The organism is Spirosoma fluviale (genome assembly GCF_900230225.1).
Lineage (GTDB): Bacteria > Bacteroidota > Bacteroidia > Cytophagales > Spirosomataceae > Spirosoma > Spirosoma fluviale.
Genome location: NZ_OCNH01000002.1, coordinates 249,844 through 307,514 on the forward strand (window position 1 = coordinate 249,844; position 57,671 = coordinate 307,514).

Annotated in this window: 45 protein-coding genes and 1 CRISPR repeat array (1 of these 46 running past the window's edge); of the genes, 26 read left to right on the forward strand and 19 right to left on the reverse strand. The window is 49.8% G+C overall.

Features of this window, described 5'->3' with window-relative positions; genetic code table 11:
- Nucleotide 1: 1 nt before the first annotated feature.
- Nucleotides 2-2,537: a CRISPR direct-repeat array (repeat unit 37 nt; unit sequence ATTCCAGAGGCTAATCCACGAGAAGAAGGATTGAAAC).
- A 194-nt stretch (nucleotides 2,538-2,731) separates the two neighbouring features.
- From CRO74_RS11920 to CRO74_RS11930, 3 genes are all read left to right on the forward strand, one after another.
- On the forward strand, nucleotides 2,732-3,352 hold the full coding sequence (locus CRO74_RS11920) for a thioredoxin family protein (RefSeq protein WP_097126290.1): 621 nt from the start codon (nucleotides 2,732-2,734) through the stop codon (nucleotides 3,350-3,352).
- Nucleotides 3,353-3,492: 140 nt separating this feature from the next.
- Complete coding sequence (locus CRO74_RS11925; RefSeq protein WP_097126291.1) at nucleotides 3,493-4,044, forward strand: sll1863 family stress response protein; 552 nt, start codon at nucleotides 3,493-3,495, stop codon at nucleotides 4,042-4,044.
- A gap of 181 nt (nucleotides 4,045-4,225) precedes the next feature.
- The gene (locus tag CRO74_RS11930) at nucleotides 4,226-6,346 is read left to right on the forward strand and encodes a peptidylprolyl isomerase (protein WP_097126292.1); all 2,121 of its coding nucleotides are present in this window, start codon (nucleotides 4,226-4,228) and stop codon (nucleotides 6,344-6,346) included.
- A 168-nt stretch (nucleotides 6,347-6,514) separates the two neighbouring features.
- Here CRO74_RS11930 and rdgB read toward each other — a convergent pair whose 3' ends face one another.
- From rdgB to CRO74_RS11945, 3 genes are all read right to left on the reverse strand, one after another.
- Nucleotides 6,515-7,093: an RdgB/HAM1 family non-canonical purine NTP pyrophosphatase gene (gene rdgB / locus CRO74_RS11935; RefSeq protein ID WP_097126293.1), complete on the reverse strand. Its 579-nt coding sequence runs from the start codon at nucleotides 7,091-7,093 to the stop codon at nucleotides 6,515-6,517.
- 63 nt (nucleotides 7,094-7,156) lie between these two features.
- Nucleotides 7,157-8,071, reverse strand: coding sequence for an FKBP-type peptidyl-prolyl cis-trans isomerase (locus tag CRO74_RS11940; RefSeq protein WP_097126294.1), 915 nt, complete (start codon nucleotides 8,069-8,071; stop codon nucleotides 7,157-7,159).
- 117 nt (nucleotides 8,072-8,188) lie between these two features.
- Nucleotides 8,189-9,220, reverse strand: a complete 1,032-nt coding sequence (locus CRO74_RS11945) for a DHH family phosphoesterase (protein WP_097127079.1) — start codon at nucleotides 9,218-9,220, stop codon at nucleotides 8,189-8,191.
- 282 nt (nucleotides 9,221-9,502) lie between these two features.
- Between CRO74_RS11945 and CRO74_RS11950 the strand changes: the two genes are divergently transcribed.
- A complete protein-coding gene (locus CRO74_RS11950; RefSeq protein ID WP_097126295.1) occupies nucleotides 9,503-9,922 on the forward strand; it encodes a nucleoside-diphosphate kinase in 420 nt (139 codons plus the stop codon).
- Nucleotides 9,923-9,996: 74 nt separating this feature from the next.
- On the opposite strand, the gene nth is transcribed toward CRO74_RS11950, so the two are convergent.
- The 3 genes from nth to CRO74_RS11965 all read right to left on the reverse strand — a co-directional run bounded on the left by nth (nucleotide 9,997) and on the right by CRO74_RS11965 (nucleotide 11,611).
- A complete protein-coding gene (nth, locus tag CRO74_RS11955) occupies nucleotides 9,997-10,656 on the reverse strand; it encodes an endonuclease III (protein ID WP_097126296.1) in 660 nt (219 codons plus the stop codon).
- A gap of 129 nt (nucleotides 10,657-10,785) precedes the next feature.
- The gene (locus CRO74_RS11960; RefSeq protein ID WP_097126297.1) at nucleotides 10,786-11,037 is read right to left on the reverse strand and encodes a hypothetical protein; all 252 of its coding nucleotides are present in this window, start codon (nucleotides 11,035-11,037) and stop codon (nucleotides 10,786-10,788) included.
- On the reverse strand, nucleotides 11,012-11,611 hold the full coding sequence (locus CRO74_RS11965) for an RNA polymerase sigma factor (protein ID WP_012930482.1): 600 nt from the start codon (nucleotides 11,609-11,611) through the stop codon (nucleotides 11,012-11,014). The genes CRO74_RS11960 and CRO74_RS11965 overlap by 26 nt, the downstream gene beginning before the upstream one ends.
- Before the next feature lie 519 nt (nucleotides 11,612-12,130).
- Between CRO74_RS11965 and CRO74_RS11970 the strand changes: the two genes are divergently transcribed.
- Nucleotides 12,131-14,311, forward strand: a complete 2,181-nt coding sequence (locus CRO74_RS11970) for a tetratricopeptide repeat-containing sensor histidine kinase (protein WP_097126298.1) — start codon at nucleotides 12,131-12,133, stop codon at nucleotides 14,309-14,311.
- On the opposite strand, the gene CRO74_RS11975 is transcribed toward CRO74_RS11970, so the two are convergent.
- Entirely contained in the window at nucleotides 14,308-14,880 is a 573-nt protein-coding gene (locus CRO74_RS11975; protein WP_097127080.1) for a hypothetical protein, read from the reverse strand. The genes CRO74_RS11970 and CRO74_RS11975 overlap by 4 nt on opposite strands.
- A 174-nt stretch (nucleotides 14,881-15,054) precedes the next feature.
- Here CRO74_RS11975 and lpdA point away from each other — a divergent pair, with 174 nt between their 5' ends.
- The 3 genes from lpdA to CRO74_RS11990 all read left to right on the forward strand — a co-directional run bounded on the left by lpdA (nucleotide 15,055) and on the right by CRO74_RS11990 (nucleotide 19,451).
- Complete coding sequence (gene lpdA / locus CRO74_RS11980; protein WP_262508224.1) at nucleotides 15,055-16,515, forward strand: dihydrolipoyl dehydrogenase; 1,461 nt, start codon at nucleotides 15,055-15,057, stop codon at nucleotides 16,513-16,515.
- A 92-nt stretch (nucleotides 16,516-16,607) separates the two neighbouring features.
- The gene (locus CRO74_RS11985) at nucleotides 16,608-17,972 is read left to right on the forward strand and encodes a M20/M25/M40 family metallo-hydrolase (RefSeq protein WP_097126300.1); all 1,365 of its coding nucleotides are present in this window, start codon (nucleotides 16,608-16,610) and stop codon (nucleotides 17,970-17,972) included.
- Nucleotides 17,973-18,095: 123 nt separating this feature from the next.
- Nucleotides 18,096-19,451: a vanadium-dependent haloperoxidase gene (locus CRO74_RS11990; protein ID WP_097126301.1), complete on the forward strand. Its 1,356-nt coding sequence runs from the start codon at nucleotides 18,096-18,098 to the stop codon at nucleotides 19,449-19,451.
- Between the two features lie 339 nt (nucleotides 19,452-19,790).
- On the opposite strand, the gene CRO74_RS11995 is transcribed toward CRO74_RS11990, so the two are convergent.
- Nucleotides 19,791-20,483 (reverse strand): TetR/AcrR family transcriptional regulator, encoded by a 693-nt coding sequence (locus tag CRO74_RS11995; protein WP_097126302.1) that lies wholly within the window; start codon nucleotides 20,481-20,483, stop codon nucleotides 19,791-19,793.
- Nucleotides 20,484-21,107: 624 nt separating this feature from the next.
- Between CRO74_RS11995 and CRO74_RS12000 the strand changes: the two genes are divergently transcribed.
- On the forward strand, nucleotides 21,108-22,871 hold the full coding sequence (locus tag CRO74_RS12000) for a glycoside hydrolase family 9 protein (protein ID WP_097126303.1): 1,764 nt from the start codon (nucleotides 21,108-21,110) through the stop codon (nucleotides 22,869-22,871).
- A 3-nt stretch (nucleotides 22,872-22,874) separates the two neighbouring features.
- On the opposite strand, the gene CRO74_RS12005 is transcribed toward CRO74_RS12000, so the two are convergent.
- Both CRO74_RS12005 and CRO74_RS12010 read right to left on the reverse strand, forming a co-directional pair.
- Nucleotides 22,875-23,222 carry a DoxX family protein gene (locus CRO74_RS12005; protein WP_097126304.1) on the reverse strand — a complete coding sequence of 116 codons (348 nt, stop codon included), beginning with the start codon at nucleotides 23,220-23,222 and terminating at the stop codon, nucleotides 22,875-22,877.
- Nucleotides 23,223-23,296: 74 nt separating this feature from the next.
- Entirely contained in the window at nucleotides 23,297-24,469 is a 1,173-nt protein-coding gene (locus CRO74_RS12010; protein ID WP_097126305.1) for a glutathionylspermidine synthase family protein, read from the reverse strand.
- Nucleotides 24,470-24,573: 104 nt separating this feature from the next.
- Here CRO74_RS12010 and CRO74_RS12015 point away from each other — a divergent pair, with 104 nt between their 5' ends.
- The 3 genes from CRO74_RS12015 (at nucleotide 24,574) to CRO74_RS12025 (ending at nucleotide 27,101) form a co-directional block, all read left to right on the forward strand.
- Entirely contained in the window at nucleotides 24,574-25,575 is a 1,002-nt protein-coding gene (locus tag CRO74_RS12015) for a nucleoside hydrolase (RefSeq protein ID WP_097126306.1), read from the forward strand.
- Nucleotides 25,576-25,642: 67 nt separating this feature from the next.
- On the forward strand, nucleotides 25,643-26,098 hold the full coding sequence (locus tag CRO74_RS12020) for a regulatory protein RecX (RefSeq protein WP_097126307.1): 456 nt from the start codon (nucleotides 25,643-25,645) through the stop codon (nucleotides 26,096-26,098).
- Nucleotides 26,099-26,165: 67 nt separating this feature from the next.
- A complete protein-coding gene (locus tag CRO74_RS12025) occupies nucleotides 26,166-27,101 on the forward strand; it encodes a glycosyltransferase family 2 protein (protein ID WP_097126308.1) in 936 nt (311 codons plus the stop codon).
- A gap of 83 nt (nucleotides 27,102-27,184) precedes the next feature.
- Here CRO74_RS12025 and CRO74_RS12030 read toward each other — a convergent pair whose 3' ends face one another.
- From CRO74_RS12030 to CRO74_RS12040, 3 genes are all read right to left on the reverse strand, one after another.
- A complete protein-coding gene (locus tag CRO74_RS12030; RefSeq protein ID WP_097126309.1) occupies nucleotides 27,185-28,231 on the reverse strand; it encodes a ribonucleotide-diphosphate reductase subunit beta in 1,047 nt (348 codons plus the stop codon).
- A 285-nt stretch (nucleotides 28,232-28,516) separates the two neighbouring features.
- Nucleotides 28,517-29,323: an HNH endonuclease gene (locus CRO74_RS12035; RefSeq protein ID WP_245877829.1), complete on the reverse strand. Its 807-nt coding sequence runs from the start codon at nucleotides 29,321-29,323 to the stop codon at nucleotides 28,517-28,519.
- 222 nt (nucleotides 29,324-29,545) lie between these two features.
- Complete coding sequence (locus tag CRO74_RS12040) at nucleotides 29,546-30,037, reverse strand: transposase (RefSeq protein ID WP_179830181.1); 492 nt, start codon at nucleotides 30,035-30,037, stop codon at nucleotides 29,546-29,548.
- Nucleotides 30,038-30,274: 237 nt separating this feature from the next.
- Between CRO74_RS12040 and uvrA the strand changes: the two genes are divergently transcribed.
- From uvrA to CRO74_RS12065, 5 genes are all read left to right on the forward strand, one after another.
- Nucleotides 30,275-33,190 (forward strand): excinuclease ABC subunit UvrA, encoded by a 2,916-nt coding sequence (uvrA, locus tag CRO74_RS12045; protein WP_097126311.1) that lies wholly within the window; start codon nucleotides 30,275-30,277, stop codon nucleotides 33,188-33,190.
- A 46-nt stretch (nucleotides 33,191-33,236) separates the two neighbouring features.
- Complete coding sequence (locus tag CRO74_RS12050) at nucleotides 33,237-33,629, forward strand: hypothetical protein (RefSeq protein ID WP_097126312.1); 393 nt, start codon at nucleotides 33,237-33,239, stop codon at nucleotides 33,627-33,629.
- Between the two features lie 95 nt (nucleotides 33,630-33,724).
- Nucleotides 33,725-34,375 (forward strand): transposase, encoded by a 651-nt coding sequence (locus CRO74_RS12055; protein ID WP_097126313.1) that lies wholly within the window; start codon nucleotides 33,725-33,727, stop codon nucleotides 34,373-34,375.
- Nucleotides 34,362-35,660: a metal-dependent hydrolase family protein gene (locus tag CRO74_RS12060; protein WP_218840214.1), complete on the forward strand. Its 1,299-nt coding sequence runs from the start codon at nucleotides 34,362-34,364 to the stop codon at nucleotides 35,658-35,660. The genes CRO74_RS12055 and CRO74_RS12060 overlap by 14 nt, the downstream gene beginning before the upstream one ends.
- Nucleotides 35,661-35,942: 282 nt before the next feature.
- Nucleotides 35,943-37,229 (forward strand): citrate synthase, encoded by a 1,287-nt coding sequence (locus tag CRO74_RS12065; protein ID WP_097126315.1) that lies wholly within the window; start codon nucleotides 35,943-35,945, stop codon nucleotides 37,227-37,229.
- 102 nt (nucleotides 37,230-37,331) lie between these two features.
- Here the strand turns inward: CRO74_RS12065 and CRO74_RS12070 are convergent, their stop codons facing one another.
- From CRO74_RS12070 to CRO74_RS12080, 3 genes are all read right to left on the reverse strand, one after another.
- Complete coding sequence (locus tag CRO74_RS12070) at nucleotides 37,332-37,976, reverse strand: transposase (protein WP_097126316.1); 645 nt, start codon at nucleotides 37,974-37,976, stop codon at nucleotides 37,332-37,334.
- Between the two features lie 134 nt (nucleotides 37,977-38,110).
- Nucleotides 38,111-39,205 carry a recombinase RecA gene (gene recA, locus CRO74_RS12075; RefSeq protein ID WP_097126317.1) on the reverse strand — a complete coding sequence of 365 codons (1,095 nt, stop codon included), beginning with the start codon at nucleotides 39,203-39,205 and terminating at the stop codon, nucleotides 38,111-38,113.
- Nucleotides 39,206-39,381: 176 nt separating this feature from the next.
- Nucleotides 39,382-39,888 carry a DUF8785 domain-containing protein gene (locus tag CRO74_RS12080; protein ID WP_097126318.1) on the reverse strand — a complete coding sequence of 169 codons (507 nt, stop codon included), beginning with the start codon at nucleotides 39,886-39,888 and terminating at the stop codon, nucleotides 39,382-39,384.
- Between the two features lie 262 nt (nucleotides 39,889-40,150).
- On the opposite strand from CRO74_RS12080, the gene eno reads away from it, so the two are divergent.
- The 4 genes from eno to gpmI all read left to right on the forward strand — a co-directional run bounded on the left by eno (nucleotide 40,151) and on the right by gpmI (nucleotide 44,074).
- Nucleotides 40,151-41,431: a phosphopyruvate hydratase gene (gene eno / locus CRO74_RS12085; protein ID WP_097126319.1), complete on the forward strand. Its 1,281-nt coding sequence runs from the start codon at nucleotides 40,151-40,153 to the stop codon at nucleotides 41,429-41,431.
- Nucleotides 41,432-41,540: 109 nt separating this feature from the next.
- Nucleotides 41,541-41,852 carry an FtsB family cell division protein gene (locus CRO74_RS12090; protein ID WP_097126320.1) on the forward strand — a complete coding sequence of 104 codons (312 nt, stop codon included), beginning with the start codon at nucleotides 41,541-41,543 and terminating at the stop codon, nucleotides 41,850-41,852.
- A gap of 77 nt (nucleotides 41,853-41,929) precedes the next feature.
- Nucleotides 41,930-42,436, forward strand: coding sequence for a low molecular weight protein-tyrosine-phosphatase (locus CRO74_RS12095; protein ID WP_097127081.1), 507 nt, complete (start codon nucleotides 41,930-41,932; stop codon nucleotides 42,434-42,436).
- A gap of 60 nt (nucleotides 42,437-42,496) precedes the next feature.
- Nucleotides 42,497-44,074, forward strand: coding sequence for a 2,3-bisphosphoglycerate-independent phosphoglycerate mutase (gene gpmI, locus CRO74_RS12100; protein WP_097126321.1), 1,578 nt, complete (start codon nucleotides 42,497-42,499; stop codon nucleotides 44,072-44,074).
- Between the two features lie 79 nt (nucleotides 44,075-44,153).
- On the opposite strand, the gene odhB is transcribed toward gpmI, so the two are convergent.
- The 3 genes from odhB to CRO74_RS12115 form a co-directional block, all read right to left on the reverse strand.
- Nucleotides 44,154-45,791 (reverse strand): 2-oxoglutarate dehydrogenase complex dihydrolipoyllysine-residue succinyltransferase, encoded by a 1,638-nt coding sequence (odhB, locus tag CRO74_RS12105; RefSeq protein ID WP_097126322.1) that lies wholly within the window; start codon nucleotides 45,789-45,791, stop codon nucleotides 44,154-44,156.
- Nucleotides 45,792-45,889: 98 nt separating this feature from the next.
- Nucleotides 45,890-48,688, reverse strand: a complete 2,799-nt coding sequence (locus tag CRO74_RS12110) for a 2-oxoglutarate dehydrogenase E1 component (RefSeq protein ID WP_097126323.1) — start codon at nucleotides 48,686-48,688, stop codon at nucleotides 45,890-45,892.
- Between the two features lie 280 nt (nucleotides 48,689-48,968).
- Nucleotides 48,969-50,597, reverse strand: coding sequence for a SulP family inorganic anion transporter (locus tag CRO74_RS12115; RefSeq protein ID WP_097126324.1), 1,629 nt, complete (start codon nucleotides 50,595-50,597; stop codon nucleotides 48,969-48,971).
- Nucleotides 50,598-50,947: 350 nt separating this feature from the next.
- Here CRO74_RS12115 and CRO74_RS12120 point away from each other — a divergent pair, with 350 nt between their 5' ends.
- From CRO74_RS12120 to CRO74_RS12140, 5 genes are all read left to right on the forward strand, one after another.
- Nucleotides 50,948-54,115 (forward strand): cyclic nucleotide-binding domain-containing protein, encoded by a 3,168-nt coding sequence (locus tag CRO74_RS12120; protein ID WP_097126325.1) that lies wholly within the window; start codon nucleotides 50,948-50,950, stop codon nucleotides 54,113-54,115.
- 114 nt (nucleotides 54,116-54,229) lie between these two features.
- The gene (locus tag CRO74_RS32380; RefSeq protein ID WP_097126326.1) at nucleotides 54,230-55,594 is read left to right on the forward strand and encodes an ATP-binding protein; all 1,365 of its coding nucleotides are present in this window, start codon (nucleotides 54,230-54,232) and stop codon (nucleotides 55,592-55,594) included.
- A gap of 92 nt (nucleotides 55,595-55,686) precedes the next feature.
- Complete coding sequence (locus tag CRO74_RS12130) at nucleotides 55,687-56,742, forward strand: alpha/beta hydrolase family protein (RefSeq protein WP_097126327.1); 1,056 nt, start codon at nucleotides 55,687-55,689, stop codon at nucleotides 56,740-56,742.
- Between the two features lie 72 nt (nucleotides 56,743-56,814).
- Nucleotides 56,815-57,195, forward strand: coding sequence for a response regulator (locus tag CRO74_RS12135; protein WP_097126328.1), 381 nt, complete (start codon nucleotides 56,815-56,817; stop codon nucleotides 57,193-57,195).
- A protein-coding gene (locus tag CRO74_RS12140; protein WP_097126329.1) for an adenylate/guanylate cyclase domain-containing protein crosses the window boundary here: on the forward strand, nucleotides 57,192-57,671 show its 5' portion. The gene runs 567 nt beyond the window's last position; 480 of the gene's 1,047 nt are visible here — the first part of the coding sequence; it begins with the start codon at nucleotides 57,192-57,194; its stop codon lies beyond the right edge, outside the window. Before CRO74_RS12135 ends, CRO74_RS12140 begins: the two co-directional genes overlap by 4 nt.

A 57,671-nucleotide genomic window follows, 5' to 3' on the forward strand; every position in this document is an offset into this window, starting at 1 on the left:
CATTCCAGAGGCTAATCCACGAGAAGAAGGATTGAAACTGATACTCGTCGCCGGTAATGTTGATCTGCGCGGCTATTCCAGAGGCTAATCCACGAGAAGAAGGATTGAAACAATACATCGGCCGGGATAAGGTGACGCAAAGCCTGGATTCCAGAGGCTAATCCACGAGAAGAAGGATTGAAACGGGATTATGGGTTGTGGGTGCATACGTTACGCTGCTATTCCAGAGGCTAATCCACGAGAAGAAGGATTGAAACACAATTCCTTATAATTATGGCAATCAATCCGAAAGTATTCCAGAGGCTAATCCACGAGAAGAAGGATTGAAACGTTCCTTCAGCTTCTCAAATAGAGTCTTGATCATGAATTCCAGAGGCTAATCCACGAGAAGAAGGATTGAAACTCATTCACAATTCCATAATGCCTATTTCCCCAAGTCAAATTCCAGAGGCTAATCCACGAGAAGAAGGATTGAAACAATGGCAGAAGGCCGACGTTAGAGCGTCGGCCTTCTATTCCAGAGGCTAATCCACGAGAAGAAGGATTGAAACGTCGCTGAATTTGGTGTAACTGAATGGATTGGTTGTATTCCAGAGGCTAATCCACGAGAAGAAGGATTGAAACAGTGTACCAGCACCACCCACAATAATAGCTGCACCAGAATTCCAGAGGCTAATCCACGAGAAGAAGGATTGAAACTCTGCTGGACTCTACCACGCTACAGGCGTAACCGATATTCCAGAGGCTAATCCACGAGAAGAAGGATTGAAACTACGAATCTTTCCAAAGGGACTTGGTGAGTATAGTCATTCCAGAGGCTAATCCACGAGAAGAAGGATTGAAACATAATCAACATTCCCCCAGGCACGACAAAAAGCACGAATTCCAGAGGCTAATCCACGAGAAGAAGGATTGAAACGGTAGTTACGGGCGACAGGATAGCCGCCCCAGTGGAAATTCCAGAGGCTAATCCACGAGAAGAAGGATTGAAACAGGATTTCAGTCTCGCTGAGCTGAAGACGATTTTCAGCAAATTCCAGAGGCTAATCCACGAGAAGAAGGATTGAAACTGATACTCGTCGCCGGTAATGTTGATCTGCGCGGCTATTCCAGAGGCTAATCCACGAGAAGAAGGATTGAAACAACCTATCAAGTGGAAAAATTATACTATCTGCCACCATTCCAGAGGCTAATCCACGAGAAGAAGGATTGAAACTCGACTTGGCCCGAGCGGTACCGTGAATGGGAACAAATTCCAGAGGCTAATCCACGAGAAGAAGGATTGAAACATTAAAAGACTATGATTTCTACACTAAAAGAGTTGGATTCCAGAGGCTAATCCACGAGAAGAAGGATTGAAACCATTGATTGCCTGTATATCAGCCGCCATTGGGTTGCATTCCAGAGGCTAATCCACGAGAAGAAGGATTGAAACACGGTACCGAGTTCAACGAAGGCGACCTGTTGACGATATTCCAGAGGCTAATCCACGAGAAGAAGGATTGAAACACTGATATGTTCTGCGGATGCGGTGGTTCTTCTGAGATTCCAGAGGCTAATCCACGAGAAGAAGGATTGAAACAAGGACTGCTCCAGTCAGCCTATGATGATAATGGCTACATATTCCAGAGGCTAATCCACGAGAAGAAGGATTGAAACGATACAGTAGGAAAGTCAACGATAGTTGACGCAACAATTCCAGAGGCTAATCCACGAGAAGAAGGATTGAAACAGTCTTACCGGGCCTTTGTGGATAAATGGAATGCCTATTCCAGAGGCTAATCCACGAGAAGAAGGATTGAAACCGAAAACTTCACCACTACCTACCCTGTTAATAATGGATTCCAGAGGCTAATCCACGAGAAGAAGGATTGAAACAAGACCTAAAACCAAAAACAATATTAATCCGTCCTGATTCCAGAGGCTAATCCACGAGAAGAAGGATTGAAACTAAAGGCTGTTCTATACGTTGCTGGAACTGAATTTTATTCCAGAGGCTAATCCACGAGAAGAAGGATTGAAACAGAAAATAGCCCTTTCATTTCTGTACCTGCTTTTACATTCCAGAGGCTAATCCACGAGAAGAAGGATTGAAACATGAATCAGGGGCAATATTCCCACCATATACATAAAAATTCCAGAGGCTAATCCACGAGAAGAAGGATTGAAACTGAAACCCCAGGACGATCATGCCGCATCGATGGTGGCATTCCAGAGGCTAATCCACGAGAAGAAGGATTGAAACAGGGAACGGTACGGCACAATCAAAATGCCGCTGCCATTCCAGAGGCTAATCCACGAGAAGAAGGATTGAAACTGGTTTCCGGTTGCATGGTATAAAGTTAGTGATTAGATTCCAGAGGCTAATCCACGAGAAGAAGGATTGAAACCGGGTTACCCTGGCAGCTAGTCCCTTTGCCCAGCATAATTCCAGAGGCTAATCCACGAGAAGAAGGATTGAAACAATACAACTCCCATCGATAGGTGCTGTTCATCGGATATTCCAGAGGCTAATCCACGAGAAGAAGGATTGAAACACTTACCATAGTCCGTTTTAACCAACCCCGCCGGTATTCCAGAGACTAATCCACGAGAAGGATTGAAACCAGATTGATGTACCAGCTTTGCTGTAGAATGCCCAACTTCCTGAAGCCATCCGTCGTTTATTCTGATACGCATTAATCTTTCTATTACGTTTGCTATCTAATGATCAAACGCATCGAAAATCATAATGAAATCATTCCTGAGTTGGTTTTATACCGCCACCCTGATGTTAACAGTCACGCTGTCGGTTAGGGCGCAAAACCCAAAAGGGTATAATCTGGGCGATGCCGTAGCCGATTTTCGACTTAAGAATGTGGATAGCCGCCAAATCACCCTGGCCGATTATAAAGACCAGCGGGGCGTAATTGTTGTTTTTATGAGCAATCATTGCCCATTTGCAAAGGCCTACGAAGACCGTCTGATTGGGCTTGACCGGAAATTTGCGACGCAGGGATATCCGGTGCTCGCCATCATGCCCAACGACCCCAAAGCGTATACGGACGACTCATTTCAGAACATGCAAACTCGCTCGCGCGAAAAGAACTACCCATTTGCCTACGGAATGGACGAAACGCAGGCAACCGCTAAAGCCTTTGGCGCCACCCGTACACCCGAAGTGTTTGTGCTAAAGCAAACGGGGGGACAGTTCATTGTTGAGTATGTAGGAACGATTGATGATAGCCCCCAGGATGGAAGCAGCGTACAACGGCGATACATCGACGAAGCCGTCAGTAGTCTCCTGGCTGGTCGGCCGGTGCAGTCGCCCATTACCAAGCCTATCGGCTGTGCCATTAAGTGGAAAAATTAGGAAATTCGGTTCTGTAGTACCGACCGGGAAGGTTCGACGCATCGACGGTTCGACGTATCGACGGTTGGTACTACACAAACCGAATTTCTGGCACATCATTTGCCAAACTATCTGTGAGAATCAACTTACTCAACACGATTATGATCAAACATCCATTAACACTAACACGAATTAAGCACACTGCCGGCACCCTTATGCTGGTGGCTTCACTGGCATTGTTGCAGGCCTGTGGTTCAGACAACAAGAACGAGTCACGTACCGAAGATGCCCTCGAAAAAACAGGCGATGCTGTCTCCGCCGATACCAAAGAGGCAACGGCTGAAGCCCGCGAAGATCTAAACGAAACGGGTGATAAAGTAGAAGCTAAATCCGATGAAGCAGCGGCCGATTTCCGGCGCGAACGGGATGAGGCAGTGGCCAAAATGAACGTTCAAAAGGACAAACTGGATGCTAAAATCGATGAATTGAAGGCAAAAGCCGACAGACAAAGCGATAAAGCAAAAGCTGAAACAGACCGGCAGCGCGCAAAGCTGGAAGAGCAGCGGAAAGAGCTGGGCGAAGACATCGATCACGCCAAAAATGCAACGGCCGATGCTTGGCAGGATGTGAAATCCGGATTCAAACAGGCGGGCCGCGAAATAGGCGATGCGTTTGATAAAGCAGGCGATAAACTGAAGCGGGATAACGACTAGGTAAAGCGTCTTTGTTACTAAAATTGATAAGGTGCTGGCTTTCATGAAAAAGTCGGCACCTTATTTGTTTAGAAGAGTGTAGAGCCTTTTCCTCAGATTTGAGGATAGATATACAGTTATCACTTGTATTCCAGCGGGGAAAATTGTTATTTTGCGGGCTAAATTGACTGTTAAAAGCGAAATGTCTGTCATTAATAAGATCAGAGAACGTTCGGGACTGGCTGTTGGTATTATTGCCGTCAGTTTGATTCTGTTCATTGTGGGTGGTGATTTGCTCGGAGGCCGTAGTCTGCTCTTCGGCGGGAACCAGCAGGAAGTTGGTGAGATTGCTGGTCAATCCATTGATTACCAGGATTTCAACGCCAAAGTAGACGAGCTTAGGGCGCAGTTTGAACAACAAAGCGGCCGGGCTCCTGCCGAGCAGGATCTTGTGCAGATCCGGGAACAGGCCTGGAATCAGCTTCTGTTCGAAATTGCCTATCAGCAAGAGTTCGACAAACTGGGCCTCAAAGTCACGAGTGAGGAGCTGGTCGACATGGTGCAGGGAAACAACATCAGCCCGGCCGTTCGTCAGGCGTTCACGAACCCTCAAACCGGTGTATTCGACAAAAGCTCCATCATCAGTTACCTGAAAGGCCTGAAGAATTTACCGGCTCAGCAGCAGGCTGCCTGGGCTAGTTTCGAGAAAAACCTGGCTTCTGATCGCCTGCGGGAAAAATACGAAGGCCTGATGCGTCTATCGGTTTTTGCCACTACCGCCGAAGCACAGAAAGAATACCAGGCGCAGAATTCAAAAGCGAATGTGAAATTCCTGTTTGTACCGTACTACACCATCAACGACACGACGGTGAAAGTGACGGACTCGCAGCTGGAGAGTTATCTTTCGAAGCACAAAGATGAGTATCCCGGTGTAGATAGCCGGTCGGTTCAGTATGTGACGTTCTCGGTTGCTCCGTCTAAAGAAGATAGCTCAGCCCTGTATACACAAATCAAATCGCTGGCTCGTGGCCTCGGTGCTGCTACCAACGATTCGACCTTTGCCCAGCAAAACAGCGACGTTCGGGTGCCGCTTTACCTAACGGCTGGCGAAATGCCTGAACAACTCCGGGCTGCCATCCCAACCTTTGCCCCCGGTGGTATTTACGGTCCCTTCCGCGAAGGCAACACGTATTTTATTTATAAATACGGCGGTACCAAGCGCGATACCAATTATACGGCCCGCGCCAGCCACATCCTGATTCAAACAAAAGGTCTGGCCGATTCGGCCAAAGCCGATGCACGTCGCCGGGCAGAAGGCATCCTGAAGCAGATTCAGGGTGGTGCCAGCTTCGAAGCACTGGCTCAGACCAACAGCGACGACGGTTCCCGCTCTGTAGGTGGCGACCTCGGTTATTTCAAAAACAATGGACAGATGGTGAAGCCGTTCGAAACGGCTGTATTCGGGGCTGCGTCGGCTGGTTTAATTCCCCGCCTGGTCGAGACGGAGTTCGGTTACCACATCATCAATGTTACGCAACCCAAAACGAACGTACTTTATCGCATAGCGGCTATTGGTAAGGCAATTACGCCAAGCCAGACCACCCGAGATGAAGCGCTGCGCAAAGCGGACCAGTTTGCTTCTGATGTGCATAGCAAAGAAGAGTTTGACGCCAAAGTGAAAGAGGATAAATCGCTGGTAGTAGCTACAGCAGATCGTATTCCCGAAGGCGCTAACCAGATCAACGCATTAACGGGATCGGAAGTGCGGCAGATCGTTCGGTGGGCATTTAACGACAAGACGGACGTAAACGCAGTTTCGGAGCCGTTTGAAGTAGGTGACCAGTATGTTATTGCGGTCCTGACCAACAAGACATCGAAAGACAAAGTGAGCATCAACGATTTCCGGAATGAACTGACCGCTAAAGTTCGCAACGAACTGAAAGGCGAGCAGATCATCAGCAAGCTCGGCAACGCCAGCGGCTCGCTGGAATCCATTTCGCAGAAATATGGTGCCGGTGCCCTGGTCGAAACTGTTGAGGATGTTAACCTGGCAACGGGTTTCCTTCGCAGCGCGGGCGTTGACCCTTTTGCTCTCGGAAAAGCGTTTGGCTTGAAGCCCGGTACCCGCACGAAGCCATTTGCTGGCGAAGGTGGCGTCCTGATCATGGAAACGGTATCACTGACTCCTGCTCCTTCAATCGCCGATTACGCACTGTATAAAACGCAAATTCAGCAAAACAACACCCAGCGTGTTGGGTTCTACATCAACGAAGCCATTAAGGATGCGGCCAAAGTTGAAGACCGCCGGGCTAAATTTTATTAGTCTCTAGTTGATAGTATATAAAAAATCCCTCGTCTGGTTCCAGACGAGGGATTTTTTTGTGCCTGGGATTATTGGTTATTAGTTAATGGTTATTGAGTTATTAGTCAACTCACGCGGATAACTCATTAATCACTAACTCCATAACTATTAACCAACAACCAATAACCATTACTTGATCTGCTCCTGCAAATACGTTATCATTTTAGTCAATGCCTGTGACCGGTGGCTTATGAGCCCCTTTTCGTCAATTGTCATCTCGGCGAAGGTGCGGTCATACCCATCAGGTTGAAAGACGGGGTCGTAACCAAAGCCGCCGGAGCCGCGTGGTTCCGTCAGGATCTGACCGGCAATGGTACCCTGAAATTGATGCTCTACGCCATGCAGGACCAACGTAAATACGGTTATAAACCGGGCCGCACGAGTAGGCTTATCGGCCAAGTTGGACAAAAGCTTCTGAATGTTCCTTTCACTATCCCGGCTGCCGGAATAAAAGGCCGAATCAACGCCCGGTTCGCCATTCAGCGCATCAACTTCCAGACCGGAGTCATCAGCAAAACAGGAAACGCCGAAGTGCGTCCAGACATAATCGGCTTTCTGGCGCGAGTTACCCGGAATCGTCCCGGAGGTTTCGGGTAACTCCTCCGTACAACCGATATCCTGAAGGGTTTTAAGAATGAACGAGTCGCCGAGCTTGGCGGCTACTTCGGCAAGTTTATGTTGATTGTTTGTGGCAAAGCAGAGTTCCATAGTGAACAAAAAAAGCCGTTTGCAGCGATAACTGCAAACGGCTTTCGTAGAATAACGGAATACTTACCGGCCGGGCTGTGGCATACCGCCGGGCTGGCCAGGCTGACCTTTCTGAATATCGATCAGTTCGATGTCGAATAACAGAACGGAGTTTGGAGCAATGCCCTGGTTGCCACGGGGGCCATACGCCAGCGTCGAGGGAATAATCAGCGTAGCAGATTCACCTTTGTGGAGCTTACTTACGCCTTCTTCCCAACCGGGAATTACCATGCCAACCCCAATCTGGAATTGGGCAGGCTTGCCACCGGCCTGCGGGTTTGTGCGTGAGCTATCGAATACTTTGCCATCCAGCAGTTTACCCGTGTAGTGAACCTGCACCACATCGCCTTTATTCGGCGTTGGGCCAGTGCCCGGTTTTGTCACTACGTAATAGACCCCCGATTCTGTTTTTTGGGCTTTACCCGCCAGGCCGTTTTTAGCGATGTAGTTTTCGATAATTTTCGCATCAACACCCTTCTGCTTGTCGAAATCAGCGGCCTGGGCTTTCTTGTATTCGTCTTCGGTCTGCACATTCAGGATCTTCACCGCAATACCAATATCGGTTCCTTTCTGCACACCCGGAGGCAGGGGTTGCATGGCTTTGGTAAACAGCGAATCGGCACTTACGTAGAACGTAGCACTATCACCTTTTCCCAGCATGGTTAACCCTTCTTCGTATGATCCTTTAAAGGGCGGTACCTGCAACAACATCTGGAACGGCGTACCTTCTTTGTGAGTATCGCGCAGAACAGAATCCTTGTTGTTCATCAGGGTCAGGTGAAGGGTCAGAATATCGCCAACTTTACCCTTACGGTTCCCTTCGGTTTGTTCGTGAATTGTGTACTTCAGGCCGTTTTCCGTCACCTGTTGGCGGTTTTTACCGCAGGCCGCTACAACAGCGACGAGTAGGGCGGCTTTCCCGAAATTTTTAAGAGACATGTGAGATTACTTGGTTTATACGTAAGATGTTTACGGTACTGGGTTCATCGTTTACGGGAATACTCGCATTGCATCGGCTTACTACCGTAAACTGTAAACCGATTACCGTAAATTTTTCTATACTGTTTCCAGCAGCAATTGCTGGTACTCGGGTAATATGGTCAAGAGTTTCTGCTCGGTATCGGCAAGGGATAACTTGGTTCGTCCACCGGCCGCGTTCCGATGGCCTCCACCACTAAAATGCTTGCTGGCCAGATCCCGAACGGAGAAATTACCTATAGAGCGAAACGACATACGAATTTCATCATTCCGATCAATTAAAATAGCCGCCATGACCACGCCATCAACCGCCAGCGCATAATTCACCATTCCTTCCGTATCGCCGGTTTTCGAGCGGTACCGCTTCAGTTCAGCGTCGGTCAGGGTAATGTAGGCAAACTTATACTCGGGCAACACCTTGAGTTTTTCGTTCAGAACATACCCCAGGAGTCGGAATTTATCGAGGGTTACGTTATCGAAAATGCGCCGGTGGATGCTACTGACGTCGATTTTTAAATCGACCAGCTCAGCCGCCATGCGGTGAACGTTGCCTGTGGTGTTTGGATGCCGGAAAGATCCCGTATCGGTCATCAAGCCCGAATAGAGGCATTCCGCAATGGGTACATCGATCAGGTGTTTATCGCCCAGGGCTACAATAAGCTGGAAAACCAGTTCGGCGGTTGCCGCTGCCGTTGGGTCCCAGAGTGCCAGGTCGGCGAATGATTCCGGTTCGAGGTGGTGATCGATCAGGATTTTACGAGCCCGTGACAGCCGCACCATAGGTGCCAGTTCGCGGATACGTTCGAGCGCCGAGAAGTCGAGGCAAAAGATAACATCTGCCTGCTCGAACAACTCACTGACCGACACGCGTACTTTCTCGTCAAACGCAATAACGTTTTCGTTGCCGGACATCCAGTGTAAATTCTGGGAGTAGTCGGTCGGTGTAACAACCGTTACCAGATGACCTTTCTTACGAAGGTAGCCCGCCAGCCCCAGCGATGATCCCATGGCATCGGCATCGGGGTTTTGGTGAGTGGTAATCAGCACGTTCTGGGCGGCTCCGCCGGGCGGTAGTCCGATAATCGCGCCAATTGCGTCAATATCTTGCATATACAAATGGCCGCAGCCACAATCGAAACTCAAAAGTACGAATAATACTAATTCCGACAGACGATTTACTCCGATGCCCGGCAAGTTTGTCGTGTTGGCTATCTTTTGGTACTGAATGAGCCGCTACTAACTGGCTTACGTACACATTAGCCGGTAAAATCCTACCTTTGCCTAAATTCTCGCAGAATAGTCGTGTAGATTTACCTGCGTAGACCTGGGTGCGATTTCCGAACACTAAAGAAACTCACGCAGAAAAATAAATCTCGAATAGAAAAACTTAGAATGGCAACGAACCGAACGTTCACGATGATTAAGCCCGATGCCGTAGCAGACGGGCATACGGGTGCAATTATCAAGATGATTGAAGAAGCGGGCTTCCGCATTGTCGCAATTAAAAAAACGCTGCTCACCGGCGAACGGGCTGGACAGTTTTATGCTGTACACAGCGAACGGCCATTTTATCAGGGCCTTTGTGACTACATGTCGTCCGGTGCTATTGTGCCGATGATTCTGGAAAAAGAAAATGCTGTTGCTGATTTCCGCAAACTCATTGGCGCTACCAATCCAGCGCAGGCCGAAGAGGGCACCATCCGGAAGCTGTACGCCAAGTCAATAGAATCCAACGCCATTCACGGTTCCGATTCAGACGAAAACGCAGCCATTGAAGGCAGTTTCTTCTTTGCTGCAACGGAGGAATACTAGTATTAGGAGTTAGGAGCGAGGAGTTAGGAGTTAGGAGTTGCTGACGCGAGAACACTGCTGGCGTCAGCAACTCCTCACTCCTCACTCCTCGCTCCTAATACTTTCTCATAATACTTACAAAACTCCTTCAGTGCGCAGATGTCGCATTTGGGAGCGCGGGCCAGGCAAACGTAGCGGCCGTGCAAGATTAGCCAGTGGTGCGCTTTAGGGACGTGTTGCTTTGGAATATGTGCCATCAGGGCTTTCTCTACAGCCAGCGGTGTATTGGCCGTTAACGGGGCCAGTCCAAGCCGGTGCGATACGCGAAAGACGTGCGTATCGACGGCCATTGTCGGTTCATTATAAACAATGGACAGGATTACGTGGGCTGTCTTGCGCCCAACACCCGGTAGTGTTTGCAACTCGTCTACCGTAGCCGGAATTTCCCCCCCAAACCGATTCATTAAGGCATTGGCCATTCCAACCAGGTGTTTTGCCTTGTTGTTGGGGTACGAAACACTCCGTATGTAAGAGAATACTTCGTCTACCGAGGCCGCAGCCAGCGACTCCGCTTCCGGAAACCGGGCAAAGAGAGCCGGTGAGATTTGATTGATTCGTTTGTCGGTACACTGAGCCGATAGAATCACCGCCACTAGTAATTCGTATGGATTGCTGAAGTGAAGCTCCGTTTTTGGGTCGGGGTAGTGCTCTGTGAAGTATTCGATAAAACGCCGAAACCGTTCTTTTTTCTGCATAGTTATGTTGTAGCCTAGCCGGAAAGTCGCGTAGCCGAAGGTTAAGCTGCAGACTAACTAAAATAGCTACAGCTTAGCCTTCGGCTGCGCGGCCTTCCGACCACGTTACATAGTAAACCCGTCTGCCAGTTACGTATGTCGTAATTTAGCAGGCGGGTTTGCCGGGTGGTTTTTTGAATAATTAAGAATTGATTGAACCGTGTTGGCACGTGGCTGACGTTCAATTCTATTCATCAAAGCCCGTAGTTCGAGGGCTTCGAGGAAAAACGTCATCAGGTCCGGTTCGGACATTAGGGCGTCTTCAATGAGCAGGCTTTCCTCGGGTGAGGTCTCCTCATAGACATACCGGACTACATCATCTTGGGTAAATGTTTTTATCATAACTCGGCGAACGTTTGCTCAGTTGTTTGCGCAAATTAATTAACGCATAACGCATACGTCCCAAAGCCGTGTTGATGCTGACGCCGGTCGCATCGGCAATCTCCTGGAAACTCATTTCCTCGTAGTGCCGCATTATAAGCACCTGACGCTGTTGTTCTGGCAATCGCTGTATCAACTCGCGCAAATGCTCGTGTGTTTCCTGTCGAATCTGGAGTGATTCAACAGAATCCTCCGCAAACTCAAGCGTATTGAAAACACTGCTTCCGTCTTCAAACACCACACTGGGGTAGCGTTTATCTTTTCGGAAATAGTCAATGGCCAAGTTGTGAGCAATTCGAATGATCCAGGGTAGAAATTTTCCCTCCTCGTTATATTTACCCGACTTAATGGTATCCACGGCCTTGATGAACGTGTCTTGCATTAAGTCTTCCGCAATGTACTGATCTTTGACAATCAGGTATATAGTGGTGTAAATTTTCGATTTGTGCCGTTGCACTAATTTAGCAAAGGCTTTTTCATTACCACGGATGTACAGGGAAATCAACTCACTGTCGTTTACCTGGGCTTTTTCCATTTTCAGTAAGACAATTAGGTAACGTAGAGCAGTGTTCCGATAGTGTATGGGGGAGTTATGTTTTTTGAAAAATTTCCGTGTTCCAGCCTTAAAAGTACTAAAAAAAGGCATTTAACTGCAAGTAAATACTACAAAAAATCTGCCAAACGGTACTTTTTCCAACAAAAAAAATCTCTTTACCAAATGGTGGAAGAAAGTAACCATTTTTCTTATGAACCTAGCTTATTCTTGGAAATTATTGTACTTACGTCTGATTCTATAGTATAGATTCCAAAATCAGGCGATTAGTTTAAAATAAGTTAAACTTTTTTTTTGCGATAATCTTTCCGAAAGGTCTGCGTTAAGCGTTGCTTGCAATTTCGTGCGTTTACGGTCCTTTTTTCTAAGACAAACTAATGTTGCCAATACATGGGTAGTGGTTTTAATAAGGTGGAAAGTTTATGCAAACTATTGATTTACTGTACTAAATGACTACTTTAGAGTTTCTTATAAGCTAGTGGGTAAGCTGATAAGTGCCCTATGAAATCACATTGGCTTGTTATCCTGTTGCTGGGGTGGGGCGCTACCTGCTTTGGGCAACTGCATCCAAAACTGCCGGAATTAAATTTCGATCGGCGGGGGGATACCGTATACATGGATAGTTTGTTGACCCTTGGCCGTACATACCGGCAAATGGCCGCTACATTACCCCATAGCCTAAGCGCAGATACCGTACGTCTGGAAGGGCTCCGGTTTATGGCCCTTGTGTTTAAGCAAACACGTGGCGAGCAGCAGGATAGTAGTTTTATATATGCGTCTCAATTAGTCGATCAGGCCTTACGCTACCACAATACGTTATATGCTGTGCGGGGGCTGATGTTACAGGAATACTACCTTCGAACAGTTAAGGGAGATTATCCTCAGGCGCTACGAATCAACCAGCGGGCATCGGAATTGTGCGTAAAACTGCCCCGCGAAAGTTCACCACGCTGGCAGGTGCAGATGAACATGGGCGACATTTATCTGCTGATGAAAGAATATGATAATGCCCTTCGAAGCTATCGCCTTTCTCAAACTCTGTTGGGACTTAACACGTCCTTAACTCCAAAAAATCGCAAATTGCTGATTAGCCAGGCTGTTACGCAGATTGGTGAGGTGTATGAAATAAGAGGCCAGTATGAGCAGGCTCGCCAGCAATATGAAGCCAGCCGACAGATGGCGATCGAGGCCCGCTCCCAAATAAATGTCGCGTATACGAACGAACGGTTAGGCGATTTCTTTATCAGCCGTCATCAACCCGAACAGGCAATCAAATTTTTCGACGATGCCCTTGCCGTCTGGACCCTGCTACATGACCGCGCCGGACAGGCAGCCGTTTGGGCGAGGCTATCTGAAGGGTACACCTTGATTAATAAACCGGACCTGGCCATTGAATTTGGCGAAAAGTCCGTTGCTATAGCGCGGGAGTCGGGGTTTATACGCATTCGCCAGCTCGCTACGCAGTCCCTCTACCAGGCGTATAGGTTGGCAAATCAATCTGCAAAAGCCCTGGCTATGTATGAAGAGTATAGTGTACTGCGCGATAGTCTGACAAATCTTAAACGGGTTGAAGAACTGTCGGCGGTACAAAAAAAATACGACATCAATCAGGTGCGTCTTGCGGCCGATAAAGAGCGGGTTATTCAGCAACAGCAATTGATCAACCTGCGTCGGCAGGCAGAAATTGCCCGTTTACGTGCCGAAGCCGAACGTGATCAACTGGCCGGCGAAACCCGGATGACGCAACTTCAGCAGCGCATCGAAACCGAACGGCTCAGGGCCGGAGCCCAGAAAGCCCAACTAGAGCAACGGGCTCATATCGACAAACTAAGTCACGATATTGAAGAGGCTAATCTAATGCGGGTAATTCTGGTAGGTGGCCTGGCCATGTTGCTGGGTTTTGTTGTTCTCTACTACCGCAAAAACCGTCTGATCAATCGTCAGAAACGAGAAATAGAAAGCTTGAACTGGGAGTTGGAGGATAAAGTGTTTGCCCGAACGGTTGAACTAAAACTGGCTAATGATCAATTGCGGGCTAAAAACCGTGAGATTGAAGAAGCGCTCCTGCGCGGGCAAACGCTCGAACGGAAGCGAATGGCCGCCGATTTGCACGACAGCCTTGGGGGATTACTGGCCGCTATCAAAACCAGCATGTCGGCGCTCAGTCCGTCGCACATGACGGATCGGGAACAACAGATTTATTATAATCTGCTCAACATGACCAAAGAGGCCTTCGCCGAAATTCGCTACCTGTCGCATAATTTACAGCCCGACGAACTGGAGAAGCAGGGGCTGTCTGAAGCCCTGATGCGCCTTGTCAACAAGCTCAACGTCACACAGAAGATCGTTTTTCGGCTGGATAATGCTGAGTTGCCTCGTCTGGACAAGACCGCCGAGTTTAACCTGTATTCAATTTGCATTGAACTGTGTAGCAATATTCTACGGCACTCCGAAGCCACCGAAGCGGATATTCTGTTCCGGCGGTTCAACAATGAACTGAATATGATCGTGAAAGATAACGGTTGCGGCATGAATCCGGCCAACGCAACCGGCATGGGACTTCATAATATTCAGGCTCGCATGGACCTGATTCGGGGCCGGTATGAAATTCATTCCGAAGCGGGTGAGGGAACGACGTTTATTTTTATTCTGCCCGTCTCACCCAATCTGACAACGGCTTAAGGTTGTACTTTCCCGTTTACAAAAAACTCGTTTTTATCGAAAAGGGGTAATTTCTGGAAACCCGAAACGGTGTATTCCTGTAGTCCCCATTGTTTACCAGCCGTTGGGCCGCTGTTCAGAATAAGATGCCGCTCTGATGCGTACAATGGATTCTTTGTCTGTAAAACAGCTTCAATGCGGCCAGGCTTGCGAGTGGTTGAGTCCAGCCGCACCAGGAGTGACCGCACCGTTAGCCGCTCTTCCGAATTTTTCAGTGTGTATTGGTAGGTTAGCGAATCGGGGCGTGTTATCTGGTAACTGCTGCGGAGGGCGGGCTTATTGATATCGACCTGTGTAAACAGTTCCAGCTCACGGCTCCAGTTGATTTCGTTGGTAGTTTGCTGGTTACGTTTTTCGTTAATAGCAACCGTCTTGCGGGTAAGGGGCTTCCGGGCCGACAAGTCAGTAATTTGTCCTTTTACGTACGTCAGCACATCGTAATAAACATTCGGTTGATTTTGCTGAGCGGGGTTAGTACAACCACTGATTAACAGTACGGATAGCAGAAAGACGGGATAAACAAAACGCATAAAACAGATCAAAATGGCCTCAAAAGAGATAGGCCCTCCGGTACCACCAACACGAATTTTTACAAATCGGTTTGGGCAATCAAATTCTGAACCAAATTTGCAGTCAGAACGCTTTCTAAGTAAACAGTTTGTGGTTTGTTGTTTGGTGATTACAGTTGCCTGTCGGGTGGGTAAATTTACCACTGGCAAGTAAACAAACGTCAACTAAGAAGCCACAAAAAAACAACCTTATTCATGGAATACGATGTTATTGTGATTGGTTCGGGGCCGGGGGGCTATACAGGTGCAATCCGTTGCGCTCAACTCGGACTGAAAACGGCCATTATCGAGAAATACCCATCCCTGGGCGGCACCTGCCTGAACGTAGGCTGCATTCCATCCAAGGCGCTGCTCGACTCGTCTGAGCATTATTACAATGCTGCGCACACCTTTGCCGAACATGGCATTAAACTGGCCGACCTACAGGTCGATCTGGCGCAGATGATTGCCCGCAAAGCCAGCGTAGTTGAGCAGACGACGAAGGGGATTACCTTTCTGATGAAGAAAAATAAAATCGACGAACTGCACGGTGTTGGTTCGTTTGTTGACCCGCACACCATCAAAATTACCAAAGATGATGGGTCTGAGCAGGTCATCAAGGGGAAGAATATAATTATTGCCACGGGGTCGAAACCGATGTCGTTCCCGTCTATGCCAATTGACAAAAAACGGGTAATCACTTCGACCGAAGCGCTCACACTTCAGGAAATACCCAAGCACATGATCGTGATCGGTGCGGGCGTAATTGGGGCTGAATTAGGCTCGGTCTATGCCCGGTTGGGTTCGAAAGTGTCGTTTGTGGAGTTTGCCGATTCGATGATCCCGACGATGGATAAAACGATGGGTAAAGAGCTTCAGAAGTCAATCAAAAAACTCGGCGCCGATTTCTACTTCAGCCATAAAGTTACCAAAGTCGAAAACACCGGCGATGAAGTTATTGTGAACGTCGACACGCCCAAAGGCGAGCAGATCACGCTTACCGGCGATTATTGCCTGGTTTCGGTGGGTCGTCGTCCCTATACGGACGGGTTGAATCTGGAAGCGGCTGGTCTGAAAACCGACGATCGGGGCAAACTCGAAGTGGACAATCACCTCCGCACCAGCGTTCCGCATATATACGCACTGGGCGACGTGATTCGGGGTGCCATGCTGGCCCACAAAGCCGAAGAAGAAGGTACGTTCATTGCCGAAACTATTGTTGGTCAAAAGCCACACATTCATTACCGGCTCATTCCGGGTGTGGTGTACACCTGGCCGGAAGTGGCCTCGGTTGGCTACACCGAAGAAGAAGTGAAAAAGGAAGGGATTCCTTATAAAGTTGGGTCCTTCCCGTTCAAAGCGCTGGGCCGTGCCCGGGCGAGTATGGACGTTGACGGACTGGTGAAAGTGCTGGCGCACAAGGAGACCGACGAGATTCTGGGCGTTCACATGATTGGGGCCCGTACGGCCGACATGATTGCCGAAGCCGTTGTGGCGATGGAGTTCCGGGCCTCGGCCGAAGATGTGTCGCGCATGTCGCACGCCCACCCGACCTATACCGAAGCCTTCAAAGAAGCCTGTCTGGCCGCTACGGACAACCGGGCGATCAATATGTAAGGCGTATAGTTTAAAACGTGAACAAGCCCGGTTGCTGGAAAGCGGCCGGGCTTTTCTGTATATTGCCCTCTTAACCAATACAACCGCCTGACATGAAAAAAACGATTACACTTCTCTTTACCCTACTGGTTGGCTACGCACAGGCTCAAACGGCCGATTCCGTAACCATCCGAAAGATTTATAACGAAGCACTGGCCAATGGAAAATCCTACAATTGGTTGCGTTACCTGACCAAGCAGATTGGTCCGCGCCTGAGCGGTTCGGATGGGGCACAGAAAGCCGTCGACTGGACGAAGCAGGTGATGGAGAAAGAAGGTTTCGACCGGGTGTTTTTGCAGGATGTCATGGTGCCGCATTGGGTGCGCGGGGCTAAAGAGGTCGCCTATATCCAGAATGGAAAACAAAAGGTTTCGGTACCAATTGCCGCTCTGGGTGGTTCCGTCGCCACCGGCCCGAAAGGCGTTGAAGCGGGCGTTATTGAAGTGAAAAGCTTTCCGGAATTGCGGGCCTTAGGGGCTGACAAAGTGAAGGGCAAGATTGTCTTTTACAACCGTCCGATGGACCCCACGAAAATCAACACCTTCGAAGCCTATGGCGGGGCCGTTGATCAGCGGGCCAATGGGGCTACCGAAGCGGCCAAACTAGGCGCCGTTGGGGCCATTGTCCGATCGATGACCAACGTTCGCGACGATAACCCGCACGTGGGCGGTATGCGCTACGGAACGGGCGTTCCCCTAATTCCAACAGCGGCCATCAGCACCAACGCGGCCGATTTGCTGAGTAAATCATTAGCTGAAAACCCAAATCTGACTTTCTACTTCAAACAGAACTGCGAGACACTGCCCGACGCCAAATCATACAACGTAGTTGGAGAAATCAAAGGCAGCGAGAAACCGGATGAGATCATCGTTGTCGGCGGTCACCTCGATTCGTGGGATCTGGCCGAAGGGGCTCACGACGATGGCGCGGGTTGTGTGCAATCCATTGAAGTACTGCGGATTATGAAGGCGCTGGGGATCAAACCCAAACGTACCATTCGCGCGGTGATGTTCATGAACGAAGAAAACGGCCTTCGGGGTGGTGTTGCCTACGCCGATCTGGCTAAAAAAAATAACGAGAAACACATTGCCGCCGTCGAATCGGATAATGGTGGATTTACACCGCGTGGCTTCGGTATCGTGGGTACGCCCGACCAGCGGGCCAAAGTGATGCCCTGGAAACCACTACTGGCTCCTTACGGCTTGCTGGAGATCGGTGCCGGTGGGGGAGGAGCTGACATTGGTCCGCTCGCCCAGCTTGGAACCGTTCTCTTTGGCTTCAAACCTGATTCGCAGCGGTACTTCGATTACCACCATACGACAGTCGATACATTTGAAACGGTGAGCCAGCGAGAGCTTGAACTCGGTGCGGCTTCTATGGCAGCTCTGGTGTATCTGTTGGACCAATATGGATTGTAGTAGAAAACCTAATCATCGAAGTTGATGATAATCTTTCTTTTGTCTGATATTTTCCGTTAATTTTGTAAATTCTAAGCAATTAATTTTGCGGTTGCTTAATACGCCAACTTGTTATTTAATCGTATGAACTTTTCGCTTCGCTTTGGTTATCTGCTGGCAGTTTTGCTGGTTGGGTTGACCGCTTGTCAGAAGCCCGCCACCCCGGCTGAGTACAACGCAAAGGCTGCCAATCCCGAATACTACAATTCGGCGTTGAACAAATTAACGGAGGTCGTTATTCACGACATTTTTTCTCCTCCTGTTGCCAGTCGTATTTATTCATACGCCAACCTGGCGGGGTACGAAGCACTGGTACCCTTCGATACGCAGTATGAGTCGCTAGCGGGTAAGTTGAAACGGTTCCAGAGTGGGCCAAAGCCAGAACCGGGTAAAGAATACTGCTTCCCGCTAGCCAGTGCCCGCGCTTTCCTGACCGTAGCCCGTGCGCTCACTTTCTCCGTTGATTTTTACGATACCTTCGAGAAACCCTTTTACGAACAGTACAAGAAAGATGGCGTTCCCGATGAGGTTTATGAGCGCTCCCTGGCGTACGGAGAAGCAGTTGCCAAGCATGTTCTGGATTATGCGGCTAAAGATAGCTACAAGCAAACCCGAGGGTTCAAGCATACGGTTACGAACGAAGAAGGGTCTTGGGTACCTACTCCGCCGGCTTATATGGACGCGGCCGAGCCGCAGTGGAACAAACTGCGCTGCTGGGGTATGGATACCTGCAACCAGTTTATGCCCCCCCGCCCGTTTCCCTACAGCCTCGCCAAGGGTAGCCCGTACGCCAAAGAGCTGGATGAGGTTTATCAGATCGGCAAAAATCTGGATAAGCAAAAGCAGGATATCGCTTACTTCTGGGACGATAACGCGTTTGTCATGAATGTAGCCGGGCATGTTATGTATGCCAGCAAAAAAATGACGCCCGGCGGACACTGGCTGGCCATTGCTCAAACCGTTGCCCGAAAGAAGAAACTGGGTTTGATGCAAACGGTCGAAGCCTACGCGCTCACTTCCTTTGCGCTGAGCGATGGCTTTATTTCGTGCTGGGACGAAAAGTACCGCAGCAAAACCGTTCGACCCGAAACAGTCATTAATAAGTCGATGGACCCAAAATGGACGCCTTTCCTGCAAACACCGCCTTTTCCTGAGTATCCAAGCGGACATAGCGTTATCTCGACGGCTGCCGCCACCGTACTAACAAACCTTATGGGGGATAACGTTGCTTTCACCGATTCGACCGAGTTTCCGTACGGGCATGGTGTACGCTCATTCTCATCCATCCGGGCTGCTGCCGACGAAGCGTCGATCAGCCGGTTGTATGGTGGCATTCACTATCGGTCAGCGCTGGTGAATGGTCAGGTAGAAGGCGAAAAAGTAGGCAAATGGATTGTTGAGAAAATTCATACCCGTAAGTCGGCAGTGGCACAACGCTAGTTCATCGGTTTACAACGCAAAAAGGCCCCTACCGATCGTTTCGGTAGGGGCCTTTCTTCATTCATAGAACTTACAGGATGAAAAAAATAGTACAACTCAGCTTGTGTATCAGGATGGGTATCTGCTGCAGTGCAGAACCAGCCCGATAATGCGGCCTGACAGATCATTGACCAGACTATCAATCCGGCCAATTATTACGGGGTCACCGTTGCCAATGGCAATAAAAGGAGTTGGAACACAACTAAAGACATTCGACTGAAGTAAAAATAAGCCGTTTACAAACAGGTTCAAGATTGATCACAACGGCTGAATTCCTTTTGTAAACGGCTATATTTTTTATTACCATTGAGCTACCGGGAAATGAGAAGACTGAAGTTCAAGTTCTACATCTTTGGTGTGGATCGCCATCTTATTTAATGAGATATAGATGGATTTTACCGCGTTCTCTATACGGTGCCAGCCCGCTTCGCTCCGTAAGTCAATACTAACCATGGTACGATCGTTTTGCGCCATGATGGTCAGATACGTCATAGCGCCAAGGATGATAGCCGAAATCGCCTGCGTGTCTGCCCCCTTTACGAAAGAAAGCTGGCTAACAAGTCGAGTCATTTCCTCATCCTGAGCACGGGCTGTTGTTTCGGCAATAGGGTCGTTCTCAATAACGCTTGCTTTGAGTACCTCACGAGCGGCTTTGAACGTACGGAAATACCGATAGGTTTGAATTACCTGCCGATACCAGATTCGGGCAATATCCGATTCGTGTAACGGGCGAATCTGATCTAAGACGGAAGGAGTAAATATTGGGAATAATTTTCCCATCTTCACGTAGTATTCGAATAGGCCTTCCATACCACCAAAATACCTGTATATAAGTACTTTACTGACATTTGCCTTTTCTGCAACTCGGTTCACGCCTACGCCTTCGATACCACGTTCGGCTATGACTTCTTCCAGAGCTTCAACAATACGCTGGGTAGTCTTTGCGCGATTCCGCCTAATTTTTTCATCTTTGTCCATGATGGTTGCATGCATAATAAGTCAGTAATTCAAGTAGATGTCACCCCTTTGACTAATGGTGTTAAGAAAAGTCACTTTAGGTCACTGTTTATTCCAGATTAAGCTTTATATAAGTATCAATACGTCTATCGAATAGCTCTTTGTAGGAAGTTATAAAAGGCTCTTTTGACCTAAGAAGCTTGTAGTCTGTTCCCTATTAATATTTATTATATACTTTCGATTAGTTCTCTTTGTATAAATTATCGCTCCTGTTTAGTAGACGTATACATTAGTAAATAAAAACTAGTCTATATCCTTGCCTGTAAATACTATCAAGCAACTATAGATTAGTGTCAGCATCAGTAGTAACCTTCACTACTTTGTAAATTTTTTGTCTACATACGGTACTTTTTTATAAATTATAAGTAATTAGATGAATGTTGATTATCTCCCGGAGAAAGAGGATGATAAAGCTGTAGAATGACTAGGCTTTTACTTTTTAGATCGCATAAAAATCCATACGTAGTTAGAAATTGACGAATGAGTTAATATAAAAAGAAGACAAATGAGTAAAATGGAGATATAAACAGCTCCTCATTATGAAATGCCTGGGCATTATTAACTATGTATTTATTAGTACAACTTCCCTTTACAAAACGAATGCGAGTTTACTTAGTATTACTATTTCTGTTGGGCACCGAACTTGCCGGTGGTCAATCTTTAACTACCAATATTCGACTCAATCAAGTAGGATTTTATCCACAGGCGACCAAAATAGCCGTTGTGGTAAATGAGGCAGGTGCATCTACGCCATATACAACGTTTCAACTGATGTCGCCTGACCAGAAAAAAGTTGTATTTACAGGTACGTTGAGCGAACCTAAGAAAAATCAGATTTCGGGCAAAACAAGCCAGTTTGCTGATTTCTCGGCTTTTAAGCAGAAAGGGACTTATGTTATCGTCGTACCGGGTTTAGGGCACTCCTATCCAGTCGAGATTCGCCCGGATGTACACCGGGCTGCAGCCATCGGTGCTCTTAAAGGGTTTTACTACCAGCGGGTGTCCGCTGAATTACCCGCCAAATACGCCGGGAAATGGGCACGTCCTGCCGGGCATCCGGATACCCGAGTGCTGATTCATCCATCGGCGGCATCGCCGGGGCGTCCGGCAGGTACGGTTATTTCGTCGCCTAGGGGGTGGTACGACGCGGGGGATTACAACAAGTACATTGTGAATTCGGGCATTACGGTGGGCACGCTGCTCTCCCTGTACGAAGATTTTCCTGGTTACTTTAAATCATTCGATACAAACATTCCTGAAACGGGTAACGCCGTTCCTGACCTGCTGGACGAAGCTTTGTGGAATCTTCGCTGGATGCTAACCATGCAGGACCCGGCCGATGGGGGCGTGTACCATAAATTGACGAACCCAAGTTTCGATGGCATGGTCATGCCGGATAAAGCCGTTAAAGATCGCTACGTTATCCAGAAAAGTATAACCGCCACGCTCGATTTTGCCGCCGTACTGGCACAGGCCAGCCGGGTGTTCAAAAAATACGACAAAGCATTGCCCGGCCTGTCGGATTCTTGTCGGACGGCCGCCGTGAAGGCCTGGAAATGGGCTGAACAAAACCCCACCACCATCTATCGGCAGAACGAAATGAATACGCAGTTCGACCCCGATGTGGTAACGGGCAGTTACGAAGACCGCGATGCCAGCGATGAGTGGGTTTGGGCCGCGTTAGAATTGTATGCGACGACAAAAGACGATGCGTATTTTACCGCAGCGAAACTGAAACCGGATGAGAAACTGAGCCTGCCCTCCTGGAACCAGGTTCGTCTGTTGGGATACTACACGCTTGCCCGCTTTGCGAACGAGCTTACGCCCCTCGGCAAACAGGGAAACGAATCGGTGAAGAAGCAACTGGTTGCTTTTGCGGATGATCTGATTCAGGGAACAGCCCAGCAGGCCTACGGTACGGTAATGGGCAAATCGGCGCGGGATTATATTTGGGGAAGTAGTTCCGTAGCCGCTAACCAGGGCATCGCGCTCATTCAGGCCTATAACCTTACAAAAGACGGCCGCTATCTGCGATTTGCTTTAACCAACATAGACTATTTACTGGGTCGCAACGCAACGGGCTATTCGTTGCTAACCGGATTTGGTGATAAATCGGTGATGAGCCCACACCACCGGCCCTCCGTAGCCGATGGAATTGCCGAACCCGTACCAGGACTGTTGTCGGGCGGACCGAATGGCAATGCTCCGAAGCAGGACAAATGCCCCGGCTATACCGCCACCTCGGCCGATGAAATGCTTCTGGATGATTCCTGTTCCTATGCGTCCAACGAGATTGCCATTAACTGGAATGCTCCGCTCGTGTATCTGGCAGCAGCTATCGAAGCGTTGCAAACAAAGTTGTAGTCCTTACGTATACTGGTACGCCCACCAGATTAGCAAACCCTGAAGTGGCAACCGGCCCCAACGGAGCCAGGCGGGGAGTTTGGCAAATCGACTGGAAGTGGCCATGTGAACGTTCGCCGGGAATACCGCAATCAGGAGCAGAATAAGCCCCCAGGCGGATAGCGAACGGGTAGCAGGAAACAGTAAGCCAACCCCCAGTAAAACTTCAGCAATACCGCTCAAAACAACCATCAGGTTATGCGCCGGAATGTAGGGCGGCATGATAGCCAGATAGGTTTTGGGACTGATAAAATGATTCAGCCCGGCAGCAATATACACAACGGCCTGTATGTAAAGGCTTAGATTCGACATGCGTGTTTAAATAACGGCTCTGGCAACCTTGCCAGAGCCGTACTAAACTAGTTGATAAACTTCACTTTGACGCATTACTCGACAACATGTCCCACAAAACCAGCCGTATTATCCAGAATCAGGCCCCCGCGACGGAAGCCTAAACCGCAGCCTTCACCCGCATAAAAAACACCGGCCTGATACGAGTTTCCGGCCGAATCCTTCGGGAAATCGACGTATTCCTGGTAAATTTTGGGATAATCACCATAGTCGCCTTCGGTGGTTTGGCGTTCGCTGCCATCCGGGTTTAAGATACGGGTGTTGGCTCCTTCTCGCCCAAACAGCACCTTTTCAACGCAGGGCTTTCCGGGTAGTGGTTTCGTATCCGTTTCGAGAAGAAGCGGGTGATTTGGGTAAAGCTCCCATAACACTTTTAGAATGTATTTCGACTGAAATAGCAATGTATAGGCCGGATTCAGCACAACCGCCAGACGCTTGCGTACGATCTCGGTCAAAATCTGAATCAGTTCCGGCTCATCTTCGGCGATGGACTCCCAGGGCACCAGCTTAAACCAGAAGTCCAGCTTTTCGAACTCGCCGTTTTTGGGGTTTTGCCAGAAGATGCCCTCTTCAGCCGAAAAATCGACGTTATCGACAAAGTCAAATTCGATATCGTAACCCGCTTCCCGGGCCGCTTCGCCCAGTAAGGCTACGTTGGCATCGTCTTCGGGAAAGCCCCGCATGGCCGAGAGTAGCAGCGTTGGCTGTAAGTCGGGGTTCACGGCGAGGAGTTCCTCAAACTGGCCCGTCAAGGTTTCGAAGACCGCGTTGAACTGCTGGCTATCGTCGAGGCCGTTGGCGCGCAGGTGTGCGTATTGAACAACGGCCGTTTCGGGTAAGCAGGTGGCCGTATCGGCGTTGAACTCGATTAGTTTAATGGGCTGTTCATCAACGCCCCCGGCCAGGTCAAAGCGGCCGTAGAGGTGAATATGCCGGTCGTCGTCCCACGATAATTTTATCAGCGCAATCAGGTTGGCGGGTATGCCTGCTTCGGCAAATCGGTTCTCGTCGATGATCTGCTGCCCGGCGGCTATAAACATCTCGAATAATTCATTGGCCGCTTCATAGTAGGCATCCGCTTCGGTAGACTTTACCGTTACAACCTCGTTAGCCAGATAAGGCAGTGTATCCTGGCCGAGCATCCAGTCCCAGCCGAGATTTCGTAACTGGGCATCCGGTGATGTAGGTAGTGATTTAAGAGAAATCATAGCAAGAGTCCTTTAACTGGTGAATTACGACACGTATCAATCTATTTGTAACTCCACAGGCCGGAAGTTGGTCACGAACCGGCCCGTAAATCTCGTTTAACCTGATGATTCGTCCCTATTTATTTTTCACCAGTGTGTTGCTGGCTCTGACAGCCGGTCTGTCGCATGGACAGTCGGCCCAAAAAAATCAACCTGTTCCGGTTATTTTCGATACCGACATGGGGCCGGATTACGACGATGTGGGTGCTATTGCCATGCTCCACGCCTTTGCCGATGCAGGTCAGACGCGTATTCTGGCCACTATTGCTAGCACCAATTACCCAAAGGTAACCTCGGTCCTGAGCGTATTGAACACCTATTTCAACCGCCCGAACATTCCTATTGGCGTCCCGAAAGGAGAAGCCGTGAGCGATAAAGACACGCAACACTGGTCCGACACGCTGGTAGCACGGTATCCGCACAAGATCAGGTCGAACAGCGAGGTGCCGGACGCCGTGGCGCTCTATCGCCAGATTCTGGCCAAACAACCCGACCAGAGTGTAACCATTATTACCGTCGGCTTTCTGACAAATCTGGCCAACCTGCTCAACTCCCCGCCCGACCAGTATTCTAAGCTATCGGGTAAAGAACTTGTGACGAAAAAAGTAAAGAAGCTGGTGAGCATGGCAGGCAAATTTCCGAGTGGCCGGGAGTACAACGTTCATAGAGACGTGGCTTCGTCGAAAATCGTTTTCGCTAAATGGCCCACGCCAATTCTCATGAGTGGGTTCGAAATAGGGGAGAAAATTCATTCCGGCTTACCCCTTACTCAGAATACTCGTATCCAGAATAGCCCGGTAAAAGATGTGTTCCGGATTTCGTTGCCGAAAGCGGCCGAGGACAAAAACGGCCGGATGAGCTGGGACCAGACCGCCGTATTGGTGGGTGTAAAAGGCTACGCACCGTATTATACCGTTAAATCGGGTCGGCTGACGATGAACGCCGACGGCTCCAATGGCTGGGATGACGCCGGGAAAGGGCATGAATACCTGGTTGTGAGTAGGTCCGTTGCCGAGGTCGAAACCCTGATCAATGAATTAATGCAGCATCAGCCGGTAAAACACTGACGTAAAAAACAGGCGAGCGAATGGGTTAGCGTGAGCAATTTCGGCGCTGTGCGTGTTATCTTTTTATATGACAGAATCAGTAAAGGATGCGCTTCGCAAGGCAGCCATGTTTTGCGCGTATCAGGAACGTACGCAGCAGGAAGTACGCGACCGGTTGAAGGAGTGGAGCATCTGGGGCGACGATGCCGAAGAAGTGATTGCCGAGTTGATCCAACAGAACTACCTGAATGAGGAACGTTTCGCGAAGTCATTTGCGGGCGGGAAATTTCGGGTGAAAGGCTGGGGAAAGCGGAAAATAAAGCAGCACCTGCAGCAGCGCGGCATCACGGGCTACAACCTCGACCAGGCCATGAAGGAAATCGCCCCCGACGATTACCGGGGCACGCTCTCGGATTTACTGGCGAAAAAACGGCAAAGTTTGCGGGATGATAACCCGCTGGTTGTCAAACAGAAGCTGGTACGCTATGCGCTTAGCAAAGGATACGAATCGGAGTTGATCTTTTCGGTGCTAGGGGAAGAGTAGCGCGGCCGGGAAGCCACGATTAATTAGATTTACAATCGCGTGTTCTCAACCGTGCTACTTTTGCCAAATGACCCCTCGTAAAGTCTCCATTATCCTGCTCAATTACAACTCGCATCAGTTCACCTATGACTGCGTCGATTCGATTCTCGGAAAGACCGCATCCGTAGCCAGCGGTGGTGTTGATTATGAGATTGTCATTGTTGATAATAACTCAAGCGCAGCAGATTATGAAGCACTGAAACCCATTGTCGGGCGCGGCCCAACCATTCAGCTCATTCGCAGTAGAATAAATCTTGGCTTTTCGGGCGGCAATATGCTGGGTGTTCAACGGGCCGACCCAGCGGCCGATTATTACTATTTTCTGAATAACGACTGCGTGTTACGAACCGACGTATGCACGCAGTTGGCCGCCTTTATGGACAGTACGCCCGATGCGGGTCTGTGTGGCGCGCAGATGTTTTCCGGCGACGGCTCCCGGCAGGTGACCTTTGGCTATTTGCCCACGCTGGGTAGTAAAATTCTCGGCCACGGGTTTGTTCGGTCGCTCAATCCCACGCTGTACCCGTCCGTCCGGCAGGTGTATACCGAACCGTTGCAAGTGCCGTTTGTGATGGGTAGTACGCTCTTCGTCCGGGCGTCGGCTTTCAATCTGATTGGCGGCTTCGACGTGGCCCATTTTCTGTACGTTGAAGAAGAGGACCTCGCTAAGCGGCTGCTGCTGAAAGGCTATAAGTCGTATCTGGTCCCTCAGGCCGAGTATGTGCATTTTACCGGACAAAGCACAACCCGAAACTACGACATTGAGAAAGAATATTATATCTCGCTCTTTCATTACTTCCGGAAGTACCACACCTGGCTCGAACGGGCTTTGTTTAGGGCGTATTACTTCATTAAAAACGGCCGTAAGTTTCGCCGGGACCCTATTTATGGCCGTTTGGCCTGGTTTATCGGGCGGGGCAGCCCCATGCGGGAAAGTTTGCGATACCGTCAGGTAATCAATTAGAAAAGGAAATGGGTTTTGGTATAAAACAAACGCCACATCTTAGAGACATGGCGTTTGTTTTATACGGAAAAGTCAGTAAAAAATTAAAAGTCAGCGTCGAACGTAATGCCTTTGGGCTCTTCCGCAACAGCAACAGGGGCTGGGTTTTCGGCGTCCTGTGACTGCGAAGCGGCTTTCATTGCTTTGAACTTCGACATCACTTCGCCCCGCTGGTACTCGCCCACGCGCTTCTCGAAGAAGTTGGTTTTTCCCTGTAGCGAAATCATGTCCATGAAATCGAAGGGGTTGTTCACGTTGTATATTTTCCGCAGACCAAGCGTGACCAGCAGGTGGTCGGCTACGAAGGCAATGTACTGCTTCATCAATTCGGCGTTCATACCAATGAGCGACACGGGCAGCGCATCGGCCACGAACTCCTGCTCAATTTCGACCGCGTTCCGAATAATGTCGTAAATCTCCGACTCGGGTAATTTGTTGACAATGTGGTCGGTGTAGAGCATACAGGCGAAATCGCGGTGCAGGCCTTCATCGCGGGAGATCAGTTCGTTGGAGAACGTCAGGCCGGGCATCATGCCCCGCTTCTTGAGCCAGTAGATGGAGCAGAACGAACCCGAGAAGAAAATTCCTTCGACCACGGCAAAGGCAATGAGCCGCTCGGCAAACGAGCCGTTGTCGATCCAGCGCAGGGCCCACTCGGCTTTTTTCTGCACGCAGGGAATGGTGTCGATAGCGTTCAGGAGCCGGTCTTTCTCGACAGGGTCTTTAATGTAGGTGTCGATCAACAGGGAGTAAGTCTCGGAGTGGATGTTCTCCATCATCACCTGAAAGCCGTAGAAGCATTTCGCTTCGGCGTACTGCACCTCCGAGAGGAAGTTGACAGCCAGGTTTTCGTTCACAATACCATCCGATGCGGCAAAGAACGCCAGCACGTGCGAGATGAAGTGGCGTTCGCCGTCGTTGAGGCTGTTCCAGTCTTTCATGTCCTGGCCGAGGTCGATCTCTTCGGCAGTCCAGAACGATGCTTCGTGGGTTTTATAGTATTCCCAAATGTCCCAGTGTTTAATGGGGAACAGTACAAAGCGGCCTTTGTCTTCTTCTAAAATCGGTTCAATTACGTCAGTCTGTACCATGTATCTGGAATGCGTTGTTTTATGGAAATGTTCAACCGGGCGAATGGGCTGAACGTATGTCTAAGCTATGAAAATCAGATTAACAAAATTAACCGTTCTGACCGCTTCTGCAAGCCGAACAAGCTATAGAATCAGGATGATATAAATGATGGAAGGAGGTATCGTATTGTAAATCAGAAACTTACCGTTCTAAGTTAGGAGGAAGTTCTTGAAATAGTTCAGTGTTTATATAAATACAGGACTTGAGAGGAAGTACATGGTAAATGCTAACATTTATAGAGGATTCTAAAGCTCAAATTGCTTTAGTCGATATTCTAAAAACTCTTTTCTGGGTTGATACGACTTTGGTAGTAGAATAAGGTGACGCTCGAAGCGTCCAAAGAACTGCTGATAGAATTCCTTCGTTGTATGCCCTTTCAATTGCTTTGATAGCAGTAGCTTGTAGTCGGTATCAATACAAATAAGACCTTTCTCGTAGGCGCGGTCATATAAGTTCGATAAGCAAATTCCATTTTCGGGATTGAGCCGTTCATGCTCATTTTCAGCCCAAGGAACTATATGCCCGGCAACCAGTAACTCAGGCAAATCAATGCCTGAAATGGCACACCGACTTTCGTACGTTTTCAAAATCATTTGCCTGAAAACGTTTTGGTTAACCCGGGTTTTTACCAATCGCGTCTTCATCTCGCCTTTCAGATCTTTAAGGTCGAACTCGATTTCCGGATAGGCTTCTTCTAGGGTTTCATGTTTGTATTCAGCCAGAATCCGTTCGCTTTCAAAAATTAACTCTTCCTGGTTGTTGATGAATTCGTCCCAGATGGGTTTTACCTGACTGTAGCCTCCGCTCATTCCTTTTACACCACGATTCTGATGATAGGGATCAACACTGGCAAAATTAGTAAGTCGCATCGCCACTGAATCTGGTGTACGACGGCCCAAAATGGCTGCTAACTCTTTCACCTTGGCATTACTCTTATGCATCTGCCCAAAAGGTAATTTCAGATACAGGTTAAACGCTACTATGAGTTCTTCACGAGTCCAATTAGGAGATTTTGCCATGCACGAAAGTAAGCGTTTTGTTTTGATCGCCATGAGTACTTTGTCTCAAAGCCAGCGTTTCACCCCGCCGTGATGTGAGCAGGTGCCCTGCCCACCCTTGTAGAGACCGCACCGGAATGCCGGACCACGGTGGACCGGCATTCCCTCGCGTCTTCTGTGCGTCAGCAACACGTATGCGTCAGTTGCATGTGATATATTGAAATTTTAACGGCATACCCAAAACCATCCGGTCAGGAGACGCAAGGGATTGCGTCTCTACATGTATAACCCCTCTGGGTTTTCTAAATCCTGTAACCATTGGGCAGGGTTGTTCTCGATGTAGTGGCGGATTCTATTTAGTTCGTTATCGTTACGGATAACACGGTCGTAATACTTTGTCTGCCAACAAAAAAGGATATTATTAGTGGTGGCGTGTGCTTTTACGCCTGATTTAAAACCTCGTAAAATAGACGCCAGATTTTGACTTTGCGGGCCAAATGTGTTTGGCTCCCAGTTGTCGTATTCAGGTTTATTGATGAAAAGAACGCCATGAAGGTGGTTAGGCATAAGTTGGAACGCATCCAGCTTAACAAAAGGCGAAAATGTAGGAATAGAAAGCCAGCCGTCAATGGTTCGCTGGCCAATGATTGTAGGTTGGATAACAGGTTCGCCGTTAATTAGAGCAATATCGCCAAAATAGGGTGCTTTATCCTTCGTACAAATGGTAACGAAATAGGCACCATTTGCTCCGTAGTCATAGGTTGCCAATCGGGAAGAGGCAATCCTGTATTTATTCTGAAATTTGAATTCACCCATCGTTTTATTTTTTTGTCTTGTAGAGACGCAATCCCTTGCGTCTCCTATGCGCCAGCCCTACACAAGCGTCAGCCCATAAGACGAGAAAAAAACCAGCTGGTCAGATTGCTGACGCATAAGGAGACGCGAAGGGTCGCGTCTCTACATTTCCCGGAAACTAGCCCCGCTCGTTTTACGTTGTTGTTTAGAATGAGCCAACCGAACGTGACAGAAGAAAAAACGACCGAGCGCCAGGCCGGTCTGACTGATATTGATCTGACAGGCTACGACCAGATTGAAGTGCTGGGAGCCCGTGAACATAATCTCAAAAACATCGACGTCGTTATTCCCCGCAACAAGCTGGTGGTCGTGACGGGTATCAGCGGAAGCGGCAAATCGTCGTTGGCCTTCGATACGATTTATGCCGAGGGGCAACGCCGATACATGGAGAGCTTTTCGGCTTACGCCCGCTCGTTTATCGGCGATATGGAGCGGCCCGATGTGGATAAGATCAACGGTCTGAGTCCGGTGATTTCCATCGAGCAGAAAACGACCTCCAAAAACCCCCGCTCTACGGTAGGCACGACCACCGAAATCTATGACTTTCTGCGTCTGCTCTATGCCAGGGCGGGCGAAGCGTATTCGTACGTAACGGGTCGGAAGATGGAACGGCAGTCGCAGGACCAGATTATCGATACGATTCTGGAGCAATATGAGGGAAAAAAGATCACCCTGCTGGCTCCTATTATCCGAAGCCGAAAAGGGCACTACCGCGAATTGTTCGTGCAGATCGCCAAAACGGGCTATACTAAGGTCCGGGTAGATGGCGTGGTGCAGGACATCGTGCCGAAGATGCAGCTTGACCGCTACAAAATCCACGACATCGAAATCGTTATTGACCGACTCGTTCCAAAAACGGAAGACCGCTACCGGCTCAGCCAGTCGATACAAACGGCGATGAAGCAGGGTAAAGGTGCCATGCAGATGCTGGACGCCGACGGAAAACTGGTGTATTTCTCGCAGAACCTGATGGACCCCGAATCGGGCATCAGTTACGACGAGCCCTCGCCCAACTCGTTTTCGTTCAACTCGCCCTACGGGGCCTGTCCGGTTTGTAATGGCCTGGGCGTCATTGAAGAGATAACGGAAGAATCGGTCATTCCTGATAAGTCGCTGAGTATTAGTCGGGGAGCCATTGCGCCCCTGGGCGAATACCGTGAACTGTGGATATTTAAGGAGATCGAAGCAATTCTGAAAAAATATAAGCTGAACCTGACCTCGCCCGTGAACAAGTTTCCCGACGATCTGATGCATGCCCTCATGTACGGAACGGAAGAGGAAGCTACGGTGCCCTCCAAAAAGTACGTTGGCGAGGACTATTATAGCTTTAAGTTCGAAGGCATTGTCAATTTCCTGAAACGGCAGCAGGAAAACAGCACCGATAAAATTCAGGAATGGCTCAAGGACTTTATGGTGATAAAGTCCTGCCCGGAATGTCACGGTGCCCGATTGAAGAAAGAATCACTTTTCTTCAAGATCGACGAGAAAAACATCTCTGAACTGGCCCGGATGGACATTTCTGAACTGACGGCCTGGTTCGAGGGGGTTGAAGACCGTATGACCAACCGGCAGAATGTGATCGGCAAGGAAATCCTGAAAGAGATTCGTAAACGGATTGGCTTCCTGCTCGATATTGGTTTGGATTACTTAACACTTGACCGCCCGTTGCGGACGCTATCGGGTGGTGAAGCACAACGTATCCGGCTGGCGACCCAGATCGGGACGCAGTTGGTGGGTGTGCTCTACATCATGGACGAGCCGAGTATTGGTCTACACCAGCGCGACAACGTGAAACTGATCGACTCGCTGAAGAACCTGCGTGACCTCGGCAACACCGTTCTGGTAGTGGAGCACGACAAAGACATGATGCTCGAATCGGACTTTATCCTCGATATTGGCCCTGGTGCCGGGCGGCATGGCGGGCAGGTGGTTAACCAGGGAACGCCCGCCGAATTTCTGCAAAACAAGTATGTCGGCGTAGCGGGCAGCAGCACCACCGCCGATTACCTGAGCGGCCGACGCGCCATTGAAGTGCCAAAAGAACGCCGGAAAGGAAATGGTAAATTCCTCGTCATCAAGAACGCAACGGGTCATAACCTCAAGAACGTTACCCTCCGCTTGCCGCTTGGCCGGATGGTGACTATTACGGGCGTGTCGGGCAGTGGCAAGTCGTCGTTGATTCACGAAACCTTGTTTCCAATTCTGAATCGCCACTTTTTCCGGTCGAAGCGCGAGCCGTTGGCATTTAAAACGGTGGAAGGACTGGAACATCTGGACAAAGTAATCGAGGTCGATCAGTCGCCCATTGGCCGGACACCCCGCTCAAATCCGGCGACCTACACTGGTATGTTCTCGGAGATCAGAACCCTGTTTGCCGAACTGCCCGAAGCGAAGATCCGGGGGTACAAACCTGGTCGGTTCTCGTTCAACGTGAAAGGGGGGCGGTGTGAGGGTTGCGAGGGGGCGGGTATGAAGAAGATCGAAATGGAGTTTCTGCCCGATGTTCACGTCATGTGCGAAACCTGCAAAGGCAAGCGTTTCAACCGCGAAACGCTGGAAGTGCGCTTTAAAGGCAAATCCATTGCCGATGTGCTCGACATGACCGTTGAACAGGCGCTGGATTTCTTTGCCAGCCAGCCCAAAATTCTCCGCAAAGTAACGACGCTGAACGATGTGGGTCTGGGCTACATTACGCTCGGCCAACACGCCACGACGTTGTCGGGTGGAGAAGCCCAGCGCGTTAAACTCGCCGAAGAATTGTCTAAAAAAGATACCGGCAAGACACTTTATATTCTTGATGAACCGACGACCGGTCTGCATTTTCAGGACATCTCCCATCTCCTCGACGTGCTCAATAAACTGGCTAACAAAGGAAATACCGTGTTGATCATCGAGCACAACCTAGACGTCATCAAAGTATCGGATCACCTCATCGACCTCGGTCCTGAGGGGGGTAACAAAGGCGGGTATATTATTGCCGAAGGCAGCCCGGAAAAGGTGGCTGAGGTTAAAGGAAGTTACACCGGTAAGTTTTTGAAGATGGAATTGACCGGAGAAAAGGTGTAAAAGCTGTTATCTTCGCTGGTCTAATACAGCCTGAGAAAACAGTTTTATGCGTAACCCTTTTTTTTACATCTTACTTTTGGTGCTGGTCGTTCTGGACGGCTGGCTATTGTCGCACCCCAACCTTATTGGTAAGGCTGGGGTGTTCTTTTTTGAGTACTCGTACCTCGAAACGTTCCCCAAAGCATTGGGAACGGTATCGGTAGTTGTGGGACTGTGTCTGCTCATCGTCTGGGCGGTTGGGCAGTTAAGCAAGCCGGTGGCACTGGGCATCACGGTAGCCCTCCTGGCGGCATCGGCCTATTATTTATTCCAGAGTTTCACACAGTACAACACAGGTATCTACAAGCTAACGGGTGCAGGCTTCCGGGCCGGGGCCATTCTGCTACCAGGGTTGATTGTACTGATATTTGGGGAGGGTTTGCTCCGGCGGGTAAGGTAAGAGGGTACCCGACAGCATCTTGCTGTCGGTGTGTAGGTTATTTTGTGTACTTTACACACCGACAGCAAGATGCTGTCGGGTACAAGTGTAAAAACATGAACGAACCTTTTCGTGACTTTTACCGAACTAAACTGCCCCACATTCAGCCGCTAGGTGGAACGTTCTTCGTGACATTTCGACTGGCTGACTCATTGCCGCAGTCAATACGAAAGGTGTTACAGGAAGAGTTTAATTGGCTACACAAACAGCTTCTGATGCAGTCTGATTACACACCTGATAAGTTAGACAGACTCCATCGTCAGTTTTTTGGACGGTACGATGCCCTTCTCGATAAATTAGATAATGGTGCTGATTATTTAAGGCTTGACGCAATCGCACGTGTTGTTGCCGATGCGTTACATTTTTTTGATGAAAAGAAGTACGATCTGATTGCCTTCACGATTATGTCGAATCATGTGCATGTTGTGTTTGCGCTTCATCCTGTTCCTGAAGCCAGACCAGCCATCACCCTTGACAAAGTAATGCATAGCCTGAAGAGCTTTACAGCTACTAAGTGTAACGAATTACTTGATAAATCAGGCCGTTTCTGGGAGCACGAAAGCTACGACCGCTTGGTGCGCGACCGCAACGAACTCCACCGCATCGTACAATATACCCTGCAAAACCCCGTGAAAGCGGGACTCTGCCAGCACTGGCAGGATTGGAAATGGACTTACATAAAACCTGAATACAATGACTTTGAGTAAATGGCTACTAATGTTCCTGCTTGTACCCGACAGCATCTTGCTGTCGGTGGGAAAAACGAATTATAATGTACCTCGCCGTCAGCAAGATGCTGTCGGGTACCTCCTCCGACCCGACCGCGTTTTCGATGGCGAAACCATGCACGAAGGCTGGGTGGTGCGGGTAAAAGACGATAAAATTGAAGCCGCCGGTCCGGCCGGCAGCGTTTCGGCAACGGGTGCTACGGTGGTTGATCTGAAAGGCACGACACTAACGCCCGGTTTGATTGAAGGTCATTCGCATTTGCTGCTGCACCCGTATAACGAAACGCCCTGGGATGATCAGGTGCTGAAAGAAGCCCGGTCACTGCGGGTGGCGCGAGCCACCGTTCACGCCCAGAAAACGCTGATGGCGGGCTTTACCACCGTGCGGGACTTGGGTACCGAAGGGGCCGATTATGACGATGTAGGTCTGAAACAGGCGATTAACAAAGGCATTATTCCCGGTCCGCGTATGATGATCGTGACGCGGGCGCTCATTGCCACGGGCAGTTACGCGCCTAAAGGATTCAGCCCGGATATCGACGTGCCGCAGGGTGCCGAAGAAGCCGATGGGCACGACGCGTTGATTCAGGCTGTTCGGCGGCAGATTGGCAAAGGGGCCGATGCCATAAAAATCTACGCCGATTACCGCTGGGGCCTCATGGCCGAAGCCCGGCCAACCTACACGCTGGAGGAGATTAAGCTCATCGTCGAAACCGCCAGAAGCAGTGGTCGGGGCGTGGTGGCCCATGCCAGTACGGCAGAAGGCATGCGTCGGGCCATTCTGGGGGGCTGCGAAACGGTTGAGCATGGCGATGCCGGAACCCCCGAAATCTTTGCCCTCATGAAACAGCATGGTACTGCTCTTTGCCCTACGCTGGCCGCTGGCGATGCCGTTAGCCAATATCGTGGCTGGAAAAAAGGGCAGGACCCCGAACCCGAGCGGCTTAAACAAAAGCGGGAGATATTCAAACAGGCACTGGCAGCGGGCGTTACCATTTGCGCCGGGGGCGATGTGGGCGTTTTCAGTCATGGCGACAATGCCCGCGAACTCATCATGATGGTGGACTATGGAATGAAGCCCCTCGATGTGATGCGCTCGGCCACGTCCATCAATGCCGACGTTTTCAAATTGACAGATCGTGGGCGAATTCGGCCGGGTTTATTGGCTGATCTGGTGGCGGTGCAGGGCGATCCAACAAAAACGATTACGGATGTGCAACGCGTTCAGATGGTTATGAAGGGGGGCGTTTTTTCGAAGCGTTGACCGGTAAACTTATGGGAAAAAGTTTCGGTTATAGCTTAATACAAACGTAACACGGCTTTTTTTAGACAATTTCATCTGTCGTTTGGGTTTTTGGACTAATTTCGCCCGACGTGGTCTTACCTCACCGAGCCTTTGGTTCGGTGGATTCGTTTCGTTGGTTCTGTGCCTGTTTTAGGAAAGGTGCAAATGTTCCGGTAAAACGGGTTCATCCCATAAAGGGGTAGCCAAATGCTTAAAAAAAAGCCTAACTCATTATCTCTAGATTCTCTACCCTGTTTTTGTATGGCAAACTCCGCTGAATTAACCGTCGATGGTAAAACGTATTCATTTCCAACCTTAGAGGGAACCGAACATGAAAAAGCCTTCGACATCTCGAACCTTCGTGATCAGACCGGCTACGTTACCTTAGATCGTGGTTATAAAAACACCGGTGCCACCAAAAGTGCCATCACATTTCTGGATGGTGAACTGGGCATTCTGCAATACCGAGGGTATTCTATTGAAGATCTAGCCGCTAAGGCCTCATTTCTGGAAGTTGCCTATCTGTTAATTTATGGTGAGCTGCCAACACAGGAGGAGTTCACCACTTTCGAAACGGCCATTCGGCGGCACACGCTGGTGAATGAGGACATGCGGAAAATTTTTGATGGTTTTCCGGTTAAAGCGCACCCAATGGGCGTTCTGGCATCGCTGGTAAGCGCCATGAGTGCTTTCTATCCCGATCTGGAAAGTGGTAAGGAAGAAGACAAAACCGACTTACACATCATCCGGTTGCTGGCTAAACTGCCAACCATTGCGACCTGGTCATACAAACGGGCGCTGGGTCACCCAACCAACTACCCCAAGAATACCCTCGACTACATCCCGAACTTCCTGAATATGATGTTCTCGCTGCCGGTCGAAGACTACAAAGTTGATCCGGTCGTTGCCGAAGCGCTGAATGTTCTCCTTATCCTTCACGCCGACCACGAGCAAAACTGCTCCACATCGACGGTTCGTCTGGTAGGTTCATCGCAGGCGAATATCTATTCGTCTATTTCGGCCGGTATCAGTGCGTTGTGGGGGCCGTTGCACGGCGGTGCCAACCAGGAAGTAATTGAAATGCTCGAAAACATCAAAGCCGACGGTGGCGATGTGTCGAAGTATGTGGAAATGGCCAAAAATGCAAAAACAACGGGCTTCCGTTTGTTCGGATTTGGCCACCGCGTTTATAAAAACTTCGATCCTCGCGCCAAGATCATCAAAAAAGCTGCCGACGATGTACTGGCTAAGCTAGGCGTAAACGACCCCGTGCTCGAAATCGCGAAAGGCCTGGAAGAAGCTGCCCTGAACGACGAGTACTTCGTATCGCGCAAGCTGTACCCCAACGTCGATTTCTACTCGGGGATCATTTACCGGGCGCTGGGCATTCCAACGAACATGTTTACGGTGATGTTTGCCATCGGTCGCTTGCCGGGCTGGATTGCTCAGTGGAAAGAAATGCGCGAAACGAAAGAGCCCATTGGCCGTCCGCGTCAAATATATACCGGCTCTACCCTGAGGGAGTTTGTCCCCCTGGAGAAGCGGTAAAGTTTTTTTAGTATTGTAGTACCGACCGTCCCGGTCGGGTGTGAATGTAGCTGACTAATTTCGGCTACGTCACTCCCGACCGGGACGGTCGGTACTACACACTTACGAAAATTCATCATACTCCGGCTTCAGGTACGTCCATTTCCAGCTTTTCCAATCACTACATAAATTAGCTTTGACTGGATTGCTCAATATGTATTTTACGATACGACGTAACTCGTCATTATCACGCACCAGACGGTCATAAGTTTCTTCTTCCCAGAATTCACCATTTAGTTTTAATGCCTTATTTGCTTCATGTGCTGAAAAGCTCTTGATTGAGTGCATCAACTTTTTTAAGGTGTTACCCTTTCCAGCATCTGTACTTTCAGAAATGAGCGTAAAAACCGCATGAACATGATTAGGCATTATGCAATAGGCAATCAGGTCAATTCTATTGCCGTCCCAGAAATGTAAAGAATCTGCTATTATCTGGGCTACGGCTGTGTTTGATAAGTAATCAGGACAGTAAGTACACAAATCCAGTAGTGCATCGAATTGGCCAAAGTACCTTCGATTCAGTTCATCATTAACTGTGATTGAATACGCATCAGATTTTTGTAGGCGTTGTTTTTCAATTGAATACTCTTCCCGAAGTTGTTGCTTAATTAATACCGGAAGTGAGTTATGAAGCCAGTAAGTAACGAAGAACGTTCCAAATAGCGGCTGGATGTGAGGGAGTTTACGACGGTACACTTCGGAGTCCATATGTGTAGGACAGCCATCTTATGTTACTGTCACACTCTTGTAAAACCGACCGTCCCGGTCGAGTGTGAATGTAGCTGACTAGTTTCGGCTACCTCACACCCGACCGGGACGGTCGGTACTACACCAAAAAACTATTAATCGTCAATCTCACCTTCGTCGTTATCGGCGGTGGCGGCAAGGATAGGATCGAGGAGAGCATCCTGATCGTCGGCGATCTTCGCGCGGATCTTGCCTTCAATTTCGCCCATCAGTTCGGGGTTGTCGAGGAGCAGTTCCTTCACGGCATCGCGGCCCTGTGCCAGACGGCTGGTGCCGTACGAGAACCAGGAACCCGATTTCTTCACGATTTCCATTTCAACGGCCAGATCGAGAATCTCACCGACTTTAGAAATGCCCTGCCCGTACATAATGTCGAATTCGACCACTTTGAAAGGAGCGGCCAGTTTATTCTTGACGACCTTAACTTTGGTGCGGTTACCCACAACATTGTCTGCACCTTCTTTGATCTGCCCGATACGACGGATGTCCAGACGAACCGATGCATAGAATTTCAGGGCGTTACCACCGGTGGTCGTTTCGGGGTTACCGAACATCACACCGATTTTTTCACGTAGCTGGTTGATAAAAATACAGCAGCAACCGGTTTTGTTGATGGTACCGGTCAATTTCCGTAATGCCTGCGACATCAGACGGGCCTGAAGCCCCATTTTGCTTTCGCCCATTTCGCCTTCGATCTCGGCTTTCGGTACAAGAGCAGCTACGGAGTCAATAACGATAATATCAATAGCACCGGAGCTGATGAGGTGTTCGGCGATCTCAAGCGCTTGCTCACCATTGTCAGGTTGCGAGATAAGCAGGTTTTTAACGTCGATACCCAGCTTTTCAGCGTAGGTGCGATCAAAAGCGTGTTCGGCATCAATGAACGCTGCCAGCCCACCGGCTTTCTGTGCTTCGGCAATCGCGTGTAATGTCAGCGTTGTTTTACCTGATGATTCCGGTCCGTAGATTTCAACAACACGGCCACGGGGTAATCCGCCAATGCCGAGGGCTAAATCCAGGCCCAGGGAGCCCGTTGAGATAACCGGAACGTCAACGACTTTGCTTTCGCTCAGGCGCATAACAGTGCCTTTACCAAAGGCTTTATCCAGTTTCTCGATGGTTGTTTGAAGGGCTTTTAGTTTACTGTCATTAGCAGATGCTGTGGCTTGCGCCGTATCTGATTTTGCCATGTTAGGATGGTTGTTTAAACAGATAAAATTACCCAAAAACGGGCAGATTACCAAATGACTTTTGAAAATAGTTAAGGGGTTTTCAGGCTTCGTTTGTGCAAAATAATATAGCCTAAAAAAGCCTGTCAACTAACTCATTTTCAAGATAGTCGACAGGCTTATGGTAGTCAGTGTCTTTACCGTAGGGTGTCTGCCATAACGGGTGGCTGGGCCGTTGCCGGCTGCTGATTCTGCGGCTGTGCCGGCTGGGGCTGAGCCGTCTGTGGCTGGCCTTGCTGATAGCCCGGATAAGCAGAGCCATCACCGTATGGACGCGCCGGTGGACCAACGATTTCTACGTCAGTAATGTAGTATTTCGTTTCGCCATTCCAGGGGAATTTCAGGATCTTCTCTTCGTAATGCAGCGTTACCCGCTGTCCCGTTTTGACGGCCTGGGTAACCTCAGCGGCTACCGCATCATCTTTTACCGAGAAATCAAAATACTGGGGAGTTAAGGAGCCCGTTTCGCCCGAGAAGCCGCCTACGTTCAACACGCCTTCATAGGTTTTAAACAGAAAACCCCGACGACTGAACTTAGAAACCGTTCCGGCACGTTCGCCATCACTATAACTCCAGCCGGTGAGCGCATAAAGCACACCGAAAATGACTAATAAGAACAATAGAAAATATAATAGACCTCGCATGGGTATGGTTTGTTTAGTGGCGAATGATCAGCTCACAAATAGACAACATTTTCTGGTAACTTCTGTTTCAGGACTCTATTGACCATGAATTATTGATTAAGTAACACAGCAATCGCTATCCTTTTTCTAAAGTTTTGCCCTGTATTTCGTTACTTTGTGGCTGGTTAGTCAACCAGCCTAATAGCTTGGTAGTCAAACCCGATAAACCGGTACGCCGGAACGATAGAAAATTTTCGTTGTTAACACCTCTTATTATTTTGCAATGAGTACCATCCAAAGCATTCATGCCCGGCAGATCCTGGATTCACGTGGTAACCCGACTGTCGAAGTGGACGTCCGTACCGAAAACGGTTTTCTGGGACGGGCTGCCGTACCATCGGGCGCATCGACCGGCACACACGAAGCTGTCGAACTTCGCGACGACGATTCTAAAGTATATGTGGGGAAAGGCGTTCTGAAAGCCGTTTCAAACGTCAACGAACTGATTTATCCTGAACTGGTCGGCATTTCGGTCTTTGAACAAAGCATGATTGATAAAATTATGCTTGAGCTGGACGGTACTCCCAACAAAGGCCGTTTAGGCGCCAATGCCATTCTGGGCGTGTCGCTGGCCGCTTCCAAAGCCGCTGCACAGGAAGCCAACCTCCCGCTTTATCGCTACATTGGTGGCGTAAATGCCAACACGCTGCCCGTACCCATGATGAACATCCTGAACGGAGGTTCGCATGCCGACAATTCAATTGACTTCCAGGAGTTTATGGTTATGCCCGCCAACGCGGCTACTTTCTCCGAAGCACTGCGTATGGGTACCGAAATCTTCCATACCCTGAAAGGTGTATTGAAGAAAATGGGCCTGGCTACCAACGTAGGTGACGAAGGCGGATTTGCCCCAAACATCAAGTCGAACGAAGAAGCTATCCAAACCATCATGCAGGCAATCGAGAAAGCTGGCTACCGGCCGGGCGAAGATGTCTGGATTGCGATGGATGCCGCTACATCGGAGTTCTACGACGCTGAAACAGGCATGTATCACTTCAAAAAATCGACCGGCGACAAACTGACGTCTTCAGAAATGGCGGGCTTCTGGAAAGACTGGGCTACCAAATACCCAATTCTCTCCATCGAAGATGGTATGGCCGAAGACGACTGGGCGGGCTGGAAAGCCCATACCGATGCGCTGAAAGGTACGGACGTACAATTGGTTGGCGACGACCTGTTCGTAACGAACGTAACTCGTTTACAGGAAGGTATCGATAAAGGTATTGCCAACGCCATTCTGGTGAAAGTAAACCAGATCGGCTCGCTCACCGAAACGATCGATACTGTTAACCTGGCGAAACGGAATTCGTACAAAAACATCATGTCGCACCGTTCGGGCGAAACCGAAGATGCTACCATCGCCGACCTGGCTGTGGCGCTCAACACGGGTCAGATCAAAACGGGTTCGGCCTCGCGTTCTGACCGGATGGCGAAATACAACCAGTTGCTTCGTATCGAAGAGGAGTTGGGCGAAACCGCTTATTTCCCGGGACTCAAGTTTTAGCAGAGGGCATGAGGTAGAGGGTTCGGGGCAAAGGTTAAATTATCCCTTGCCCCGAGCTCTCTGCCCCAAACCCTCTGCCCCAAACCCTCTGCCCCAAACCCTTTGCCTCATGCTCAATCGTCTTCTCCGCTTCGTTCGCAATTTTTACGTCGCTACCGGCCTGGGGTTGTTGGTGTGGATGACTTTTTTCGACGCGAACGACTTGCAAACACAGATTCGCAACTGGTGGCAACTTCAAAAGCTCGACGGTGATGCCGCTTATTATCAGGATAAAATCAAAGCCGTACAAACCGAACGGCGGGAGGTGCTCGGCAATGACCGTCTCCGCGAGAAGTTTGCCCGCGAAAAATACCTGATGAAAAAGCCGGGCGAAGATGTATTCGTCATTGTCGACGAACAGAATGAACAGTTGGAAAAATAGCATAGGGCTTGGGGCGCGGGGCAAAGGATTAACGATTGCTCCATGCCCTTCACCCCATGCTCCATGCCCTTAGCCCTATGCTAAACGTTCTCTTCGTTTGTTACGGCAACATCTGCCGGTCGCCGGTGGCGGAGGGGGTGTTTCGGATGCTGGTTGCCGAGGCCGGGCTGGCTGAACAGATTCAGACCGATTCGGCCGGAACCGCTTCGTTTCATATTGGTCAGTTACCCGACCGCCGTACCCGCGAAAACGCCCTCGAACACGGCCTGACGCTCACCCACCGCGCCCGACGGCTGATTGGCGAAGATCTGGCCTTATTCGATTACTTCGTGGCCATGGATGAAATGAACCTGGAAGCCATCGAAAAGCTGAATTACCGGAGCACAGGCCTTCATACGGCCGATACCATTTTCTTACTCCGCGAGTTCGACCCGGACGTAAACGACCAGCCGAATGTGCCAGACCCCTATTACGAAGGGCCGGAGGTATTTGAAGAGGTCTACCAGATTACCCTCCGATGCTGTCGTCAGCTACTTACATACCTTATCAATGAGCGAATGAGTGAATTAAAAATGAGTGAATAAGCACCCTGGCTCTTTCGTTCATTCTTAATTCACTCATTCGCTCATTCACTAATTGAACTTATGGACAAAAAAGTAATTCTCATCATTCTCGACGGTTGGGGTATTCCGCTAAAACCCGAAGTATCGGCTATTGAAGCCGCCAATACGCCGTTTATGAAGTCGCTTTACCCAATCTATCCTCATAGTACGCTGGAAGCATCCGGATTAGCGGTTGGGCTTCCCCCCGGTCAGATGGGCAACTCCGAAGTGGGGCACATGAATCTGGGCGCGGGCCGGGTCGTTTATCAGGATCTGGTAAAAGTCAATAAAGCCGTTGAAGAACATACGCTCGATACCGAGCCCGTGCTGGTCAATGCGCTGAACTATGCCAAAACCAACGGTAAAAAAGTACATTTCATCGGTCTGGTGTCCGATGGGGGCGTTCATGCCCATATCGAACATGTAAAAGGGTTACTTTCCATTGCGCAGAGCCACGGTCTGACCGACGTATTTGTTCATGCCTTTACCGATGGCCGCGATACCGATCCGAAAGGTGGCATTGGTTATCTGACCGATTTACAGGCGCATATGGCCGTATCGACCGGACAGATTGCAACGGTCATTGGACGCTATTACGCCATGGACCGCGACAATCGCTGGGAGCGGGTAAAGATCGCTTACGACGGTATGGTGAAAGGTGAGGGCACAAAAGTGGCCGCTAATGACATCGCAGCATCGTTGCAGGCGTCGTACGATGCGGGCGTGACGGATGAGTTTATCAAGCCGCTTATTGTGTCTAATGCCGATGGCTCGCCGGTGGCTTTGATTCAAGATGGCGATGTGGTGCTGTGCTTCAACTTCCGCACCGACCGGGGCCGCGAAATCACACAGGCCTTGACGCAGAAGGATTTTCCGGAACAGGACATGAAAAAACTGTCGCTGGAATACATTACGATGACGAATTACGACAGCGAGTTCGAGAACGTAAGCGTCATTTTCGATAAAGACAACCTGCAAAACACAATCGGTGAAGTCATTGCCGGAGCTGGTCGGAAGCAGATTCGTATTGCCGAAACCGAGAAGTACCCGCACGTTACGTTCTTCTTCTCCGGTGGTCGCGAAGAGCCGTTTGCCGGAGAGAAACGTTTGCTGTGCCCTTCGCCGAAAGAAATGGTGGTGCGCGATGCAAACGGCGTAGAAACAACGATTCCGGTGAAGACGTACGATCAAAAGCCGGAAATGGCCGCTTACGATATTCGTGACGCCATTATTCCCGAGTTGGAAAGCGAAGAGCCGGACTTCATCTGCCTGAACTTCGCTAATACCGACATGGTAGGCCACACGGGCGTATTTGAAGCGGTGAAAATCGCTGCCGAAACTGCCGATGCCTGTGCCCAGGCCGTAACCGAAGCGGCTCTTGCCCACGGCTATACGACAATCATCATCGCTGACCACGGTAATGCCGAGTTCATGACAAATGATGACGGCACACCCAATACAGCTCACACAACGAACCTGGTGCCGTGTATTCTGATCGACAAAGACTACCACCCGTCGCTAAAGAATGGCAAACTAGCCGATATTGCCCCGACAATTCTGGAACTAATGGGCATCCCGCAACCCGCCGAAATGGGTGGTGTGAGCTTGATTTCAAAGTAGTACCGACCGGGATGGTCGGTACTACAAAAAAGGCCGCTCCGAATGTCGGGGCGGCCTTTTTTGTAAGAAACCTTATTGATTACATATCGAATAAAATCCGGGTTGGGTCTTCCAGAATTTGTTTTACACGAACCAGGAAGCTAACCGATTCTTTACCGTCGATGATCCGGTGGTCGTACGAAAGGGCTACGTACATGATCGGCCGGATAACAATCTCACCGTTGACGACTACGGCACGCTCAACGATGTTGTGCATACCCAGAATAGCCGACTGTGGTGCGTTGATAATGGGTGTCGACAGCATCGACCCGAACGTGCCACCATTAGTAATGGTGAACGTACCACCGGTCATTTGCTCGATGGTCAGTTTGTTTTCACGCGCCAGACCCGCCAAACGAACGACTTCTTTCTCGATTTGAGCGAAACTCAACTGATCGGCATTCCGGATAACGGGAACAACCAGACCCCGATCTGACGAAACCGCGATTGAAATATCACAGAAATCGTTGAATACCATCTGATCACCGTCGATCTGGGCGTTTACTGCCGGGAAATCCTTCAGGGCGATACAAACGGCTTTGGTGAAGAACGACATGAAGCCAAGACCCACGCCGTTTTTCTCCTTGAATTTATCTTTGAATTTATTCCGCAGATCCATGATCGGCTTCATGTCCACCTCGTTGAAGGTAGTCAGCATAGCCGTTTCATTCTTGACAGCCACTAACCGGCGGGCAATTGTCCGACGGAGGGAAGTCATTTTTTCGCGACGCTGGTTACGGCTACCCGGTACACTTGGAGCCGCCGGAGCGGGTGCCGGAGCCGCTGGTTTAGCCGCTGCTGGCTGAGGAGCGGGTGCTGGAGTTGGTGCCGGAGCGGGTGATGCTTTCATGGCATCGTCTTTTGTAATACGTCCGCCAACGCCGGTACCCTGAACCTGTTGAGCGTTAACGCCTTTCTCGTCCAGAATTTTAGCAGCTGCGGGCGATGGATAATTCGCGGCATAGCTGGTGCCATTCTGACCGTTACCCGATGTGTCGGCAGCGGGGGCACTAGCAGCAGGTTGTGGCGCAGGGGCAGCGGCCGGAGCAGCAGACGCACCTACTTCTATTTTGGCGATCAACGCACCAATGGGCAGCGTTTCTCCAGCTTGAGCAACGATGCGGAGTATACCGGCCGCTTCGGCGGGGAGTTCAAACGTTGCCTTGTCTGATTCGAGTTCGCACAGAACTTCATCAAGGGCCACCTGATCACCGTCTTTTTTGCTCCAGGAGGCAATGGTCACTTCCGTAACGGATTCGCCCACGGCCGGAACTTTCATTTCGATGACGCTCGCTGCAGCCGCCGGAGTGGCTACGGCCGCTTGTGCCGGTTCCGCTACCGATTGCATAGCCGGAGCAGGCTGGGGGGCGGGTGCTGATGGCGCTGGAGCTGGAGTTTCAGCTTTTGCGGGCTCCGCAGCGGGTGCGGGTGCCGGAGCACTGCCATCACCGTCAATGGTACAAATGCTGGCTCCAATGGGCAATACATCGCCTTCCTGCGCCAGAATATGCAGAACACCGTCGGCTTCGGCAGTGAGTTCAAACGTGGCCTTGTCGGAGTCGAGTCCGCAAAGTACATCGTCCATTTTTACGTGGTCACCTTCTTTTTTGTACCAGGTACCAACAGTTACTTCGGTAATGGATTCCCCCACGGGTGGGATTTTCATGTCAACGGCCATATACTTAGTTGTAAGTGAGCAAGTTGTACGTGCTAAGTTTATAAGGGTTATGCGATAGCAATACTTACAAACTTAGCACGTACAACTTACAACTGTTTTTATTCAAACGCTCTTCGAACAATGTCGGCTTGTTCCTGAGAATGTATTTTTGGGTAACCTGTGGCGGGTGAAGCCGACGCTTTCCGCGAAATGACCGGGTAGGTCAACCCAATGCGTAACAGGTACGTCCAGTAGCCCATGTTTTCCGGCTCTTCCTGTACCCAGAAGATCTCGGCTTTCTTGTATTTCTCCAATACCGCGTTCAACTGGGTTTTGGAAAGGGGAGCTAACTGTTCAATGCGTACAATGGCTACATCATCACGCTGATCGGCCTGTTGTTTGTCGAGCAGGTCATAATAGACTTTACCGGTGCAAAGCAGCACACGCTTCACCTTTTTCGCCTGTGCGTAACTATCGTCGATGATTTCCTGGAAGGCTCCTTTGGTAAGGTCTTCCAATGGAGAAACGCATTTCGGATGGCGCAGCAACGACTTGGGCGACATGATCACCAGCGGCTTCCGGAACGTCCAGGCCAACTGCCGACGCATAGCATGGAACAGGTTGGCCGGGGTGGTAATGTTAGCCACCACCATGTTGTATTCGGCGTAGAGTTGCAGGTAACGCTCAGGACGGGCATTGGAGTGCTCCGGTCCCTGGCCTTCGTAGCCGTGAGGAAGCAGCATCGTTACCCCGTTTTGAATACCCCATTTCGACTCGCCAGCAGCAATAAACTGGTCGATGATAAGCTGGGCACCGTTCGAGAAATCACCGAACTGCGCTTCCCAGATCACCAGCGCGTGGGGGTTCGCCATGGCATAGCCATATTCAAAGCCCAGTACGCCGTACTCCGACAGCAACGAGTTGAATATCTGAAATTTCTGCTGATCCTCCTTAATGTAATCAAGCGACGAGTACGACGCATTTGTCTCGGAATCGTGCAGCACGGCATGACGGTGCGAGAACGTACCCCGCTGAACATCCTGGCCGCTTAAACGAACAGGTCGGCCATCGAGCAGCAACGAACCATACGCCAGCAACTCGGCTGTTCCCCAGTTCACCGTTTTGGTATCGGTGAGCATGGTTTGCCGGTCTTTCAGCAATTTGTCGATTTGCTTCAGCGGCTTGAATCCTTCCGGCAGTTTCACCAGTGCTTTACCGATGGTCTCCAGCGTTTCGACCGGTACACCCGTTTCGGGCGATTTTTCAAAGTCCGATGGTTCGCTGAAACGAAGTTCAGCCCAGTCGAGGTCCAGACGGAGTGGTTTGTAGGGAATTTCGGCTTTTTGCTTCACACGGTCGAGCCGGTCCTGCAATTGCTTCTTGAATTCCGTATCCATGCGTTGCGCCAGTTCGGCGTCTACATCGCCCCGCTTGATGAGCAGTTCCTTATAGATTTCGCGTGGGTTCTGGTGTTTTTCGATGATGTTGTACATCGTCGGCTGCGTGAACTTCGGTTCATCGGCTTCGTTGTGACCGTAGCGACGGTAGCAAACCATGTCGATGAACACATCCCGGTTGAACTTCTCCCGGAATTCTACCGCCAGTTTGGCGCAGAAAATAACCGCTTCAGGATCGTCGCCGTTGACGTGGAATATAGGCGCGTCGATGATTTTGGCAACGTCTGAGCAATAGATCGACGAGCGCGCATCTTCAAAATCGGTGGTGAAACCAATCTGGTTGTTAATCACAAAGTGAACGGTACCGCCGGTTGTGTAGCCCGCCAGTTTCGCCATTTGTGTCACTTCGTATACAATACCCTGACCGGCAACGGCTGCATCGCCGTGGATCAGGATTGGCATGATCTTCGTGAAATTACCCTGGTATTCTTCATCGGCCTGCGCCCGCACAAAGCCTTCCACAACGGGGTTGACCGCTTCAAGGTGCGATGGGTTAGGAGCCAGCTTCACGCTGATTTGCTTGCCCGATTTGGTTTCGGTGAGGCTGGAGTAGCCCAGGTGGTATTTTACGTCACCGTCTCCGTGTACCTGCTCGGGTACGTTGCCTTCAAAGCCGTCGAAGATCGACTCGTACGACTTGCCCAGAATATTAGCAAGTACGTTGAGTCGTCCGCGGTGCGCCATACCAATCATCACTTCTTCAACGCCCATGTCGGCTGCCTGGCTGATGATGGTGTCGAGTGCAGGAATGGTTACTTCACCGCCTTCCAGCGAAAAACGCTTCTGACCGAGGTATTTTGTGGCAAGGAAGTTTTCGAAAACGGTAGCTTCGTTCAGTTTTTCGAGAATACGCTTTTTCTCATCCAGTGTGGGCATGAAAACGAGCGCTTCTTTCTCGATTTTGTTCCGAAGCCAGTTTTTGACATCCAGTTCACGGATGTACATGTACTCAAAGCCGATCTCACCCGCATAAATCTTCCGCAGCGAATCCATGATAACCCGCAACGTGGCTGGTCCGATTCCGAGCAGTTTGCCTGATTCGAAAACGGTGTCCAAATCGGCTTCGGACAGCGCGTAATCGGGCAGATCAACGCGGGGTTGCCGGTCTTTGCGCTCTCTGAGCGGATTGGTTTTCGCCAGCAGGTGACCACGTGACCGGTATGCCTTAATTAAACTGGCAACCGAGACTTCCTTTTCGGCGTGGGAGGCATCTACTGGTTTGGCGGTGGTTTGTCCGTTGCCGGATGAGCCGTTTAGCGCGGCACCGTTGCTTTTGCCAGGCTCGCCCTGACTGCCGGTGCCGTTTCCATTGGCTTTTTCACCATAGGTGAGTGAAAACTCGAACCCTTTAAAAAATTGCTGCCAGCTTTCGTCAACTGTCTGTGGGTCTTGTTTATAAGACTGATAAAGTTGATCTACGTAAGCCGCGTCGGAATTGGCGATATATGAGTACTGATCCATGACGGGGGCGCGTCGTTGTTTTGACCCGCAAAGGTAGCGTATCAGCTACAGAGTTAGCCAAAATTTGTTGATTTTATCCTACTGACTGCTGATTGGCGTCCGTTTGCGTGAACAACGACCTGAAAAGTTAAAATTTTTGCAAAAATAAGTCCTGAAAAGAGAACTATAAATGAAACTATATAGTGCGTTATAGGTTCGCCACAATAGTAAGAAAACTATTTCTCATGTAAACAAAAAGCCATCCCCGAGGAGATGGCTTTACGTAATGAACAACAAACGATTAGACAGCCATTCTCTTCCGACGGGCCGCCAGCGGGTGAGCTGACATGGGTTGGTGCTCATCGAGGTTAATAACGTGAAACTCGCCACCAGCCAATTGGAAATCGCGCTCGTAATTGTGCAGATTTTCCATAACGGTATGGTCTACGTAACGGGCGTGGTGCAAGTCGACCGTTACATGCTGACCAGCTCCCTGCGGGATGGTGTCCAGTTGTTTTTTGATCGACAGGTAGTTCGTAAAGACAGCCGCACCGGTAATAGTAAGGGTGTGTTCATTGCCAATCGAGATGAGCTTTTGTTCAGGTCTGAACAGGTATTTGACCGGTAAGCCAAGTGCAAGCTGGATAATGAATTCGGCAGCAATCCCCACGGCGATACCAATCAGCAAGTCCGTTGCCAGGGTAGCAATGATGGTCACGACAAAGACAATCAGCTGCTCTGGTCCAATGTGGTACATGTGGCGAAACTCTTTGGGAGCGGCTAACCGGAAGCCAACGGCAATCAGGATAGCGGCCAGCGCGGCTACCGGAACCAGTTTGATGAGCGGAACAAGGGCTACTACAAAAAGCAGCAGAAATCCGCCCTGGAAGAAGTTAGCCCAGCGGGTTTTGCCGCCGTTTGTCAGGTTGGCGGACGAACGGGCCACTTCCGAAATCATGGGCAGACCACCCAGTGCTGCCGATACCATGTTGCCAATGCCAACCGCCGTTAAATCTTTACTCAGATTCGATTTACGCTTGTAGGGGTCAAGCAGATCAATGGCTTTTCCCGTTAATAACGACTCCAGCGAGCCAATTAGGGTAAACATAGCCAGGTATTTCAGGGCGATGGGCAGTAAATCGCCCGACCAGGCGCCGAAATTTGCATTGTATGACAGCTTAAACTCGCCGGGGTTCACCAGCGGCTTAATATCGCTGTATAGTTTTGTGTCAGACAGGTGGAAGTATAAGCCCATGGCTACGGCTACAACGAGTACAACCAGCGCGGGGGGAATTTTCTTGATGGCTTTGCTTTTAATGTTCGGCCAGCTGAACAGAATAATCAGGCTCACGATACCAATGAGCGCCACGTGCCACTCCATGTGAGAAAGGCTGTGAGGTACCATCGCAATCAGTTCTAAGGGTTCTTTGCCTTTTAATTCAGAAGGAGCGATACCAACGGCCAGGTGAATCTGCTTTGACATGATGATAATCCCGATAGCCGCCAGCATTCCGTGTACCGCTGATAAGGGAAAAAAGTCGGCCAGTTTGGCTACTTTCAGCACGCCCATAACCACTTGCAGCACGCCGGCTACTATAATAACACCCAGAGCCAGCTTCCAGCCCAGGTCAAGATCACCCCTGCCCAGTTCGTCAACGCACCCGGCTACAATCACAATTAATCCAGCCGCCGGACCTTTTATGGTTGGCTCCGAGCCCGCAAAAAATGCAACGATCAACCCACCGACAATGGCTGTTAACACGCCCATGATTGGCGGAAAATTACTAGCCGACGCTATACCAAGGCTGAGTGGCAAAGCAATCAGTGAAACCAGAAACCCTGATAATAGATCGGACTGCCAATTTTCTTTCAACCCGGCAAGGCCTTTCGCCGGAACAACGTGGATAATAGGTTTAACTTGTGCTTCCATTTAGGTTATCAGTTGCGTTCTTGGCTTAAGACTGGACAAGATTCAGCAACTGATATTAACCTGCTATTAAGTACAGATTAAAAAATAATTAATATGTATAAAATCGGTACAAATGCATGATTTTATTCTTAGAAATCGCATTTTGTGAAATATTATTCGTATTATGATGTTTTTAGTCTAAGTCTATAGGTTGTGTAATTTTCTTGCGTATAGTCATTAAATCGCTTTTTCATTAATTTTTGCTTAAAGGATTTTAAGCTGATTTTGTGACTCAAATTAACGCAGCGCTTACCCGCTTCTGATTCACTGGTGCGTATATTTGACGGTAAATTGCGTTGTAAATCCCGCTTATGATTGTTGGTGCAGATTCTACTTCTCAACCTGTTTCTCCTCCTCAGCGATGGCATCGTGCGTTGGGCATTCGGCCGGAGGAAAGCCGCACGGTGGGGTTATTTTTTATTCATAACTTTCTGCTTGGCATTGGTACCATTCTCATTTATGTAGCAGCCAATGCCATTCTGCTCGAAAACCAGCCTGAAGCAAGTCTCCCCCTTGCATACATAGCCTCGGCAGCCGCCATGATTGGCGTTGGTCGGATCTATGCGTATTTTGAGCACCATCTGGCCCTGCGCAGTCTGGCCGTTCGGGTGTTGATTGCGGCCGTTGTGATGACAATCGTGGTGGGTATCCTGGTGGTTGTTGGTCATTCCGTTATGGCGGCTGTCGCCATTATGACGGGCTATCGGATTATTTACCTGCTCACGAATCTTGAATTCTGGGGCGTTTCGGCCGTTGTGTTCGATACCCGCCAGAGCAAGCGGCTATTTGGCGTGATTAGCTCCGGCGATATGCCAGCCAAAGCCATGGGCGCCATTCTGGCTGCTCTGGTACATGCGCATGCCGACGTGCTGCGGTTGCTCCTGGTTGCTTTCGGAGCCTTTCTGGCGGCACTTTATATTCTTCAGCTAACCATCCAGTCGCATGAAATTCACGCGCCACAGGGAGCCGATCGGGTTGCCCGCCGGGAGCCGTCCCGATTAATTGGCAAGCGGTTTGGCGGTAGTGAATTGATTTTTTACATGTGCCTGAGTCTGGCGGTGATGGCCGCTGTGGCAACCGAAATCGAGTATAATTTCTTTATCAACGTAAAGCACCGCTTTCACGACCAGACGGATGTGATTCGCTACGTGAGTTACGTACTGGCGCTGACATACGGAGTCGCTATGCTGGTCAAACTATTGATGTCGCGGCAGGTTCTCGATCGATTTGGCATCCAGCGTTCGCTATTGGTATTGCCCTGGCTGGCCTTAACGGGCTTAGTTGGCCTGATTGTACTGCGCTATTTTACCACGAGTGAAACCGTTTCGCTGATTTACTTTTGTGGCCTTTACCTGGTCTTTGAAGTAGCCCGCCGGGCCTTGTTTGACCCTGTATTTCTGGTTTTATTTCAGCCATTACTGCCGCCCCAGCGGCTCAAAGGGCACACTCTGGCGAAAGGATTGTACGAGCCAATTGGCCTGGGCGTTGCCGGTCTGCTGATTTATGTGTTGCACACAACCCTCGAAGCAGGTGGTGCCCTGGTGTGGATTACGGTGCTGGCCGGAGCAGTCTGGCTGTTACGCCATACCTACAAGCGGTATCTGCACGAGTTGACGGATGCCATCGGTCGGCGGTTTCTGGAGCGGGATCAACTGGCCATGCCAACGGTAGCGCAGGCCAGTCTGCTCCGGCAATTGCAAAGTAACCTGCCCGACGATGTACTAACGGCAATCAGCTGGCTGGATGTTCACAATCCCGAAGAGCTTAGCCGACAGATTCCGGCGCTTCTTGCGCATACCAGCCCCAGTATCCGCCGGAGAACACTGGCGGCAGCAACCCGAATGAAGCAGGCCCTGCCCGTTCGTCAGGTGACGCACATTGCCCTGACGGATGACGACCCTGCCTTACGTCAGCAGGCGGCTTACCTGCTGGGACGGCGCATCAATGTAGAAGCGGCCGAACTGGCTCCGCTCATTAATCATACCGACCTCTCCATCCGGCAGGGCGCTATTAATGGGGTGCTGGAGTTAAACCCACACGATCCGGCGGCTCTTGCGGCTTTGACTAAACTGGCCACCGATACGGACCCTGCACTTCAGCAAATAGCCCTGGCTCTCATTGCTAACCTAAGGCTAAATAGCTTTGCCAACCTGGTGAGTGAACGACTCGAAAGCTCAAACGCCGATGTACGAAAGGCCGCTATCAACGCGGCCGGGCATTTGCCCAATGCTGGTCTGACGCGATATTTGCTGGATAATCTTATACACAAGAGCATTGGTCGAACCGTAACCCAGGCCCTCAAAGCCCGTGGAGCCGAAACTGTCTCGGCCCTGCGTCAGGTACGGCAGTCGACTACCGATCGGCTGGTGCTGGAACGTATTGCGGCTGTCTGCGGAGCCATTACGACGCCAGAGAGTCGACACCTGCTGAATGGGCTGGCGCAGCAACCCGATGTATTTGTGCGAAGTGCCGCCCTCCGGGCCTTGCGCCGGTTCCCGAACGAACCTGAAGATGATGCGCTCTTTCGTGCTATTATGCACGAAGAGGTATTACTAGCCCAGCGGCTCCTGCACGGGAGTTTGACAGATGCCACCCTGACAAAAACACTGGATTATGAACTGTCTGTACTGCTGCAGCGGCTGTTCGATGTGTTGATGCAACTCTATGACTCCGAAACCATTGCCGGGGCTCGCCTGGGAATTGGACACCCCACCCGCGAGCGTCGGGCCAATTCGCTCGAAATGCTGGATAACCTGATTCCACGGGCTACCTACCAAACACTTCAGGTACTGGTGGATGACCTGCCCCGCGCCGAAAAAAATCGCATTCTCGATGCTGAACTGGGGCCATTCGATGATCCTGAGCCCATTCGGGCGTTTGTGTTGCGGATGGGTGAAACCGTTTTTTCGCCCTGGACGGTCGATGTTGTTCTGCGTACACTACCACCGGCTGAGGCCCTACAGGCCCGGCAGTCTCTGGAATCCCGTTTTAGTACTTTATCCCCCTTACTTATGTCGCACGCTACCCATTCTACCGAGCAGATTTCCGCTTACGACCGGGTATTGCTATTGTCTCAAGCCAGTCTTTTTGCCCAAACGCCCGAAAACGTACTGGCCAGTATCACGCCAATTATGAAAGAAGAGGAACACAAGGCGGGGGTATCTATTTTCCGGAAGGGTGATCTGGGCACTGGAATGTACGTCATCTACACGGGCGAAGTAGCTATTCTGGATGGTGATACGGAACTGGCCCGTTTTGGCCGGGGTGACTTTTTTGGCGAGTTGGCACTGCTGGATACCGAATCTCGTTCGGCTACGGCAGAGGCCATTACCGATGTCCGTTTGCTGCGTATCGATCAGGATGATTTCTATGATTTAATGGAAGAGCGGAGTGAAGTGCTGCGGAGCATAGTGAAAAGTTTGTCAGGTCGAATTCGGCGGCAGAATGAAGTGCTGGCCAAACGTGTAACAGCCTCGTAAGACGTGTAACCTCTTGATTAGAAATGTAGTCCATAAGGTTTATCGGCCTATTGTTCGGTTACGGTTTGGTTTCTATCTTGCATGGGCCACACAGCCAAACTTAAACCAGACTCAATGAATCAGGATGAAATCTTCTCGTCGTTTATTACCCTTGCTATCATCTGGCAGGTACGGCGATTTTTGGACACGAGAAACCGCATACCGCAGTGGGACAGGATGCTCCAGCGTTTCTGGATCGTCAATGTCTCCTTTGTGATTCTGAGTACGGCTATTGATGAAGATTTTCCCCTACGGCTTATCTGGCTTTTTGCTCTGGCTGCCATTACCTATACCGTCTGGCTTATTAAAGACAATCAGTCCGCCCGGACTCTTTTAATTGCCCTTGCGCCTTTTATGTTCTTTATGGCGATCTCCAAGATCATACAGGACGTATTTCCCCATTTTGCCAAGGCACATGACGACTTCTTCGAAAGCATAAACGGGTTTGCCCTATTCTGGCTGATTGGCTTCTTTATCGTAGCCAACCGGCAGAAAAAAGCACAGGTAAAAATTGATGAAGAGCGCGCTCTGGAAGCTGAGCAACGGCGTGTTATTGAAGCGAAAAAGCAGGAACTTGAGTATTTAGTTGCCGAACGAACCGCCGAAATCACCCGGCAAAAAGAGGAGTTGGAGTTAGCCCTGGTCGAACTTAAATCGACGCAGACACAACTTATACAGAGTGAAAAAATGGCCTCACTGGGCGAGTTAACGGCGGGGATTGCCCATGAAATTCAAAATCCGCTCAACTTTGTCAATAACTTCTCCGAAGTTAGCATTGAGCTAATCGACGAGTTGGTGGATGAACAGGTTAAGCCCCACCGAGACACCGAGCTTGAGGCTGAGCTATTGACCGATCTGAAACAGAATCTTCAGAAAATAAATTATCACGGCGGACGGGCATCGTCCATTGTGAAAGGCATGCTTCAGCACTCGCGGACCAGTACCGGGCAGCGTGAACCTACTGATATAAACTCCCTGTGTGAGGAGTATCTCCGCCTGGCTTATCATGGCTTACGGGCAAAGGATAAAAGCTTCAACGCGCTCTTTAGCACCGATCTGGACTCGTCGCTGGGGTTAGTCAGCCTGATACCGCAGGACATCAGCCGGGTACTGCTCAATTTATTTACAAACGCTTTTTACGCCGTTCAGCAACGCCAGAAGCAGGGAGGGCCATTAGGCTATCATCCAACGGTTATTGTGAGCACCCGCTGTGTCAATAAGGAAGCGGTGATCACCGTAGCGGATAATGGGACGGGGATTGCCGACGACGTGAAGCAGAAAATTTTCCAGCCATTCTTTACCACCAAGCCCACGGGTGAGGGCACCGGGCTGGGATTGTCACTAGCTTATGAGATCATTACAAAAGGACATAACGGTACGCTGGAGGTCGAAAGTAAAGTGGGTGAGGGGTCTAAATTTATTGTTACACTGCCTGGCTGAGGATTCCCGGTGCAGTTTATTCGTATATTACCTTCTTAATTAAAAATGAATACATCCTTCTGAGCTGAAATAAAGTAACCATTCATCAACCCATGCGTAACGTTTACATAGCCTTTATCTCGTTGTTCATCCAGTGCACTGCTTACGCGCAGAGTGCACCCCAGGCTACCGCTCCGCCCTCACCCGCCGACCTTGCCGAGCGGGTTCGAATGTTGGAAGAAAACCTCCGCTTTGCCAATCAGGGAGTAACCAAAACCATTGATGATCTACTTTGGTACCAGAAGCTGGGCGATGTCGCTGTTATTGACAAAATCCGGTATGGCAGTAAACCACCCCATGTTATCAAAAACCCAACGGGACAGGGAGCCAGTAATCCGGTTGTTATTCCGGCCTACACATTTGCACCAAAGAAGTTTGCATCGGTAAAAAAACTACCTCTGCTCGTTTTCGTGCATGACGGCATTCACGGGGATTTTAGCACCTTATACGCCCACGTTGTCCGGGAACTGCTCGATCAGGGCTACTTGATCATCGCGCCCGAGTATAGAGGCAGTGCCGGGTACGGCAGTGAATTTTACAAGCAGATTGACTACGGCGACTACGAAAATGATGATGTGCTGGCTGGAAAACGCTGGGCTGTCGAAAATATGGCGCAGGTCGACCCAGACCGTGTGGGAATTATTGGCTGGAGTCATGGCGGTATGATTTCACTGATGAATATTTTTGACCATCCCGACGACTACAAAGTAGCGTATGCCGGTGTACCCGTAACCGATATTATTGCCCGGCTTGGCTATAAGTCTCAAACCTACCGGACCATATTCTCGGAAGCAACGCACATTGGTAAAGACCCATCGGAGAATGTGGCCGAATACCGTCGGCGGTCTCCGGTCTGGAATGCGCAGAAGCTCAAAACACCACTGCTCATTCATACCAACACGAATGACGAAGACGTAAACGTGCTGGAGGTCGAATCGCTGATTAATGCCTTGAAAGCACACGATAAGAAATTTGAGTACAAAATCTATCAGGATGCTCCGGGCGGGCACAGTTTCAACCGGCTCGATACTCGACTGGCGCGCGATTCGCGTGGGGAAATCTATCGGTTTCTGGCGCGCTACCTAACTCCTCCCTCAGCCACCCGTTAAACATGAACCTGAGTAAACCTACAAAGGCGTAGGCTAAATCATTTATCTTTGACTGGAACCCTACCCTTCCTTATGATGAAAATTTTAGTAGTTGACGATGAGCTAGACGTAAAAGACCTTTTTCTACAGCGTTTCCGGCGCGAAATTCGCAGTGCCCAGTTTCAACTGGACTTCGCAAACTCTGGCGAAGAAGCGCTTGCCTACCTGGAGGGTCATAAATCGGAAGTTATTCTGATTTTATCGGACATTAATATGCCTGGAATGAGCGGTTTTGAGCTGTTGCGCCATATTCGGGCTGATTTTAAGACTCCTCCGTCGCCGGTAGTCATGATGATTACGGCCTACGGTGATCCCGATTCGCAAAAACAGGCCGTTGAACTGGGAGCTAATGATTTTCTGACAAAGCCACTCGATTTTACAGTCCTCAAACAAAAACTTCACGATTTAGCATGAAGGCTAAAATATTGGTGGTTGACGACGAGACAGATCTTGAGTTATTGATAAAACAAAAGTTTCGACGACAGATTAGAGAAAAACAGTACGAATTCGTGTTCGCCCACGATGGCGTAGAGGCATTGGAAATGCTGGCGCAGCAACCCGATGTAGACATGGTGCTGACCGACATCAACATGCCCGGTATGGATGGCCTGACGCTGTTGATTAAGCTCCATGAAAGCAATCCGATGCTTAAGGCGGTCATTGTATCGGCTTATGGCGATATGGATAATATTCGGACAGCCATGAACCGGGGGGCGTTTGATTTCGTGACGAAACCGGTCAATTTCGAAGATCTGGAATTAACCATGCAAAAGACTATGGAGTACGTAGCTCAGTTGCGACAGACGCTCCAGGCAATTAAAGAAAACAATATTCTGCGGATGTACGTCGATGAGTCGGTGCTGACGTTCATGAGCCGGTCCGAGTTCGAG

Coding starts and splice junctions, on each gene's coding strand:
- CRO74_RS11925 (WP_097126291.1), top strand. CDS start 3,493: ATGATCAAACATCCATTAACACTAACACGAATTAAGCACACTGCCGGC.
- CRO74_RS12130 (WP_097126327.1), top strand. CDS start 55,687: ATGCGTAACGTTTACATAGCCTTTATCTCGTTGTTCATCCAGTGCACT.
- CRO74_RS12095 (WP_097127081.1), top strand. CDS start 41,930: ATGCTAAACGTTCTCTTCGTTTGTTACGGCAACATCTGCCGGTCGCCG.
- CRO74_RS11970 (WP_097126298.1), top strand. CDS start 12,131: ATGAAATCACATTGGCTTGTTATCCTGTTGCTGGGGTGGGGCGCTACC.
- CRO74_RS11945 (WP_097127079.1), bottom strand. CDS start 9,220: ATGCAAGATATTGACGCAATTGGCGCGATTATCGGACTACCGCCCGGC.
- CRO74_RS11940 (WP_097126294.1), bottom strand. CDS start 8,071: ATGTCTCTTAAAAATTTCGGGAAAGCCGCCCTACTCGTCGCTGTTGTA.
- CRO74_RS12065 (WP_097126315.1), top strand. CDS start 35,943: ATGGCAAACTCCGCTGAATTAACCGTCGATGGTAAAACGTATTCATTT.
- CRO74_RS32380 (WP_097126326.1), top strand. CDS start 54,230: ATGAATCAGGATGAAATCTTCTCGTCGTTTATTACCCTTGCTATCATC.
- CRO74_RS12115 (WP_097126324.1), bottom strand. CDS start 50,597: ATGGAAGCACAAGTTAAACCTATTATCCACGTTGTTCCGGCGAAAGGC.
- CRO74_RS12000 (WP_097126303.1), top strand. CDS start 21,108: ATGCGAGTTTACTTAGTATTACTATTTCTGTTGGGCACCGAACTTGCC.
- CRO74_RS12025 (WP_097126308.1), top strand. CDS start 26,166: ATGACCCCTCGTAAAGTCTCCATTATCCTGCTCAATTACAACTCGCAT.
- CRO74_RS12015 (WP_097126306.1), top strand. CDS start 24,574: ATGATTCGTCCCTATTTATTTTTCACCAGTGTGTTGCTGGCTCTGACA.
- CRO74_RS11985 (WP_097126300.1), top strand. CDS start 16,608: ATGAAAAAAACGATTACACTTCTCTTTACCCTACTGGTTGGCTACGCA.
- rdgB (WP_097126293.1), bottom strand. CDS start 7,093: ATGGAACTCTGCTTTGCCACAAACAATCAACATAAACTTGCCGAAGTA.
- CRO74_RS12050 (WP_097126312.1), top strand. CDS start 33,237: ATGCGTAACCCTTTTTTTTACATCTTACTTTTGGTGCTGGTCGTTCTG.
- CRO74_RS12135 (WP_097126328.1), top strand. CDS start 56,815: ATGATGAAAATTTTAGTAGTTGACGATGAGCTAGACGTAAAAGACCTT.
- CRO74_RS11930 (WP_097126292.1), top strand. CDS start 4,226: ATGTCTGTCATTAATAAGATCAGAGAACGTTCGGGACTGGCTGTTGGT.
- CRO74_RS11995 (WP_097126302.1), bottom strand. CDS start 20,483: ATGCATGCAACCATCATGGACAAAGATGAAAAAATTAGGCGGAATCGC.
- nth (WP_097126296.1), bottom strand. CDS start 10,656: ATGCAGAAAAAAGAACGGTTTCGGCGTTTTATCGAATACTTCACAGAG.
- CRO74_RS12030 (WP_097126309.1), bottom strand. CDS start 28,231: ATGGTACAGACTGACGTAATTGAACCGATTTTAGAAGAAGACAAAGGC.
- odhB (WP_097126322.1), bottom strand. CDS start 45,791: ATGGCCGTTGACATGAAAATCCCACCCGTGGGGGAATCCATTACCGAA.
- CRO74_RS12005 (WP_097126304.1), bottom strand. CDS start 23,222: ATGTCGAATCTAAGCCTTTACATACAGGCCGTTGTGTATATTGCTGCC.
- CRO74_RS11975 (WP_097127080.1), bottom strand. CDS start 14,880: ATGCGTTTTGTTTATCCCGTCTTTCTGCTATCCGTACTGTTAATCAGT.
- CRO74_RS11965 (WP_012930482.1), bottom strand. CDS start 11,611: ATGGAAAAAGCCCAGGTAAACGACAGTGAGTTGATTTCCCTGTACATC.
- CRO74_RS12060 (WP_218840214.1), top strand. CDS start 34,362: ATGACTTTGAGTAAATGGCTACTAATGTTCCTGCTTGTACCCGACAGC.
- CRO74_RS12070 (WP_097126316.1), bottom strand. CDS start 37,976: ATGGACTCCGAAGTGTACCGTCGTAAACTCCCTCACATCCAGCCGCTA.
- CRO74_RS11960 (WP_097126297.1), bottom strand. CDS start 11,037: ATGATAAAAACATTTACCCAAGATGATGTAGTCCGGTATGTCTATGAG.
- gpmI (WP_097126321.1), top strand. CDS start 42,497: ATGGACAAAAAAGTAATTCTCATCATTCTCGACGGTTGGGGTATTCCG.
- CRO74_RS12035 (WP_245877829.1), bottom strand. CDS start 29,323: ATGGCGATCAAAACAAAACGCTTACTTTCGTGCATGGCAAAATCTCCT.
- CRO74_RS12055 (WP_097126313.1), top strand. CDS start 33,725: ATGAACGAACCTTTTCGTGACTTTTACCGAACTAAACTGCCCCACATT.
- CRO74_RS12090 (WP_097126320.1), top strand. CDS start 41,541: ATGCTCAATCGTCTTCTCCGCTTCGTTCGCAATTTTTACGTCGCTACC.
- CRO74_RS11950 (WP_097126295.1), top strand. CDS start 9,503: ATGGCAACGAACCGAACGTTCACGATGATTAAGCCCGATGCCGTAGCA.
- eno (WP_097126319.1), top strand. CDS start 40,151: ATGAGTACCATCCAAAGCATTCATGCCCGGCAGATCCTGGATTCACGT.
- recA (WP_097126317.1), bottom strand. CDS start 39,205: ATGGCAAAATCAGATACGGCGCAAGCCACAGCATCTGCTAATGACAGT.
- CRO74_RS11920 (WP_097126290.1), top strand. CDS start 2,732: ATGAAATCATTCCTGAGTTGGTTTTATACCGCCACCCTGATGTTAACA.
- CRO74_RS12120 (WP_097126325.1), top strand. CDS start 50,948: ATGATTGTTGGTGCAGATTCTACTTCTCAACCTGTTTCTCCTCCTCAG.
- CRO74_RS12080 (WP_097126318.1), bottom strand. CDS start 39,888: ATGCGAGGTCTATTATATTTTCTATTGTTCTTATTAGTCATTTTCGGT.
- CRO74_RS12020 (WP_097126307.1), top strand. CDS start 25,643: ATGACAGAATCAGTAAAGGATGCGCTTCGCAAGGCAGCCATGTTTTGC.
- uvrA (WP_097126311.1), top strand. CDS start 30,275: ATGAGCCAACCGAACGTGACAGAAGAAAAAACGACCGAGCGCCAGGCC.
- CRO74_RS12010 (WP_097126305.1), bottom strand. CDS start 24,469: ATGATTTCTCTTAAATCACTACCTACATCACCGGATGCCCAGTTACGA.
- CRO74_RS11990 (WP_097126301.1), top strand. CDS start 18,096: ATGAACTTTTCGCTTCGCTTTGGTTATCTGCTGGCAGTTTTGCTGGTT.
- CRO74_RS12110 (WP_097126323.1), bottom strand. CDS start 48,688: ATGGATCAGTACTCATATATCGCCAATTCCGACGCGGCTTACGTAGAT.